Origin of the sequence: Amycolatopsis sp. NPDC021455 (genome assembly GCF_040640995.1) — a bacterium.
Lineage (GTDB): Bacteria > Actinomycetota > Actinomycetes > Mycobacteriales > Pseudonocardiaceae > Amycolatopsis.
Genome location: NZ_JBFACT010000072.1, coordinates 1 through 45,273, shown reverse-complemented (window position 1 = coordinate 45,273; position 45,273 = coordinate 1). Strand labels below are relative to the sequence as shown.

43 protein-coding genes are annotated in these 45,273 nt (G+C 71.2%); 28 read left to right on the top strand and 15 right to left on the bottom strand.

Features of this window, described 5'->3' with window-relative positions; genetic code table 11:
• Nucleotides 1-126: 126 nt before the first annotated feature.
• Entirely contained in the window at nt 127-1,548 is a 1,422-nt protein-coding gene (locus AB0G28_RS41770) for a DHA2 family efflux MFS transporter permease subunit (RefSeq protein WP_361102965.1), read from the bottom strand.
• A 103-nt stretch (nt 1,549-1,651) separates the two neighbouring features.
• Between AB0G28_RS41770 and AB0G28_RS41765 the strand changes: the two genes are divergently transcribed.
• The gene (locus AB0G28_RS41765) at nt 1,652-2,053 is read left to right on the top strand and encodes a helix-turn-helix domain-containing protein (protein ID WP_361102963.1); all 402 of its coding nucleotides are present in this window, start codon (nt 1,652-1,654) and stop codon (nt 2,051-2,053) included.
• A 97-nt stretch (nt 2,054-2,150) separates the two neighbouring features.
• Here the strand turns inward: AB0G28_RS41765 and AB0G28_RS41760 are convergent, their stop codons facing one another.
• Nucleotides 2,151-3,503, bottom strand: coding sequence for a cation:dicarboxylase symporter family transporter (locus AB0G28_RS41760; protein WP_361102961.1), 1,353 nt, complete (start codon nt 3,501-3,503; stop codon nt 2,151-2,153).
• A 155-nt stretch (nt 3,504-3,658) separates the two neighbouring features.
• Between AB0G28_RS41760 and AB0G28_RS41755 the strand changes: the two genes are divergently transcribed.
• The 4 genes from AB0G28_RS41755 to erm all read left to right on the top strand — a co-directional run bounded on the left by AB0G28_RS41755 (nt 3,659) and on the right by erm (nt 8,680).
• Nucleotides 3,659-5,233, top strand: coding sequence for a sensor histidine kinase (locus AB0G28_RS41755; protein ID WP_361102959.1), 1,575 nt, complete (start codon nt 3,659-3,661; stop codon nt 5,231-5,233).
• Nucleotides 5,230-5,898 (top strand): response regulator, encoded by a 669-nt coding sequence (locus AB0G28_RS41750; protein WP_361102957.1) that lies wholly within the window; start codon nt 5,230-5,232, stop codon nt 5,896-5,898. Before AB0G28_RS41755 ends, AB0G28_RS41750 begins: the two co-directional genes overlap by 4 nt.
• The gene (locus tag AB0G28_RS41745; protein ID WP_361102955.1) at nt 5,895-7,730 is read left to right on the top strand and encodes a M64 family metallopeptidase; all 1,836 of its coding nucleotides are present in this window, start codon (nt 5,895-5,897) and stop codon (nt 7,728-7,730) included. The genes AB0G28_RS41750 and AB0G28_RS41745 overlap by 4 nt, the downstream gene beginning before the upstream one ends.
• A 218-nt stretch (nt 7,731-7,948) precedes the next feature.
• Entirely contained in the window at nt 7,949-8,680 is a 732-nt protein-coding gene (gene erm, locus AB0G28_RS41740) for a 23S ribosomal RNA methyltransferase Erm (RefSeq protein ID WP_361102953.1), read from the top strand.
• Here erm and AB0G28_RS41735 read toward each other — a convergent pair.
• The 8 genes from AB0G28_RS41735 to AB0G28_RS41700 are packed head-to-tail and all read right to left on the bottom strand — an operon-like array spanning nt 8,677 to nt 18,581.
• The gene (locus tag AB0G28_RS41735) at nt 8,677-10,044 is read right to left on the bottom strand and encodes a beta-N-acetylhexosaminidase (RefSeq protein ID WP_361102951.1); all 1,368 of its coding nucleotides are present in this window, start codon (nt 10,042-10,044) and stop codon (nt 8,677-8,679) included. The two genes, erm and AB0G28_RS41735, sit on opposite strands and share 4 nt — an antisense overlap.
• 1 nt (nt 10,045) lies before the next feature.
• A complete protein-coding gene (locus AB0G28_RS41730; protein WP_361102949.1) occupies nt 10,046-10,894 on the bottom strand; it encodes a carbohydrate ABC transporter permease in 849 nt (282 codons plus the stop codon).
• Nucleotides 10,885-11,832 (bottom strand): sugar ABC transporter permease, encoded by a 948-nt coding sequence (locus AB0G28_RS41725; protein WP_361102947.1) that lies wholly within the window; start codon nt 11,830-11,832, stop codon nt 10,885-10,887. The genes AB0G28_RS41730 and AB0G28_RS41725 overlap by 10 nt, the downstream gene beginning before the upstream one ends.
• Nucleotides 11,832-13,115: an extracellular solute-binding protein gene (locus tag AB0G28_RS41720; RefSeq protein WP_361102945.1), complete on the bottom strand. Its 1,284-nt coding sequence runs from the start codon at nt 13,113-13,115 to the stop codon at nt 11,832-11,834. The genes AB0G28_RS41725 and AB0G28_RS41720 overlap by 1 nt, the downstream gene beginning before the upstream one ends.
• Nucleotides 13,116-13,123: 8 nt before the next feature.
• On the bottom strand, nt 13,124-14,254 hold the full coding sequence (locus tag AB0G28_RS41715; protein WP_361102943.1) for a lactonase family protein: 1,131 nt from the start codon (nt 14,252-14,254) through the stop codon (nt 13,124-13,126).
• A 48-nt stretch (nt 14,255-14,302) separates the two neighbouring features.
• Complete coding sequence (locus AB0G28_RS41710) at nt 14,303-15,691, bottom strand: gluconate:H+ symporter (protein WP_361102941.1); 1,389 nt, start codon at nt 15,689-15,691, stop codon at nt 14,303-14,305.
• Complete coding sequence (locus tag AB0G28_RS41705) at nt 15,688-17,283, bottom strand: D-aminoacylase (RefSeq protein WP_361102939.1); 1,596 nt, start codon at nt 17,281-17,283, stop codon at nt 15,688-15,690. Before AB0G28_RS41705 ends, AB0G28_RS41710 begins: the two co-directional genes overlap by 4 nt.
• Complete coding sequence (locus AB0G28_RS41700) at nt 17,283-18,581, bottom strand: amino acid deaminase (protein WP_361102937.1); 1,299 nt, start codon at nt 18,579-18,581, stop codon at nt 17,283-17,285. The genes AB0G28_RS41705 and AB0G28_RS41700 overlap by 1 nt, the downstream gene beginning before the upstream one ends.
• Before the next feature lie 113 nt (nt 18,582-18,694).
• Between AB0G28_RS41700 and AB0G28_RS41695 the strand changes: the two genes are divergently transcribed.
• The 3 genes from AB0G28_RS41695 to AB0G28_RS41685 all read left to right on the top strand — a co-directional run bounded on the left by AB0G28_RS41695 (nt 18,695) and on the right by AB0G28_RS41685 (nt 20,884).
• Nucleotides 18,695-19,669 carry a sugar kinase gene (locus AB0G28_RS41695; RefSeq protein WP_361102935.1) on the top strand — a complete coding sequence of 325 codons (975 nt, stop codon included), beginning with the start codon at nt 18,695-18,697 and terminating at the stop codon, nt 19,667-19,669.
• Between the two features lie 73 nt (nt 19,670-19,742).
• Complete coding sequence (locus tag AB0G28_RS41690; protein ID WP_361102933.1) at nt 19,743-20,501, top strand: IclR family transcriptional regulator; 759 nt, start codon at nt 19,743-19,745, stop codon at nt 20,499-20,501.
• Nucleotides 20,501-20,884 carry a RidA family protein gene (locus AB0G28_RS41685; protein ID WP_043780269.1) on the top strand — a complete coding sequence of 128 codons (384 nt, stop codon included), beginning with the start codon at nt 20,501-20,503 and terminating at the stop codon, nt 20,882-20,884. The genes AB0G28_RS41690 and AB0G28_RS41685 overlap by 1 nt, the downstream gene beginning before the upstream one ends.
• A gap of 15 nt (nt 20,885-20,899) precedes the next feature.
• Here AB0G28_RS41685 and AB0G28_RS41680 read toward each other — a convergent pair whose 3' ends face one another.
• From AB0G28_RS41680 to AB0G28_RS41670, 3 genes are all read right to left on the bottom strand, one after another.
• Nucleotides 20,900-21,895 (bottom strand): 1-aminocyclopropane-1-carboxylate deaminase, encoded by a 996-nt coding sequence (locus tag AB0G28_RS41680; RefSeq protein ID WP_361102931.1) that lies wholly within the window; start codon nt 21,893-21,895, stop codon nt 20,900-20,902.
• On the bottom strand, nt 21,892-22,536 hold the full coding sequence (locus AB0G28_RS41675) for a GntR family transcriptional regulator (protein WP_361102929.1): 645 nt from the start codon (nt 22,534-22,536) through the stop codon (nt 21,892-21,894). Before AB0G28_RS41675 ends, AB0G28_RS41680 begins: the two co-directional genes overlap by 4 nt.
• Nucleotides 22,537-23,053: 517 nt before the next feature.
• On the bottom strand, nt 23,054-23,413 hold the full coding sequence (locus AB0G28_RS41670) for a DUF1844 domain-containing protein (protein WP_361102927.1): 360 nt from the start codon (nt 23,411-23,413) through the stop codon (nt 23,054-23,056).
• 198 nt (nt 23,414-23,611) lie between these two features.
• Between AB0G28_RS41670 and infC the strand changes: the two genes are divergently transcribed.
• The 7 genes from infC (at nt 23,612) to pheT (ending at nt 30,388) form a co-directional block, all read left to right on the top strand.
• Nucleotides 23,612-24,217: a translation initiation factor IF-3 gene (infC, locus tag AB0G28_RS41665; RefSeq protein ID WP_361102925.1), complete on the top strand. Its 606-nt coding sequence runs from the start codon at nt 23,612-23,614 to the stop codon at nt 24,215-24,217.
• A 67-nt stretch (nt 24,218-24,284) separates the two neighbouring features.
• Nucleotides 24,285-24,479, top strand: coding sequence for a 50S ribosomal protein L35 (gene rpmI / locus AB0G28_RS41660; RefSeq protein ID WP_361102923.1), 195 nt, complete (start codon nt 24,285-24,287; stop codon nt 24,477-24,479).
• Between the two features lie 69 nt (nt 24,480-24,548).
• A complete protein-coding gene (gene rplT / locus AB0G28_RS41655; protein ID WP_004559056.1) occupies nt 24,549-24,926 on the top strand; it encodes a 50S ribosomal protein L20 in 378 nt (125 codons plus the stop codon).
• 23 nt (nt 24,927-24,949) lie between these two features.
• Complete coding sequence (locus tag AB0G28_RS41650) at nt 24,950-25,738, top strand: RNA methyltransferase (RefSeq protein ID WP_361102921.1); 789 nt, start codon at nt 24,950-24,952, stop codon at nt 25,736-25,738.
• A 51-nt stretch (nt 25,739-25,789) separates the two neighbouring features.
• Nucleotides 25,790-26,623 carry a DUF6159 family protein gene (locus AB0G28_RS41645; RefSeq protein ID WP_361102919.1) on the top strand — a complete coding sequence of 278 codons (834 nt, stop codon included), beginning with the start codon at nt 25,790-25,792 and terminating at the stop codon, nt 26,621-26,623.
• A 133-nt stretch (nt 26,624-26,756) separates the two neighbouring features.
• Nucleotides 26,757-27,818, top strand: a complete 1,062-nt coding sequence (pheS, locus tag AB0G28_RS41640; protein WP_361102917.1) for a phenylalanine--tRNA ligase subunit alpha — start codon at nt 26,757-26,759, stop codon at nt 27,816-27,818.
• The gene (gene pheT / locus AB0G28_RS41635; protein WP_361102915.1) at nt 27,818-30,388 is read left to right on the top strand and encodes a phenylalanine--tRNA ligase subunit beta; all 2,571 of its coding nucleotides are present in this window, start codon (nt 27,818-27,820) and stop codon (nt 30,386-30,388) included. Before pheS ends, pheT begins: the two co-directional genes overlap by 1 nt.
• Nucleotides 30,389-30,540: 152 nt before the next feature.
• Here the strand turns inward: pheT and AB0G28_RS41630 are convergent, their stop codons facing one another.
• The gene (locus AB0G28_RS41630; protein ID WP_361102913.1) at nt 30,541-31,230 is read right to left on the bottom strand and encodes a DNA alkylation repair protein; all 690 of its coding nucleotides are present in this window, start codon (nt 31,228-31,230) and stop codon (nt 30,541-30,543) included.
• Between the two features lie 193 nt (nt 31,231-31,423).
• Here AB0G28_RS41630 and AB0G28_RS41625 point away from each other — a divergent pair, with 193 nt between their 5' ends.
• From AB0G28_RS41625 to AB0G28_RS41615, 3 genes are all read left to right on the top strand, one after another.
• Nucleotides 31,424-33,007: an alpha/beta hydrolase gene (locus AB0G28_RS41625; RefSeq protein ID WP_361102967.1), complete on the top strand. Its 1,584-nt coding sequence runs from the start codon at nt 31,424-31,426 to the stop codon at nt 33,005-33,007.
• Between the two features lie 203 nt (nt 33,008-33,210).
• Entirely contained in the window at nt 33,211-33,708 is a 498-nt protein-coding gene (locus AB0G28_RS41620) for a helix-turn-helix domain containing protein (RefSeq protein ID WP_361102911.1), read from the top strand.
• A gap of 416 nt (nt 33,709-34,124) precedes the next feature.
• The gene (locus tag AB0G28_RS41615) at nt 34,125-34,412 is read left to right on the top strand and encodes a hypothetical protein (protein WP_361102909.1); all 288 of its coding nucleotides are present in this window, start codon (nt 34,125-34,127) and stop codon (nt 34,410-34,412) included.
• A gap of 50 nt (nt 34,413-34,462) precedes the next feature.
• Here the strand turns inward: AB0G28_RS41615 and AB0G28_RS41610 are convergent, their stop codons facing one another.
• Nucleotides 34,463-35,431: a YafY family protein gene (locus tag AB0G28_RS41610; RefSeq protein WP_361102907.1), complete on the bottom strand. Its 969-nt coding sequence runs from the start codon at nt 35,429-35,431 to the stop codon at nt 34,463-34,465.
• Nucleotides 35,432-35,514: 83 nt separating this feature from the next.
• Here AB0G28_RS41610 and argC point away from each other — a divergent pair, with 83 nt between their 5' ends.
• From argC to tyrS, 10 genes are read left to right on the top strand one after another with little or no spacing between them, the layout of a single operon-like run.
• Nucleotides 35,515-36,543: an N-acetyl-gamma-glutamyl-phosphate reductase gene (gene argC, locus AB0G28_RS41605; RefSeq protein WP_361102905.1), complete on the top strand. Its 1,029-nt coding sequence runs from the start codon at nt 35,515-35,517 to the stop codon at nt 36,541-36,543.
• Nucleotides 36,540-37,700: a bifunctional glutamate N-acetyltransferase/amino-acid acetyltransferase ArgJ gene (gene argJ / locus AB0G28_RS41600; RefSeq protein ID WP_361102903.1), complete on the top strand. Its 1,161-nt coding sequence runs from the start codon at nt 36,540-36,542 to the stop codon at nt 37,698-37,700. The genes argC and argJ overlap by 4 nt, the downstream gene beginning before the upstream one ends.
• The gene (argB, locus tag AB0G28_RS41595; RefSeq protein ID WP_361102901.1) at nt 37,697-38,614 is read left to right on the top strand and encodes an acetylglutamate kinase; all 918 of its coding nucleotides are present in this window, start codon (nt 37,697-37,699) and stop codon (nt 38,612-38,614) included. The genes argJ and argB overlap by 4 nt, the downstream gene beginning before the upstream one ends.
• Nucleotides 38,611-39,813, top strand: coding sequence for an acetylornithine transaminase (locus AB0G28_RS41590; protein ID WP_361102899.1), 1,203 nt, complete (start codon nt 38,611-38,613; stop codon nt 39,811-39,813). Before argB ends, AB0G28_RS41590 begins: the two co-directional genes overlap by 4 nt.
• The gene (gene argF, locus AB0G28_RS41585) at nt 39,813-40,739 is read left to right on the top strand and encodes an ornithine carbamoyltransferase (RefSeq protein WP_361102897.1); all 927 of its coding nucleotides are present in this window, start codon (nt 39,813-39,815) and stop codon (nt 40,737-40,739) included. The genes AB0G28_RS41590 and argF overlap by 1 nt, the downstream gene beginning before the upstream one ends.
• Nucleotides 40,736-41,248: an arginine repressor gene (locus AB0G28_RS41580; protein ID WP_361102895.1), complete on the top strand. Its 513-nt coding sequence runs from the start codon at nt 40,736-40,738 to the stop codon at nt 41,246-41,248. The genes argF and AB0G28_RS41580 overlap by 4 nt, the downstream gene beginning before the upstream one ends.
• Nucleotides 41,245-41,571: an argininosuccinate synthase gene (locus AB0G28_RS41575; RefSeq protein ID WP_361102893.1), complete on the top strand. Its 327-nt coding sequence runs from the start codon at nt 41,245-41,247 to the stop codon at nt 41,569-41,571. Before AB0G28_RS41580 ends, AB0G28_RS41575 begins: the two co-directional genes overlap by 4 nt.
• Nucleotides 41,568-42,983 carry an argininosuccinate lyase gene (gene argH, locus AB0G28_RS41570; RefSeq protein WP_361102891.1) on the top strand — a complete coding sequence of 472 codons (1,416 nt, stop codon included), beginning with the start codon at nt 41,568-41,570 and terminating at the stop codon, nt 42,981-42,983. The genes AB0G28_RS41575 and argH overlap by 4 nt, the downstream gene beginning before the upstream one ends.
• 45 nt (nt 42,984-43,028) lie before the next feature.
• A complete protein-coding gene (locus AB0G28_RS41565) occupies nt 43,029-43,658 on the top strand; it encodes a DNA-3-methyladenine glycosylase (RefSeq protein ID WP_361102889.1) in 630 nt (209 codons plus the stop codon).
• Nucleotides 43,659-43,690: 32 nt separating this feature from the next.
• Nucleotides 43,691-44,965 carry a tyrosine--tRNA ligase gene (gene tyrS / locus AB0G28_RS41560; RefSeq protein ID WP_361102886.1) on the top strand — a complete coding sequence of 425 codons (1,275 nt, stop codon included), beginning with the start codon at nt 43,691-43,693 and terminating at the stop codon, nt 44,963-44,965.
• The last annotated feature ends 308 nt before the right edge of the window (nt 44,966-45,273 follow it).

The following is a 45,273-nucleotide window of genomic DNA, read 5'->3' as shown; positions in this document are numbered from 1 at the left end:
AAAACCGCTCCGTTTTATTTCGCTGTCGCGCGGGCGTTGTTGGGTGCCGCCCGGCGCGGCGTCGCCGCCCCCCCACACCACCACCCCCCCCCCTCGACTCTTGGATCACGCGTGTCGACCGTTCCGTCACGCCTGGCCGGCGACGCAGACCTCCGGCTGCGGGGCCGGGGCCGTGGCAGGGCGGGGGCGGCGGGACAGGACCAGCCCGCCGAGGGTGACCGCGGCCAGCAGGAAGCCCGCGCTCACCCCGTATGCCAGCCGGAAGCCGGACGCCAGGGCCTCGCGGTGGTCCACCCCGGCGAGGCTCGCCGTGCGGGAGGCGGCCACCGCGGCCAGCACTGCCGTACCCACCGCCGCGCCGACCTGCTGGGTCGTGTTGATCAGGCCGGACGCCACGCCGGCGTCCGCGGCCGGGACGTCCGCCATCGCCAGCCCCATCAGGGCCGGGATCGCCACGCCGGCGCCGAGTCCCATCAGGAGCAGCGGCGGCAGGATGCCGGCGAAATAGGAGTCCGAGGCGCGGGTGAGCAGCAGCAGGCCCACGATCACCAGGCCCAGCCCGGCCAGCAGCACCGCCCGCGGCCCGAACCGCGCGGTGATCTTGTCCGCGAAGCCGAGCGACGCCACCGCGATCACCAGCGGCACCGGCAGGAACGCGACGCCCGTGTTCAGCGCGTCGAGGCCCAGCACCTGCTGCAGGTACAACGCCGTGACGAACTGGAAGCCGAGCATCCCGGCGACCATCAGCACCATCACCACGTTCGCGCCCGCCACCGCGCGGATCCGGAACAGCCGCAGCGGCAGCAACGGCGTCCGGGCCTTCGCCTGCCGCACCACGAACGCGGCCAGCAGGACGGCCGCGGCGGCCAGCGCACTCCACACGGCGGCGGAGATCGCGTACACCCCGAGCATCACGGCCGCGGTGACCAGCAGCGCGCCGAGGACGTCCAGGCCCGCCCGCAGGCCCGTCCCGCGGTCCGGCGAGACCACCCGGACCGCCAGCAGCAGCGCGGCCACGCCGATCGGCAGGTTGACGTAGAACGTCCAGTGCCAGCTCAGCGCCTGGGTGAGCGCACCGCCCGCGATGAGCCCGATCGACGCGCCCGCCGCCTGCGTGAAGCTGTAGACGCCGATGGCGCGAGCCCGCGCCCGCGGCTCGGGGTACATCGTGACGATCATGCCCAGCACCACCGCCGACGCGAGCGCGCCGCCGATGCCCTGGACGAACCGTGCCACGACCAGGACGCCCGCGTCGGTCGCCAGGCCGCCGGCCAGCGACGCCGCGGTGAACAGGCTCAGCCCGCCGAGGAAGACGCGCCGGCGGCCGATCAGGTCGCCGAGGCGGCCGGAGATCAGGAGCAGGCCGCCGAAGGCGACCAGGTAGGCGGTGAAGACCCAGGACAGCCCGGCGGGCGTGAACCCGAGGTCGGCCTGGATGGCGGGCAGCGCCACCGCGACGATGCTGCTGTCCAGCACGACCATCAGCGAGGCGGCGCACAGCACCGCCAGCGCGAGGCCGCGGGAGCGGGTGGGGTGGTTCTCGGCCATGTCAGGCCCCTCCAGTCGAGATTCCCCTGGTCGTCGCCAGGGCACTTCTTGTAACGGTGCCCATCATGTGTGACCATGGCTGCGCCGGGAAGGAGGCACTTTCATGTCCCAGGGGAACATCGGTGTACCTGTCCAGGTCACCGAGATCGACCCGGAGAAACTCGACGTCTGCACTGTGCTGGAGGTCATCAACCGGATCAGCGGCAAGTGGGCGATCGGCATCCTCCTGGAGGCCATCCGGGGCCCGGTGCGCTTCACCGAGCTGGAGCGCTCGGTCGAGGGGATCAGCCGCCGGATGCTGACGCTGACCCTGCGCAACCTGGAGCGTGACGGCCTGCTCGTCCGCACGATCTACCCGACCGTCCCGCCGCGCGTGGAGTACGAGGCCACGGCGATGGCGAAGGAGCTGTACCAGTCGCTGAACGGCCTGCTCGGCTGGGCGGAGCAGCACCGCGACGACATCGCGACCGCACGCGCCGTCTACGACGCCCAGGCGGCCGGATAAAAACGTGGAACGGGCCGCGGTGCGAGGTCGGGGAGACTCGCACCGCGGCCCGCGGTGGCTCGTGCTCAGCGGGGGCGTGAGCACGAACGTCAGGGGGTCAGGCGGGGACCTTTTCGCCTTCCGGCTCGGTTTTCACCGGCTCGTGCTCGTCGAGCATGGTGGCTTCGTCGAACGGTTCCTCGCCGGCGAAGACCCGTTGCGCCTGCTCGCGGTCGAACTCCTTCGTCCAGTTTCCGATCAGGACGGTCGCGACGGCGTTGCCGGCGAAGTTCGTCAGCGCGCGGGCCTCCGACATGAACCGGTCGATGCCGAGGATGAAGCCGACGCCGTTGACGAGCTCGGGCCGGTGCGACTGCAGGCCGCTGGCGAGCACCGCGATGCCGGAGCCGCTGACACCCGCCGCGCCCTTCGAAGCGAGGATCATGAACAGCAGCAGGCCGATCTGCGAGCCGATCGACAGCGGCTCGTCCTGCGCGGAGGCGATGAACAGCGTCGCCATCGTCAGGTAGATCGCGGTGCCGTCGAGGTTGAACGAGTACCCGGTCGGCACGGTGATGCCGACGACCGACTTGCCGACCCCGAGGTGCTCCATCTTCGCGATCAGCCGCGGCAGCGCCGACTCCGACGACGACGTCGACAGGATCAGCAGGAACTCGCGGCGCAGGTAGTTGAGCAGCTTCAGGATGCTCACCCGCGCGCCGGCCCACAGCACGATGCCGAGGATGCCGAAGACGAACACCAGGCAGGTCAGGTAGAAGCCGATCATGATCACCGCGAGGCTCTTCAACGCGTTGACCCCGGTCGCGCCGACCACCGCGGCGATGGCGCCGAACGCGCCGATCGGGGCGGCCCACATGATCATCGCCAGAATCCGGAACACCAGCCGCTGGATGTGCTCGATGCCGCGCAGGATCGGCGCGCCCTTCGGGCCGAGCTTCTGCAGCGCGAACCCGACGAGCAGGGCGACCAGCAGCGTCTGCAGCACCTGGCCTTCGGTGAACGCCGAGACGAGCGTCTTCGGGATGATGCCGAGCACGAACTCCACCGGGCCGGCCGAGCCGGTCGCCGAGTCGTGCGCCTTCTTCACGTCGCCCGCGTTCAGGTGCAGCCCGGTGCCCGGGTGCAGCAGGTTGCCCACGATCAGGCCGATCGCCAGCGCGAACGTCGACATCGCGATGAAGTAGACGAGCGCCATCAGGCCGATCTTGCCGACCTTCGCCGCCTTCGCGACCGACCCGACGCCGATCACGATGGTGCAGAAGATGATCGGCGAGATCATCATCTTGATCAGGTTGACGAAGCCGTCGCCCAGCGGCTTGAGGCCCTTGGCGAAGCCGGGGAAGAGAAAGCCGACCGCGATCCCCAGCAGGACCGCGACGATCACGGCCAGGTAGAGGTAGCGGGTCTTGTCGCGGCGTTGCGGCGCCGCGTCGGGGGTCGGTGTAGGCACCGTTGCCTCCAGCTCGGGGGTGTTCAGGTTGCGGCACACTGTAGGCGCAGTTCGGTGATCCGGCTCACTTGTGTTCATTGAGTTCGTGTGATGATCGACCGTCCCGTTCGGACACCGGCGGGCGCGTGTGCTGGTATGAGGAGGTGCCCCCGACGTTGCGGTCCCACTGGAGCCTGGCGCGCCAGCTGCTCGTGCTGCAGCTCGCCGTGCTCTGCGTGCTGGCCGGTGCCGGGATCACGTTCGCCTGGATCGACGCGGGGCGCGCGGTCGAGCAGAACGCCGAGAACCAGGTGCGCGCGATCGCCCTCACGGTCGCCGACGCGCCCAGCGTCGTGGCGGCGGTGGGGACGCCGGACCCGACCGCGACGCTGCAGCCGCTGGCGCTGCGCGTGCAGTTCGACACCCAGGTCGACTTCGTCACGATCATGAGCCCGGCCGGGATCCGCTACACGCACCCGATCCCGGCGCTGATCGGGCAGCACTACATCGGCACCATCGACCAGGCACAGCGGGGTCAGGTCCACACCGAGACCTACACCGGCTCGCTCGGCCCGTCGGTGCGCACGATCGTGCCGGTGTTCGACGCCGGACACCGGGTGGTCGCACTCGTCGCGGTCGGGATCAAGGTCGACGCGATCTCGGCCGAGCTGCGCGAACGGCTGTGGCCGCTGTTCGGCGTCGCGGGCGCCGTCCTGCTGGTCGGCGCGCTCGGCGGCTGGCTGATCAGCGCCCGGCTCCGGCGCCAGACTCGCGGCGTCGCGCCGGACGAGCTGAGCAACCTGTTCGAGTACCACGAGGCCGTGCTGCACTCGGTCCGCGAGGGCGTGCTGCTCGTCGACCGGGACGGGCGGATCGGGCTCTGCAACGACGGCGCGCGGACGCTCCTCGGCCTCGACGCGGATCCCGTCGGGCGCGAGCTGGCTTCGCTGGGCCTGCCGGACGGGCTGGCCGAGGCGTTCACCTCCGCCGAGAACCGGGCCGAGGAACTGCACCTGACGGACTCGCGCGTGCTGCTGGTCAGCACGACCGCGGTCCGCTCGGGCGGCCGCGCGCAGGGCACGGTCGTCGTCCTGCGCGACCACACCGAGCTGCAGACGCTGACCGGGGAGCTGACCACCGCCCGCGGCCTCGCCGAGGCGCTGCGGTCGCAGGCGCACGAGGCGGCGAACCGGCTGCACACAGTCGTTTCCCTGGTCGAGATCGGCAAGCCCGAGCAGGCCGTCGAGTTCGCGACGGCCGAGCTCGCGCTGGCCCAGGAGCTGACCGACCGGGTCGTCGGCGCGGTCGCCGAGCCGGTGCTCGCCGCGCTGCTGCTGGGCAAGGCCGCCGAGGCGAGCGAACGCGGGGTCGAGCTGACGGTCACCCCGGACACGGTGATCGACGACGTCTCCCTGGGCATCCAGGCCCGCGACCTGGTGACCATCCTGGGCAACCTGATCGACAACGGCCTCGACGCGGCCGTGCGCGGCACCGGCCACCCCAAGGTCGTCGTCACCGCCCGCTCCGACGAGGGCGGGCTGCTGCTGCGCGTCGCCGACAACGGGCCCGGCGTCCCCGAGGACGCCGACGTCTTCCGCCGCGGCTGGTCGACGAAGGCGGGCGACGGACACGGCCTCGGGCTCGCGCTCGTCGGCCAGGCGGTGCGCCGCTACGGCGGTACGGTCGAGGTCGGACGGGACGGCGGCGCGGTGTTCACCGTCCGGCTGCCGCGGCAGGAGGCGGACCGGTGATCCGGGTGCTGGTGGTGGAGGACGAGCCGGTGGCCGCCGAGGCGCACCGCGTGTACGTCGAACGGCTCCCGGGCTTCTCGGTGGCGGGCGTCGTGCACTCGGGCGGCGAGGCCCTGCGGTTCTGCGAACGCGAGCCGGTCGACCTGGTCCTGCTGGACTTCTACCTGCCCGACACGCACGGGCTGGCGGTGTGCCGGTCGCTGCGCGCGGCCGGGCTGCCGATCGACGTCATCGCGGTGACGTCGGCGCGCGACCTCGGCCTGGTCAAGGCCGCGGTGTCGGTCGGCGTGGTGCAGTACCTCCTCAAGCCGTTCACGTTCGCGACGCTGCGGGAGAAACTGGAGCGCTACGCCGAGTTCCGCGACGCGTCCGGCGAGGTCACCGGCCAGGCGGAGATCGACCGCGCCCTCGGCGCCCTGCGCACGACCGAGCAGCCGCCACTGCCGAAGGGCATGAGCGTCCAGACGCTGGAGGCGATCACGGACGCGCTGTCCGGCGCGGCGGAGGGCCTTTCGGCGGGCGCGGCGGCGAGCGCGATCGGCGCGTCCCGCGTGACGGCCCGGCGGTACCTGGAGTACTTGGCGGACAACGGCATGGCCCACCGCGAGCCCCACTACGGCCAGGTCGGCCGGCCCGAGGTCTGGTACCGGCTGACTCGCGCGTGACGACCCGCGGACCCGACTTCCGGCGGGTTCCGGCGGCACACCCGGTGCGGTACACCGGGAAGATCGCCGACCAGGGGAGTGCCGCCATGCGGAAATGGGCCGGAGTCGTCGCTTTGCTGTTGTCGCTCGGGGCCGTCGCACCGGCGCACGCGGCGGAGCCCGCGGCCACCGTCACCGAAGTCCAGGTCACCGGGCCGGTCGCGCAGCGGTTCAACCTCGTCGTCCTCGGGGACGGGTACACCGCCGCCGAACAGCCGAAGTTCTTCGCCGACGTCCAGCGGCACGTCAACACCCTGTGGTCGCTCGAGCCGTTCAAGTCCTACCGCAGCTACTTCAACGTCTACGCCGTTTCCATCGCCTCGCCGGAGTCCGGTGTGGACTGTGATCCCGGGCTGGACGCACCGAAGCGGAACACCCCGCTGGACATGGGTTTCTGGGGCGGCTGCAACGCGCAGAGCGTGCAACGGCTGCTGACCGTCGACGACGCGGCCGCCCAGCGGTACGCCGACCTCGTGCCCGGCACGACCCCGGCGAACCGGCAGATCCTGGCGCTGGGCAACAGCTCCACCTACGGCGGCGCGGGCGGCGCCTACGCGACGGCGTCCGGCGGGAACGCCCTGTCCGCGCTGATCTCGCCGCACGAACTGGGCCACTCGCTCGGCGGCCTCGACGACGAGTACGACTACTACGCCCGCAATGTCCCGGGCGGCGCCTATGAGGGCGGCGAGCCGGACTCGATCCACCACACCCTGCTGACCGAGCCGCAGATGCGCGCTCAGCACGCGAAGTGGTGGCGCTGGCTCGGCGAGCCCAGCGAGGCCGGCGGCACGATCGGCCGCTTCGAAGGTGGGCTCTACACCCAGACCGGCGTCTGGCGGCCGAGCAGGCACTCGATGATGAAGACGCTCGGCTACCCGTTCGACCAGGTCGGCCGCGAACGGATGACGCAGCGGATCGCGGCGAAGGTCCCGCTGATCAGCGGCGGCACCCCGGCCGGGACGATCGGCGCCGACCGCGTGGTGTGGGTCCGCCCGATGCACCCGGTGGACCACCGCCTGGGCATCATGTGGACGCTGGACGGCAAGAGGCTGCCCGGCCGCGACGCGGTCGACCTGCGCACCGCGCACGTGAAGCCCGGCCGCCACACCCTGACGGCGACGGTGACCGACCCGACGCCGTTCGTCCGCGACCCGGCGGTCCGGCCGGCGGCGACCCGCACCTGGACGGTCGACACGGCGGTGGTCACGCCGCCCGCGGGCGGACCGGCGGTGGTGGCGTCGACGCCGACCTCGCAGCCCGTCGGCGGCCACGACGTGGTCTACGTCGAAACGGGCGAGCCGACCGGCTCGATCCCCGAGGTCCTGTGGATGCTCGACGGGCGGTTCGCCGGAACCGGCTCCGACTTCGCCCTGGACGCGTCCCGCGGCACGCACACGCTCACCGCGACGACCGGCGGCACGACCTTGACGTGGACGGTGGACGCGACAGGCCCGACGACCACCGCGGAGCTGCCCCCGGGCAACGTCTACCACGGTTCGTTCACCATGCGCCTGAAGTCTTCGGACGGAATGCCGGAGTTCCGCGTGGACGGCGACGGCTGGCACAAGTACTACGGCTGGCCGACGGACCCGAACGCACCGTACCTGTTCACCTCGCGCGGCACGGAGATCGACGGGCTGGCGTACGGCAACCTCGGCGACGGCGGCCTGACGGTGTCCCCGTTCTCGGAACGGAAGCCGGGCTACGGCGAGCACCGGATCGAGTACCGGTCCATCGACGCGGCGGGCAACGTGGGCCCGACGCGATCGGTCACGGTGACGCTGCTCCCGTAAATCGGTCGCCTGACGCGGCCGCGGACTTGTAGGGTCCGCGGCCATGGGAAGTTTGTGGATGTGCGCCTACGGGCGTAAGGCTCAGCGTCTCCGCCGCGCCTGACGGCGCGCCTCGCTGAAGATCCGATCGCGCCGTACTTCCGGATGCCCCGCACCCGGAGGCGGTCGAACGACGACTATCCCCGGGTGCTCCATTCCGCAAGTCTGGAGTGCCTCCCTTGTCCCGCTCAATCCATGGCGGCCGCCACGAACTCGGCCAGAACTTCCTGTACCACCCCCCGACGATCGACCGGATCGTCCGGCTCGTGCGCGAGACGGACGGCCCGATCCTCGAGATCGGCGCCGGCGACGGGGCGATCACCCGGCGGCTCGCGACGCTCGGGCGTGACGTCCGGGCCGTCGACCTCGACGAACACCGCGTGCGCCGGCTCGGCCGCCGCCTTCCGTCGGTGTCCGTGGTCCACGGCGACGCCCTCCGGATCCCGCTGGACCGGCCGGTCGTCGTCGGCAACCTGCCGTTCCACCTCACCACGCCGCTCCTGCGGCGGCTCCTCGCCGCCGGCGGCTGGGCCGAGGCCGTCCTCCTCACGCAGTGGGAGGTGGCGCGCAAACGCGCCGGCGTCGGCGGGCGGACCATGCTGACCGCCCAGACCGCGCCCTGGTTCGACTTCACCCTGCACGGGCGCGTCCCGGCCGAGGCGTTCCGGCCGAAACCGGGCGTCGACGGCGGGCTGCTCACGATCTCCCGGAGGCGTTCGCCGCTCGTCGACCCGGCCGAGCGAGCCGGTTACGAGCAGTTCGTGCGCACGGTGTTCACCGGCCGCGGCCGGGGGATCGAGCAGATCCTCCCGAAACCGTGGCGTCCGGCGCTGAAGACCGCCGGGATCCCGCCGTCGGCCTTGCCGCGGGACCTCACCCCGCGGCAGTGGGCAGCGCTGTGGAACGGCTAGCGCGGCCGGCCGGGCACCCCGGGCCGCGTCTGCCACGGACGCGGCCCGTCCAACGGCCGGTACTCCACGCCCAGCGCGTCCAGCCGCGGCAGGTGGTGGTCCCGCAGGCGCGGCAGGAACTCCGCGTAGTCCCGCGGCCCGGAACTCCAAGCCACCTCGGCGAACGCCGAGAGCCGCGGGAAGGCCATGTAGTCGACCCGCCGGACGTCGTCCATGTGCTCGGTCCAGACCTGCGCCTGCACGCCCCGCAGCCGCGCGCCGGTCAGCGCCGGCTCGTACGCGTAGACGTCCTCCAGTGTGTGCACCATGCCGACCGGGATCGGTTCGCCGGGATCCGCGGACTGCCGGTGGTCCAGGTATACGTGCTGCTCCGGGCACATCACCACGTCGTGTCCCGCGGACGCCGCCCGGAGGCCCGCATCTTCGTCGCGCCAGGCGCCGATCACCATCGGCGGCAGCCCGTCGATGTCGAGGACCTCGTCCCAGCCCATCGGCGTCCGGCCGCGCGCCACCAGGTGCCCGGCCAGCCGGCGGACGAACGCGCGGTGCTCGTCGGTCGCGCCCGGTGTCTCGTCGCCGCCCAGAGCGATCACCGGGGACGGGAAGATGTCGAGCAGGTGGTCGAACACCTGCCGGAAGAAGTCCAGTGTGGACTCGGTCGGGGAAAGCAGCGAAGTGCTGATACCCCAGGAAGTCCACACTTCGTAGGACGACGAAGTCCCCAGGGCGGGGTAAGCCGCCAGCGCGGCCCGCGCGTGGCCGGGGACGTCGATCTCCGGCACCACCGTGATCGCCCGCGAAGCCGCGTAGGCGACGATCTCCCGCAGGTCGTCGCCCGTGTAGAACCCGCCGTGCGGACGACCGTCCTGTTCGCCTCCGCTGCCCGCCATCGACGACGGCCGCCAGCCGCCCACCGACGTCAGCCGCGGGAACGCCGGGACCTCGAACCGCCAGCCCTGGTCGTCGGTGAGGTGCAGGTTGAGCACGTTCAGCTTGTGCGCCGCGAGCAGGTCGACGAACCGGAGCACCTCGGCCTTCGTCCGGAAGTGCCGGGCGACGTCCAGCAGGCACCCGCGCCACCCGAACCGCGGGTGGTCCTCGACGACCCCGCACGGCAGCGGCTCCGGCGCGAATCCGGCGATCCGGAACGCGGACGGCCCGGCCAGCTGCCGCAACGTCTCGCGGCCGTGGTGCTCCCCGGCAGGATCGGCCGCCTCCAAAACCACTCCTGACGGCGAGATCGAGAGCCGATAGCCCTCCGGCGGCAGGTCGGCGGATCGGACGTCCACAGTGGACGGCCAGGGGCACGAACCCTCGGCGGGCGTCACCGAAACCGGGCGGGGGAGCAGCGTGTCGAAACCCATGTCAGCCCTTCACGGCGCCGGCCGTGCCCGACACCAGCCGTCGTTGGACCAGGACGAAGAACACCAGCACCGGGATCGTCATGAGCGTCGAAGCGGCCATCACCGCACCCCAGTCGGTGTCCTCCGGTTTGAAGAACACCAGGATCGCCTGCGGCAGCGTCTGGTTCTCGGTCTTGGAGATGATGAACGTCTTGGCGAAGAGGAAGTCGTTCCAGGCGTGGATGAACGCGAGCACGCTCACCGCGACCAGCCCGGGCGCGACCAGCGGAAACAGGATCTGCCAGGTGAACCGCATCCGGGACGCGCCGTCGAGCGTCGCCGCCTCTTCCAGTTCCACCGGCACCGCGGCGACGAACCCGCGCAGCATCCAGATCGCGAACGGCAGGCTGAACGCCAGGTGCACCAGCACCAGCGAGCCCAGCTCGTTGAGGCCCAGCGCCGGCACCGCGCCGCCGAGGGACCGCATCAGGAAGAACAGCGGGATGGTCAGCGCCTCCACCGGCACCATCTGGGCGACGAGCGTCATCACCAGCAGCACGGTCCGGCCCTTGAAGGAAAACCGCGTCAGGGCCACCGCCGAGAGGAACGACAGCAGCAGCGACAACACGACGACGACCAGCGCCACGACCAGGCTGTTGACGAAGAACCGCCCGAAGCCCGAGACCGTGAGGACACGCGAGAAGCTGTCGAACGACGGGTGGAACGTCCACGGCTTCGGGTCCGCCGACTGGATCTCGCCCGCCGGCTTCACCGCCGACAGCAGCATCCAATAGAGCGGGAAGGCGACGATCCCGGCGATCACGACCGTGACGACCTCGGCGACCAGCCGGCCGGGACGGTTCACAGCCATGCCGCGCTCCGGCGCTGCGTCCGGACGTACAGCCCGGTGACCGAAAGCAGCAACAGCGTCATGACGACTCCGATCGCCGAGCCCAGGCCGTACTCCTGCCCGGCGAAGGCCTGTTGGTAGGCGTAGACGTTGAGCACGAGGTTGCGCCCGGCGACGCCCCCGCCGTTGGTCATCACGTAGATCTGCGTGAAGACCTTGAAGTCCCAGATGATCGACTGCACGGTCGCGATCATGAGCAGCGGCCGCACCATCGGCAGCACGATGGTCCACGTCGTGCGCCACGTCGAAGCGCCGTCGAGCGACGCCGCTTCGAGCACCTCGTCCGGGATGCCCTTGATCCCGGCGTACATCGTGACCAGCACGAACGGGAACGAGCACCAGATCACCTCGGCCGCGACCAGCCCGAACGCGCCGAGCGTGCCGAAGGTCCACGAGTGGTGCTCGAAGGGCAGCCCGACGCCCGACAGCACCTCGTTGACCAGGCCGAAGTCGGTGTCGAAGAGGAACAGCCAGACGTAGGAGCCCGCGATCGCCGGCGTCGACCAGGCGCCCAGAGCGGCCAGGAACAGCAGCATCCGGGGGAGCGAGCGCACCCGGCTCGCCAGGACGGCCAGCCCGGTGCCGACGACGAGCGACCCGAGGACGCAGGCCGCGGCGAACCCGATCGTTTTGCCGAGCACCGTCCAGAACTGCGCCTGGGACAGCAGGTCGGTGTAGTTCGCGAAGCCGAGGAACACCAGCGGGGCGTTGCCCGCGGCCTGCGGCTGGCCGTAGTCGTAGAACGAGATCAGGACCAGCTGGTAGATCGGGTAGGCCAGCAGCGCGGCGAGCAGGACGCCCGCCGGGGCGAGGTAGAGCGCGGCGGCCCGGCCGTCCCGCCGCCGCTTCTTCCGTGTTCTCGGTGGCACGACGACGGGACGGACCTGCTGGGCCACCACTAGCCGAAGGCCTTGTCCATCGCGGCGGCCGCGTCGGCCAGGGCCGCCGCCGGGTCCTTCCCGCCGGTCGCGATCTGCTGGACGGCCGTCGGCAGCACGTTCTGGCTGTCGATCTTCGACCACCCCGGGGTCGCCGGGACGAACTTCGTGCCCGCCTTGAGCGTCTCGACGAACGGCTTGAGGAACGGATCGTTCGCCGCGAGCTTCTGCTGCACGCTGCTCAACGTCGGCAGGTTGCCCATCGCGGTGTACATCTTCTCCTGGTACTTGGCGCCGCCGAGCAGTTCGGCGAACTCCAGCGCCAGGCTGCGGTGCTTGCTCGCCTTGAACACGCCGAGCAGGTTGCCGCCCGCGAACGCCGGGGCGATACTGCCCGCCGTGGTGCCGGGCAGCGGCACGACGGCGTACTTGCCCTTCACCGCGCCCTGTTCGACGGCTTTGCGGTTGAAGTCGCCGCCGATCGTCATCCCGGCCTTGCCGCCCGCGAACGCCGTGACGCTCTGCGTGCCGGTCAGGTTCGCGCACTGCGCGGGCGGGCAGATGTCGTCCTTGAGCAGGCTCGCGTACTGCGTCACGCCGGCCTTGGCCTGGTCACCGGTGACCGTCGACTTCCACTTGTCCCCGTTCTGCTGCGCCAGCTCACCGCCGTTGGCCCAGAGGAAGGGCAGCATCGCGTAGGTGTACTTGCCGCCGACGGCGACGCCGTAGAGGTCCGGCTTGGCGGCGCGGATCCGGCGGGCGGTGTCGGTCAGCTCGGCAAGCGTCGCGGGCGGCTTGAGGCCCAGTTCGGTGAAGACGTCGGTGCGGTAGTACAGCGCGCGGACGCCGGTGTACCAGGGCAGGCCGTAGGTCTTGCCGCCGGACTTGGCCGTCTCCAGCACGGTGGGGATGAGGTCCTTGCCCTCGCTCCACGACGCGAGGTCGCCGGTCAGGTCGGCGAGCGCGCCGGTGGCGGCGTAGTTCGAGACGTCGGTGTTGCCGAACTCGGCGACGTCCGGTGCGTTGGCCGGGTCGTTGAAGGCGCCGGAGAACTTGTCGGCGCGGCCTTCGACGGGCACCCACTGGACGTCGACCTCGACGCCCTGGTGCGCCGCCTTGAACTCGGCGATCGCGTCCTTGACCGCCGCCTCCTTCGGCGCGCGGTTGGCCTCGTCGAACAGCCAGACGCGGACGGTGCCGGTCTTCTCGTCCCCGCCGGCGCCCGCGGGCGCGGACTGGGTGGGGGCGCAGCCGGCGAGCAGGGCCAGCCCGGCGACGACGGGCAGGATGCGGCGCAGTCTCATGGTGAACCTCACGAGGCGAAGTAGACGGAGTTGACACTGCCGACGGCGAGCTGGCCCGCGACGGCGCCGGGCAGGCCGGTGGCCGGGTCGCGCGGCAGCCAGGTGACGGTGCCGGAGCGCTGGTTCGAGACGTAGAACCAGCTTTCGGACGGGTCGAGGGCCACGTGCCGAGGCCAGTTCCCGCCGGTGGGCACAGTGGACACGAGCTTGACCGTGCCGCCGTCGGGCGACACCGAGAACGACGCGATCGTGTTCGGCCCGCGCACCGTGGCGTGGAGCAGTTTCGCGTCGCGGGCCACGAGGATCTCGCCCGGGAACCGGTCGCCCGTGGTGCCGGGCGGCACCGCCGGCACCACCGAGAGCGCTTTCAGCTTGCCGGCGGCGGCGTCCCAGCTCGCCACGGTGATCTCCGCGCGCAGCTCCTGCAGGATGTAGGCGAACCGCCCGTTCGGGTGGAACGCGAGGTGCCGCGGCCCGGCCCCGGACGGCAGCTTCAGCTGCTGGTGCAGCGAAAGCTTCCCGGCGGTGAATCCGTAGACGTACACCGAGTCAGCGCCCAGGTCTACCGCCAGCACCCAACGGCCGGTCGGGTCGTTGACGACCTGGTGGGCGTGAGCCTGCCCGGAGTCGGCGTGGTGGGTCACCAGGTCGGTGGCCGCGCCGAGCTTCCCGCCGCCGAGGATCGGCAGCACGACGACGCTGCCCGAACTGTAGTTCGCGGCCAGCACGTACTTCCCGCTCGAATGCACCGAAAGGTGCGTCGGCGCGCCGCCCTTCGACGAAACCTTGTTGATCAGCTTCGGTTTCGCGGGGTCGGCGATGTTCAGCGCCGAGACGTACCCGTCCGGGTCGCCTTCGTTGGTGACGTACAGCGTCCTGCCGTCGGCGCTGCGGTCGAACCACGACGTGTCGGTGATGCCCGGCACCGTGCGGACGGGGTTCAGCGCGGCGCCGGACCGGGTCGTGACGTCGAGCCCGTGCCCGGTCGCCCCGCTGGTGTAACTGCCGATGTACACGGTTCCTCCGGCGAAGCAGCCTTTCGGCGTGGTGGCGGCCGACGCGAGCCGGCTGCCGAGCACGGTGGCAGCGCCGGCGCCGGCCGCGGCGCCGAGGAACGTGCGGCGGGAAAGTCCGGTCATCGTCTTTGTCTCCCAACGGGTTTCGGCGGTGACGGGCTCCAGTATGGTCTAGACCACGGCCATGAGCAATGCCGAAACCCCGAATCCCGAAAGGGAAAGCACGGTTTCCAGCGCGGTCCAGGACTTGATCGTCTGCGGAACCGTGAGGTTGAAGTACCGCGAAACGATCCAGAACCCGCCGTCGTTGACGTGCGAGGCGATGATCGACCCGGCCGAGATCGCCATCACCAGCAGGGCCAGCTGGATCTGCGAATACCCGAGCTGGGCCACGGTCGGCGCGATGATCCCGCTCGTGGTCACGATGGCGACGGTGGCCGAGCCCTGCGCGATCCGCATGCCGCAGCTGATGACGTACGCCGCGAGCAGCACCGGCAGCCCGGCGTCGTGCAGCGAGTCGGCCACCGCCTTGCCGATCCCGGTCGCCGAAAGCACCGCGCCGAAGAACGCGCCCGCGCCGACGACCAGCAGGATCATCGCCACCGGCCGCAGCGACTTCGCGGCCAGCTCGTTGAGGTCCTTGCCGGTGAACCCGCGCCGCAGCCCCAGCAGCCAGGACGCGAGCAGCACGGCGACGGTCAGCGCGACCGCCGGAGTCCCGATGAACGCGGCGACACCGGCGAGCGCGGACCCCTTCGGCAGCCAGATGCTGCCGAACGTGCCGGCCAGGATCAGCACCAGCGGCACCGCGATGATCGCGGCGACCAGCCCCAGCGACGGCGGGTTTTCCTCCTTTTCGCCCTCTTCCTCGGCGAAGACCATGTCTTCGGGCACGGCGACGTCGATGCGCTTGCCGATCCACGTCGAGTAGAGCACGCCGCCGACGAGGAACGCGGGGATGCCGCAGGCCAGGCCCATCAGGATGATCCAGCCGAGCTCGACGTGCAGCAGCCCGGCGGCGGCCACCGGCCCCGGGTGCGGCGGCAGGAAGGCGTGCGTGATCGACAGGCCGGCCAGCAGTGGCATCGCGTACAGCACGAGCGAGCGGCCGCCCTGCTTCGCGGCGACGTAGACCAGCGGCGCGAGCACGAAGATGCCGATGTCGAAGAACACCGGGATGCCGAAAACGAACCCGGCGACACCCATGGCGAGGGGCGCCCGCTTCTCGCCGAACGACCGCAGCAGCGCGCCGGTGAGCACCTTCGCGCCGCCCGAGCGTTCCAGGATCGACCCGAGGATCGTGCCGAGGCCGATGATCGCCGTGATGTGCCCGAGGATGCTGCCGAACCCCTTTTCCAGCAGGGAGTCCGACGCCTTCTGCGCCGACCCGACGATGGTGCCGACCGGCAGGCCCGCGGCCAGTGCGGTGAGCAGGCCGACGACGATCAGCGCGATGAAGGGTTCCAGCTTGAGCTTGATGATCAGCACGAGCAGGACGGCGATCGAGACGGCGGCGAGCGTCAGCAGCCCGCCCGTGGTGTGTTGCAGCCAGTGGATCATCGGGCTCTCCCGGGGTTGCGCAGGGAACGGCCGGCGAGGGCGCCGGTGGGACGGCCGTCGTCGAGGGCGGCGACGCCGTTGACGAAGACGTGGGTGAGGCCCGTGGCGGGTTGCCGCGGGTCCTCGAAGGTGGCGGTGTCGGTGATCGTTTCGGGGTCGAACAGCACCAGGTCGGCGGCGTACCCGGCGCGGACGAGCCCGCGGTCGGTCAGCCGCAGCCGCCGTGCGGCCCGCCCGGTCAGGTGGGCGACGCATTCGGCGAGGTCCAGCACGCCCAGTTCGCGGACGTACCGGGCGAGGTAGCGGGGGAACGTGCCCCAGGCGCGCGGGTGCGGCCGGGCGCCGACGAGGAGGCCGTCGCTGCCGCCGGTGTGCGTCCGGTGCCGCATGATGGCCTGGACGTTTTCCTCGTGCCCGACGTGCATCAGGCACGACGTCCCGAGCCGCTCGTCGAGCAGGGTGTCGAAGTACAGCCTGGCCGGTTCGGTGCCTCGGGTGTGCGCCGAAGCGGCGACGCTGTGCCCGACGAGGTGGGCGTTGCGCTCGTTGCGGACGCCGTTGATTTCGATGGCGTCCCAGTCGATCGGGACGCCGTGGGCACCGTCCGAACCGGACTCCTCGATCGCCGCGCGGATCCGCTCGCGTTCGTCCACATCGGACAAGCGGGCCAGCGTGGCGTCGAGGCCGCCTTCGGTGGCCCAGCTCGGCAGCAGCGCCGAAAGGTAGGTCGCGCCCGGCAGGTACGGGTAGGTGTCCAGGGAGATGTCGCAGCCGTCGTCGAGCGCGTCGTCGAGGAGCTTCAGCAGGTCGGGGGCCTTGCCCTTGTTGACCGAGAAGTTCATCGTCGCGTGGGCCAGGTGCAGCGGGCAGCCGGACTGCCTGCTCACCTCGATCATCTCGGCGAACGCTTCCAGCGCGCCCTTGCCGTAGCTGCGGTGGTGCGGGCTGTAGAACCCGCCCAGCTCGCCGACGACCCGGCACAGCTCGACCAGCTCGCTCGTCTCCGCGTACATCCCGGGCGTGTAGGTGAGGCCGGACGACATCCCCATCGCCCCTTCGGCCAGCCCGGTGGCGACGAGTTCCTTCATCCGGTCCAGCTCGGCGTCCGTGGCCGGGCGGTCGTCCCAGCCGACGGCGAGCATCCGGACCGTGCCCTGCGGCACCAGATAGGCGGCGTTGACGGCGATGCCCCGGTCGAGGCGGTCGAGGTACTCGCCGACCGAGCGCCAGTTCCAGTCGAACCCCGCCGGGTCGTCGTTCCAGCCCGCGAGCTGTTGCCGTAGCGCCTCCAGCACGACGTCGTCGACGGGCGCGTACGACAGCCCGTCCTGGCCGAGGACCTCGGTCGTCACGCCCTGGGTGATCTTGGCCGGGTGCTCCGGGTTGGCCAGCAGCTGCAGGTCGGAGTGCGAATGCATGTCGATGAACCCGGGCGCGAGCACCAGTCCGTCGGCGTCGATGCTCCGGCGCCCGGACAGCGAGCCAGGCTCGGCGATTTCGGCGATCTTCTCGCCGGTGACGCCGACGTCGTGCCGGGCGAGCGCGCCGCCGGTGCCGTCGGCGACCAGCGCGTTCCGGATGACGACGTCCATCAGAACCACGTCCGGACGTAGTCGACGACGGTTTCGCCGTCGGCCGCGGTCACCGGCAGCAGGGGCCACTTGTCGAACACCGTGCACGGGTGGGAGAGGCCGAGCCCGACCCAGTCGCCGACCTCGACCGGAGAACCCGGGGGCAGGGTGAGGAACGCGTGCTGGTCGTTCATCTTCGCGACGATGTGCCCTTCGAGCGGCTCGGCGGGCCCGCGCGGGGTCCGGCGCAGTTGCGGCTCGGGCATGCCCTCGTCGAAGGACGCGTCGCGCTTGCCGATGGTCAGCAGCGCGAGGGTGTCCGACGGCTTCGACGTCACCTGCGCCCAGGCCCGCAGCGCCGGCCGGAACGAGTCGACGCCCTCGATGCGCGGGTGGTCGCCGAGCGGGGAGATCTCGCGGTAGAAGCCGTCGTCGTGGGTGAGGTAGGCGCCGCTGCGCAGCACGGGCAGCACGTCGAGGCCGTCCGGCCACGGTTTCGTGAGCTCGTTCGCGACCTGGTCGAAGTACGCGCTGCCGCCGGCGGTGACGATGATCTGTCCCTCGAGGAGTCCCTTGCCGGCAAGGGAGATGGCGAGGTCGCGCAGACCGTCCACATAGGAGCTGATCTTGGTGAGCGCGGCTTCGTCGGTGTCGTGCGACAACGCACCCTCGTAGCCACCGGTGCCCCGCAGGCGCAGCACCGGGCTCGCGTGCACCGCTTCGGCGATCGCCAGCGCGGTCGCGGTGTCGCGGACGCCGGTGCGGCCCCCGTCGGCGCCCAGCTCGACCAGGACGTCGACCGGGCGTTCGGCACCTTCGAGGGCTTCGGTCATCAGCTCCACGCCGCGGACCGAGTCGACCCAGCAGACGAACTCGAACGCCGGATCCGCCGCCAGCTCGCCGGCCAGCCAGCGCAGGCCCGACGGGTCGAGGAGCTGGTTGGCCAGCAGGATCCGGGACACGCCGAAGGCGCGGTAGATCCGGAGGTGGCCGGCGTTCGCGCAGGTCACGCCCCACGCGCCGTGCTCGATCTGGCGGGCGAACAGCTGGGGTGCCATGGTCGTCTTGCCGTGCGGGGCGAGGACCACGCCGCGGGCGAGGCACCACGCGGCCATCGTCCGCAGGTTGTGCTCGAGGGCTTCGTCGTCGAGGACGACGAAGGGGCCGAAGAACCCGTCGGTGAACAGGTTGAGCCGGCGGTCCGCGGCTTCGTCCAGGGTGAGCCCGGCCAGCGCGGGCGCGGCGGAGCGGAAACGCCAGTCGATCCGCTCCCGGCGGAGCGCGTCGAGCGCGGCTGGGTCCATCAGGCAAGGCTTCATCGGCGGCGACCTCTGTTGCGTATGTTGCAACGACTGTTGCGCATTTTGAGTGCCATAGGTGTAGCATCCGGGTCGCCACAGGTCAACGGGGTGACGGACAGGGGAGACGGAAAGTGACGAGCGGGCCCGAGGTGCTGTGTATCGGCGAGTCGATGGCGCTGTTCGTGCCCGCCGAACCCGGCCCGCCGGACGAGGTGAAGCACTGGACGCGCACGATCGGCGGCGCCGAGTCGAACGTGGCCTGCAACCTGCCGACGCTGGGGGTCCGCAGCGGCTGGGTGAGCGCGGTCGGGGACGACCCGTTCGGCCGCGCGATGCTGCGCGAGGTCGCTTCGCACGGCGTCGACGTCAGCGCGTGTTCGGTCGACCCGCTGCGCCCGACCGGGCTCTACGTCAAGGAGAGCGGCGCGGGCGGCAGTCCGGTGCGCTACTACCGGACCGGCTCGGCGGCGTCCGGGATGGGGCCGTCGCTGCTCGAGCGGCTCGACCTCGGCGGCGTCCGCGTGCTGCACCTGTCGGGGATCACGCCCGCGCTGTCGGACAGCTGCCTCGCGCTGGTGCGCGCGCTCTTGGCCATGCCCCGCGGCGACCGGCTGATCTCGTTCGACGTCAACCTGCGGCCCGCGCTCTGGCTGGGCCGGGATCCCGGCCTGCTCGCCGAACTGGCGGGTCAGGCGGACATCGTCCTGACCGGCGACGACGAGGCTCAGCACGTCTGGGGGACCGGCGACCCGGCGAAGCTGCGGGCCCTGCTGCCGGGGCCGCGCACGCTCGTCGTCAAGCACGGCGAGCGCGGCGCGACGCTGGTCGAGGGTGAGCCGTTGTTCGCGCCCGCGCTGAAGGTCGACGTCGTCGAGCCGGTCGGGGCGGGCGACGCGTTCGCCGCCGGATTCCTGGCCGCGACGCTGCGTGGCGCCACACCGCTGGAACGGCTGCGGCAGGGACACCTGCAGGCCGCCGTCACCCTGCTCACGCACGACGACGTCGGGGTGCCGCTGCCGCGCGAGGTCGTGGATACCCTGCTGCACGCGGACCCGGACGAGTGGCGTTCGGCGCGGCTGACCGGAGAGGGCGTGGTGTGGAAGTGAGGGAGCTTGCGACCGAACCATTCAACACTGCGTCTTCGGCGAATGGCGCACCGAGCGTCAGCGAGGTGGGCGCATGAGTCAGAGCTTGGACCGCGCGCTGACGTTGCTGACCTCGATCGCGCAGGACGCGCGGACCCTCGACGACCTCGCCGACGAGATCGGCGTGCACAAGTCGACGGTGCTGCGGCTGCTGCGCACCCTCGAACAGCACCACTTCGTCCGGCGCGAAGGCGCCCGGTACTACCGGCTGGGCAGCGCCATGTTCGACCTCGCCAACCAGGCCTTGGACTCCTTCGACGTCCGGCGCAGCGCCCATCCCGCGTTGGCGGCGCTCAACGCGCGCACCGGGCACACCGTGCACCTGGCCAGCTACGAGGACGGCGAAGTCGTCTACATCGACAAGTTCGAAGGCCGGCACTCGGTGCGGATGTACTCGCGCATCGGCAAGCGCGCGCCGCTGCACTGCACCGCGGTGGGGAAGGTGCTGGTCGCGGCGATGCCTGTGGCCCGCCGCGAGGAGATCGCGCGGTCGATCGAGTACCCGGTGCGGACGCCGAACACAATCACCACGCCCGAGGCCTACCTGGCGGAGCTGGAGCGCGTCGCCGAGCGTGGGTACGCCGTCGACAACGCCGAGCACGAAGACTTCATCCACTGCATCGCGGCGCCGGTGCGGGGGACCGGCGGCGAAGTCCTCGCCGCCGCGTCGATGTCGGTGCCGAAGGTGCTGCTCGACTACGACGGCCTGCTGGCGCTGGTGCCCGAGCTGCGGGCCGCCACGAAGGAAGCTTCCGTCCACAGTGGATGGACGGAGAACGGAAAGGGGCACTGATGAGCAAGACGGCAGTTTCCACCGAGAACGCGCCGAAGCCGCCGGCGAAGTTCTCGCAGGCCGTCCGCAAGGGGAACCTGCTGCAGGTCGCCGGCCAGGTCGCCTTCGACCCGGCGACCGGCGCGATCGTCGGCGACGACGTCGCGGGCCAGACCCGGCAGACGTTCAAGAACATCGAGGCCGTGCTGGCCGAAGCGGGCTCGAGCCTCGCCGACGCGATCATGGTCCGCGTGTACCTGACCGACACGGCCCACTTCGCGCCGTTCAACGAGGTCTACGACGAGCTGATCGGCGACGCGCCGCAGCCCGCCCGCACGACCGTGTACGTCGGCCTGCCGGGCGAGCTGCTCGTCGAGATCGACGTGCTCTGCGTGCTGGACTGACCCCGTGCCGGGCGGTCAGCCCAGGACGCTCGTGTAGCCGTTCAGGGCTGGCTGCCCGCCGAGGTGGGCGTAGAGGACGTTCGAGTCGCGGGCGATCTCGCCGCGGCCGACGAGGTCCATCAGCCCGGCCATCGACTTGCCCTCGTACACCGGGTCGGTGATCATCCCTTCCAGCCGGGCGCAGGTCTCGATGGCGTCCACAGTGGACTCATCCGGGATGCCGTAGATCCCGGCGTGGTAGCGGTCGTCGAGTTCGACGTCGGGGATCTCGCCGGCGCCGATCAGCTCGGCGGTGTTGCGGGCGATGCGCGTGACCTGCTCGAGGGTCTCGGCCGGCTTGGCGGAGGCGTCGATCCCGAGGATCCGGCGCTGCTTGCCGAGCGCGGTCCCGGCGACCATCCCGGCCTGCGTGCTGCCGGTGACCGAGCAGACGATCACGGTGTCGAAGAAGACGCCGAGCTCTTCCTCCTGTTTCTCCAGTTCGACGATCCAGTTCGCGAAGCCGAGTCCGCCGAGCCGGTGGTCGGAGGCGCCGGCGGGGATGGCGTACGGCTTCCCGCCCTGCTCTTCGATCTCGGCGACCGCGTTCTCCCACGTCTCCTTGAAGCCGATGCCGAAGCCGGCTTCGACGAGCCGGACGTCGGCGCCGAGGATCCGCGAGAGCTGGATGTTGCCGACCTTGTCGTAGAGCGGGTCGTGCCAGTCGACCCAGCTTTCCTGCACGAGCACGGCCTTCAGCCCGGCGCGCGCCGCGGCGGCCGCGACCTGCCGGGTGTGGTTGGACTGGACGCCGCCGATGGAGACGAGCGTGTCGGCGCCCTGGGCGAGCGCGTCGGCGACGAGGTACTCCAGCTTGCGGGTCTTGTTCCCGCCGTAGGCGAGGCCCGAGTTCACGTCCTCGCGCTTGGCCCAGATCTTCGCGCCGCCGAGGTGCTCGGTGAGCCGGTCGAGCGGGTGCACCGGCGACGGCCCGAACAGCAGCGGGAAGCGCGGGAAGTCGGCGAGGGTCATCGGTCCTCCAGGAGGTCGGTCCAGATGGTGGAAATCACTTCGACGGCGGTTTCGGCGTCGTTTTTCTCGAGGGCGTCGATGAGCCGCGTGTGGCGCTCGACGGAGTTCCAGGCGAGCGCGGAGCTGAACCGGGCGTGCTCCAGCCGGCGCAGCAGGGGCGTGTAGCGGTCGAGGGTCGCGGCGACGGCGGCGTTCCCGGCGAGGCGCACGGGGATGTCGTGCAGTTCGTCGTCCGCTTTCACGGCGGCGGCGACATCACCGGCTTCGATGGCTTCGGCGAACCGGTCGTTGGCGCCCCGCATGGCGGTGACGTCAGCCGGGCGGCACCGCGGCGCGGCCTGCCGGACGGCGAAGTCGTGCAGCACCCGGACGATCTCCCGGGCGTCGAGGACATCGCGCGACATCACGTCGGAGACGCGGGTGTAGCTCTGCGGTTTGGAGTCGACCAGCCCTTCTTCGGCCAGGCGGCGCAGAGCTTCGCGGACGGGGGCTTTCGAGAGACCGAGCTGGTCGGCGAGATCGCCGTCGCGCAGCGAAGCGCCGGGCGGCAGTGTCCCGTCGACGATGGCCTGGCGGATGCGGTCATACGCCTCGTCCCGCAGGAGTGGGCGAGTGACCTTGGAGAGACTCACATCTAACATGTTAGATGTCGGTGGCTGGCTTGGCCAGCCGGTTCCGTCACAGGTGGTTGCTCGGTCGCTTGCGGTTGTCCACAGGCTGCTCGTGATGTGGACAAGTCCCCTGGTGGTCCCCGTCTTCTCCGGCTTTTCGTCCGGCGCTCCCGATACGCTGGACCCGGGGGGCGCCCCCGCGGGCCCGGGTTCGGCAAAGTCGATCGCTCCTGCTGTATTCCGTAGTGGAAGCGGGTTGCGCCGGGGATGTGAGCCTTGGCCAATGAACAGCTCGGAAATCCACCACCCCGAAGCCCGATTGTGACTACTGCCGGCAGTACCGCGTCAAGGCGGGAAAGCGTGCCTTGACCCGGCACTGCCGGCCGTGTTCTGGCTTCGTATCGGGGTTGCGGGGAGGCCTGGGTGATCCAGGGCAAGTCATGCCTCAGCGTGCGGTTCGCGCCGGTTCGGCATCTTGCGATGGGGGGCGCTGCGCCTTTGCCGGAACCTGGCCCGCGGGGATGTTGTGGGCGGGTCGGAGCCGCGGTCAGTAGACCGGGCCGGTGTACTTCTCGCCGGGGCCCTGGCCGGGCTCGTCCGGCACGGCCGAAGCCTCGCGGAATGCCTTCTGCAGCGACTGCAGACCGTCGCGCAACGGCCCCGCGTGCAGGCCCAGGTACTCCGCCGAGGCCGTCACCAGCCCGGCCAGCGCCGTGATCAGGCGGCGCGCTTCGTCGAGGTCGCGGTGCGGGGAGGTGGCCGGGTCGGCGTCGGCGAGGCCGAGTCGTTCGGCGCCCGCCGACAGCAGCATGACCGCGGCGCGGCTGATCACCTCCACGCTGGGGATGTCCTCCAGGTGGCGGGCTTCGGGGGAATACGGGGGCTGTTGCGAAGGTTGTTCCGACACGTCTGGTACCCTTCCACGAGCGACCAGCCCCCGAGCGATCGGGGGCGGCAAGTGGAGCCCCGCTCCCACCCGCGTCACCGTACAGGTGGCCGGGTCCGGTCTCGCCCGGACGTGCAGTCAGGGTGAAGAAGTGCCCTTCGGGGCACGATCGGAACAGAGTGGGCCCCGCGCACCGAACGGTGTCGGGGCCTTCGCTATGTGGGCACCAGGTCGAACGAGAACAGGAAACATTCCTCGGACCAAGGAGGCCCCATCAGCTCCGAGACACGCATCAACGACCGAATCCGGGTGCCGGAGGTCCGACTCGTCGGTCCCGCCGGCGAACAGGTCGGCATCGTCCGGATCGAGGATGCGCTGCGCCTGGCGCAGGAGAACGATCTCGACCTCGTCGAGGTCGCGCCGCAGGCCCGCCCGCCGGTCTGCAAGCTCATGGACTTCGGCAAGTACAAGTACGAGAGCGCGCAGAAGGCCCGTGAGTCGCGGCGCAACCAGCAGCTGACCGTCATCAAGGAACAGAAGCTGCGCCCCAAGATCGACCAGCACGACTACGAGACCAAGAAGGGTCACGTGTCGCGGTTCCTGGCGGCGGGCAACAAGGTCAAGGTCACGATCATGTTCCGTGGTCGCGAGCAGTCCCGGCCGGAGCTCGGCTTCCGGCTGCTGCAGAAGCTCGCCGACGACGTGACCGAGCTGGGCTTCGTCGAGTCGTCGCCCAAGCAGGACGGTCGGAACATGATCATGGTGCTGGCCCCGCACAAGAACGTGAAGCCGAAGGCGAAGGCCGAGCAGGCCCCCGAGGCGTAAGCGCCGACCAGCACGAGTCAGCGGCTCACCGGAATTCCGGTGAGCCGCCGCACGAAAGAGGACTGAAATGCCGAAGATGAAGACCCACAGCGGGACGTCCAAGCGCATCCGCAAGACGGGTTCGGGCAAGCTGCGCCGCCAGATGACCGGCCGGCGCCACCGCATGGAGAAGAAGTCCAGCCGCGTGACCCGCCGTCTCGAGGGCACCACCGAGGTGTCGAAGACCGAGGTCGGCCGCGTCAAGCGCCTGCTCGGCATCTGATCCCGCAGAACTTGCTGTAACCACCCGGGGCGTTCCCCCTTCGCCCCCTGAGATCGACAGGATGGACCCGTGGCACGCGTCAAGCGGGCGGTCAACGCCCAGAAGAAGCGTCGCGCAACTCTCGAACTGGCCAGCGGCTACCGCGGCCAGCGTTCGCGGCTGTACCGCAAGGCCAAGGAGCAGACGCTTCACTCGCTCAACTACGCCTACCGGGACCGCCGTGCCCGCAAGGGTGACTTCCGCCAGCTGTGGATCACCCGCATCAACGCGGCCGCCCGCGCCAACGGCGTGACCTACAACCGGTTCATCCAGGGCATCAAGGCCGCGGGTGTCGAGGTCGACCGCAAGATCCTCGCGGACCTGGCCGTCAACGACGCCGCCGCCTTCACCGCGCTGGCCGAGCTCGCCAAGGCCAACGTCAACACCGGCGAAGCGAAGTCGGCCTGACCGGCAGCTTTCCCCGACCCGGGGTGGAGCCGTTCACCGAACGGACCCCCCGGGTCGTTGCTGCGCGCAAGCTGACGCGGCGCGCGGAACGCGACAAGACCGGCCGGTTCCTGGCCGAGGGCGCCAACGCCGTCGAGGCCGCATTGGCCGACGGTGAGGTGCACGAACTGTTCGTCACCGCGCGCGCGTCCGCGCAGCACGCGGACCTGGTGGACGCGGCCCGCGCGGCCGGCGTCGGAGTCTCGCCGATCACCGACCGCGCCGCGGACGGGCTGAGCGAAACCGTGACGCCCCAGGGCATCGTGGCCGTCTGCGCGCTGCTGGACCGCCCCCTCGAAGAAGCCGTGACCCCGGCCGCCAAGCTCGTGGTGGTGCTGGTGGACGTCGCCGACCCCGGCAACGCGGGCACGGTGATCCGCGTCGCCGACGCGGCGGGCGCCGACGCGGTGGTCCTCGCGGGCGACACGGTCGACCCCCACAACGGCAAGTGCGTCCGCGCGGCCGCCGGCAGCCTGTTCCACCTGCCGATCGCGCGCGTCCGCGACGTCCCCGCGGCCCTGGCGGCCTGCTCGGCCGCCGGTTTGCGGACGTTCGCCGCCCACGGCTACGCCGACGCCGAACTCGATCGGGTGGATCTCGCCGCGCCGACGGCGTGGGTGTTCGGCAACGAAGCCCACGGCCTGCCGCCCGACGTCCTCGAGCGGACCGATCTCGCCGTCCGGATTCCCCTGTACGGCCGGGCCGAGAGCCTGAACCTCGCCACCGCGGCGGCCGTCTGCGTCTACACGAGCGCGATGGCGGCGCGGCGCTGACCAGCGAGTAGGCTGCCGCGATATCCTTGGTGGCCGAAATTGGGGGGTTTCATGGGCAGGCTTGCTCGTGCCTGTGCGTTGTTCGTCGCTTCGTTCCGGGTGCTTCGCGCCCACAAGGGCCTGGCGTGGTTCCCGGTGCTCGCCGGGATCGCCGGGCTGCTGGTCGCCGCGGCGTTCCTCACCCCGGCGTTCTTCACGGCCCACGTGCAGACCGGCGGCGTCCGGCCCAGCGTCGGCACGTACGTGCTGCTCGGGGCGTTCTACCTCGTTTCGGCGTTCGTCACGATCTTCTTCAACGCCGCCCTGATCTCCCAGGCGGACGTCGCGCTGCGCGGCGACGGCGGCGTGCCGGGCGTCGGCGCGGGGCTGGCCGCGGCGAGCCGTCGCTGGCCGGCGCTGCTCGGCTGGGCCGGGCTCAGCGCGACCGTCAGCCTGGTCATGCGGACCCTGGAGGAGCGGCTCGGCTTCCTCGGCAGCATCGTCAGCGGCCTGATCGGCCTGGCCTGGCGGCTCACCACGTTCCTCGTGCTGCCGGTCGTCATGCTCGAAGGCACCGGAGTCCGCGACAGCGTCAAGCGCTCGGTCGAGCTGTTCCGCCGCGCCTGGGGCGAGAACGTCGCCGGCACCGCGGGCCTGGGCCTGATCGGGTTCCTGCTCACCCTGACCGGGTACGTCGTGTTCCTCGGGGCGGGCTTCCTGCTCGGCGGCACGGCCACCGTGTTCGTCGCGGTCGGGCTGGCGATCGTCTGGACCCTGCTGGTGGCGGTCTTCACCACGACTTTGTCCGGCATCTACCAGACCGCGCTGTACCGCTACGCGGCCGACGGCGTCGTGCCCGGCGAGTTCGCGTCGATCGACTTCTCGGAGGCGTTCCGCACGCGCTGACCGGGCGTCCGCGCGCCCCCGGGGCGACCGGGGGCGCGCGGAGCCGATCCCATAGACTTTTCCCGCCTTTGACCTCTCGCGTGCCGTGTGCGGCGGTGCGTGAACGACCAGTCCCAGCGGACGCCGAGGAGTTATGTCCGGAGCCACGGAGAAGGAAGCCCAGAGCGCGGTGCTCGCCCCCGAGACGCTGCAGGAGGCGGTCAAGGCCGCCGAAGCGGCGTTCGCCGCCGCGACCGGGCTCGAAGCGCTGGCCGAGGTCAAGCCGGCTCACCTCGGCGACCACGCGCCGCTGCTGCTGGCCCGCCGCGAGATCGGCGCCCTGCCCAAGCAGGAGAAGGCCGAGGCGGGCAAGCGCGTCAACGAGGCCCGGCAGGCCGTCCAGTCGGCCTTCGACAAGCGCCGCGCCGAGCTCCAGGTGGAGCGCGACGAGCGCGTGCTGCGCGAAGAGGCCGTCGACGTCACCCTGCCGTGGGACCGCGTCCCGCGGGGCGCCCGGCACCCGATCAGCACCGTCTCCGAACGCGTCGCGGACGCCTTCGTCGCGATGGGCTACGAGGTCGCCGAGGGCCCCGAGCTCGAAGCCGAGTGGTTCAACTTCGACGCGCTGAACTTCGGCAAGGACCACCCGGCCCGCCAGCTGCAGGACACCTTCTACGTCGGCGAAGAGGACTCCGGCCTGGTGCTGCGCACGCACACCTCGCCGGTGCAGGCCCGCACGCTGCTGCACCGCGACCTGCCGGTGTACGTCGTCTGCCCGGGCCGGACGTACCGCACCGACGAGCTGGACTCGACGCACACGCCGGTGTTCACCCAGGTCGAGGGCCTGGCGGTGGACAAGGGCATCACCATGGCGCACCTCAAGGGCACGCTCGACGCCTTCGCCCGCGCGATGTTCGGCGAGAACTCGAAGACGCGGCTGCGCCCGCACTTCTTCCCCTTCACCGAGCCGTCCGCCGAGGTGGACGTCTGGTTCGAGGAGAAGAAGGGCGGCCCCGGCTGGGTCGAGTGGGGCGGCTGCGGCATGGTCAACCCGAACGTGCTGCGCGCCTGCGGCGTCGACCCCGACGTGTACTCGGGCTTCGCCTTCGGCATGGGCATCGAGCGCACCCTGCAGTTCCGCAACGGGATCCCGGACATGCGCGACATGGTGGAGGGCGACGTCCGCTTCACCCTTCCCTTCGGAACGGAGGCGTAGTGCGAGTCCCAGTCAGCTGGCTGACCGAACACCTCGAGCTCGCTGAGGAGGTCACGCCGCAGGACCTGGCCGACGCGTTCGTCCGGATCGGCATCGAGGTCGACGACCTGAGCGAACTCGGGCCCGTGACCGGGCCCCTGGTCGTCGGCCGGGTGGCCGAGATCGAAGAGCTCACCGAGTTCAAGAAGCCGGTCCGGTTCTGCCGCGTCGACGTCGGCGAGCCCACCGACGAATCCGACCTCGACGAGCTGGACGACGACGAGGAAGAAGACGAGGACGACGACGCCGGCGAGCTCGACGAGGGCCCGCACGGCATCAAGACCCGCGGCATCATCTGCGGTGCGCGCAACTTCGCCGAGGGCGACCTGGTCGTCGTCGCGCTGCCCGGCGCCGTCCTGCCCGGCGACTTCGCCATCGCCTCCCGCAAGACCTACGGCCGGATCAGCGACGGCATGATCTGCTCGGCGCGCGAGCTCGGCCTCGGCGACGACCACACCGGGATCCTCGTGCTGCCGCCGGGCACCGCGAGCCCGGGTGACGACGCGAGCGAGCTGCTCGGCCTCGGCGACACGGTGATCGAGCTCGCCCCGACCCCGGACCGCGGCTACGCGCTGTCGATCCGCGGCCTGGCGCGCGAGCTGTCGAACGCGCTGGACGTGCCCTTCGGCGACCCGGCCCTGCTGGAGGTCCCGGCGGCCGAAGGCGACGCCTGGCCGGTCCGCGTCGAGGACCCGGAAGGCTGCCCGCGGTTCGTGCTGCGCCGGGTCACCGGCCTGGACGCGACGGCGCCGACCCCGTGGTGGATGCGGCGGCGGCTGATGCTGGCCGGCATCCGGTCCATCTCCCTGGCCGTGGACGTCACGAACTACGTGATGCTCGAGCTCGGGCACCCCCTGCACGCGTTCGCCACCAAGGCCATCCAGGGCGACCTGGTGGTGCGCCGGGCGGCGCCGGGCGAGAAACTGACCACTTTGGACGATGTCGAGCGCGCGCTCGACCCGGACGACATCGTGATCGCCGACGACAGCGGGGTCATCTCGCTGGCGGGCACGATGGGTGGCGCGAGCACCGAGATCACGACGGAGAGCACCGACGTCCTGCTCGAGGCGGCGCACTGGAACCCGGCCGCGATCAGCCGCACGGCACGCCGGCACAAGCTGTTCTCCGAGGCCGCCAAGCGGTTCGAGCGGTTCACCGACCCGCAGCTGTGCGCGGCCGCCGTCGAGCTGGCCGCTCGCCTGCTGCGCCAGTACGGCGACGCCGCCATCCAGCCCGGCCGCACCGACGAGGGCGTGGTCGAGCCGAACCCGGCGGTCGTGATGCCGATCAACCTGCCCGACAAGGTCGCGGGCGTGAACTACCAGCGCGGGGTGACCGTCCGCCGGCTCACCCAGATCGGCTGCAAGGTCTCGGTCGGCACGGGCGACGACGGCACCGGCCTGGTCACCGCCGTCCCGCCGAGCTGGCGCGGCGACCTGCGCCAGCCGGCCGACCTCGTCGAAGAGGTGCTGCGGTTGGAGGGCTACGACAGCATCCCGTCGACGCTGCCCGCCGCCCCGGCGGGCCGCGGCCTGACCGACGCCCAGCGGCGCAGTCGCAACGTCGCCCGCGCGCTGGCCGAAGCGGGGTACGTCGAGGTGCGGCCGTTCCCGTTCGTCGGCGACGCGGTGTGGGACGCCTTCGGCCTGCCCGCCGACGACGTCCGCCGCAACACCGTCGTGGTGCGCAACCCGCTGGAGGCCGACCGCAACCGGATGGCCACCACGCTGCTGCCCGGCCTGCTCGACACGCTGCAGCGCAACGTCTCGCGCGGGATGAAGGACGTCTCGCTGTTCCACATCGGCCAGGTGGTGCTGCCCGCGCCGAACCCGCTGAAGGTGCCGGACCTCGGCGTCGACCGGCGGCCGACGGACGAGGAGCTGGCCCTGCTGGAAGCGGCCGTGCCGCAGCAGCCGCTGCACGTCGCCGTGGTGCTCGCCGGTCACCGGCGCCGCCCCGGCTGGTGGGGCGAAGGCGAGCCGGCGAGCTGGGCCGACGCGGTGCAGGCCGCCCGGACGGTCGCCGAGGCCGCCGGGGTCGAGCTGACCGTGCAGGCCACCGACCTGCCGCCGTGGCACCCGGGCCGCTGCGCCCAGCTGCGGGTGGGCGACTGGCCGGTCGGCCACGCCGGCGAGCTGCACCCGAAGGTGGTGGAGGCCCTCGGCCTGCCGCCGCGGACGGTCGCCATGGAGCTGGACCTGGAGGCGATCCCGCTGCCGGATTCGCGTCCGGCGCCCAGTGTGTCCGGCTACCCGCCGGTGCTGCTCGACGTCGCCCTGGTGGCGGCGGCGGACGTCCCGTCGGCGGACCTCGCCGCGGTGCTGCGCGCCGGGGCGGGCGAGCTGCTGGAGGACATCACGCTGTTCGACGTCTACGCGGGCGAGCAGGTCGGCGAGGGCAAGCGGTCGCTGGCCTACAAGCTGCGGTTCCGCGCGGCGGACCGCACCCTGACGGTGGACGAGGCGACAAAGGCCCGCGACGCGGCGATCGCGGCGGCGGGCGAGCGGTACAACGCAACTCTCCGCGCCTGACCGGTCCCCGGTCCCTCCGGCCCAACGCCGGCGGGACCGGGGACCAGGTACGTGTGTCGACCTTCCCATCACGGGAGTCGACTCTTCAATCACGCGAGTCGACCTTCTGATCACGGGAGCCGACTCGTCAGTCACCTCTCGGAAGCCGCACTTCAGCCAAGGTGCTTGAGCGCCTCCCGTCGGGACAACCCGGACAGGCCCGGGTGCTCGTCCACGAACGACCGCACCCAGTCCGGCGCTGTCTTCGCGTACTCCCGCAGGGCCCAGCCGATTCCCTTGCGCAGGAAGAACTCCGGCTCGGCGATCGCGGGCTCGATCGCCCGGGTGAGCAGGTCGATGTCGGTCTCCTCCTTCGCTCCGACCTGGCAGATGATCGCCGTGCGCCGCCGCCAGAGGTCCCGGCCGGCCGCCCAGCTCAGCATGACCGGAGTGACCCGAGCACGGGCGGAGCGCAGGATCGGCCCGATCCGGCGGATGGCCAGCTCGTCCACGTAGTCCCACCACGCCCCGCTGACGATCATTTCCTCGTACATCGGGATCAATCCGGCGTCCTGCCACTTCCGGTATGCGCGATATCCGGAAAGATCGATGGCCGCGTACCGCTCTTCGCGGAATTCGGCGGTCCGCCACAACTGCAGGACGGTCGCCGAATACGTCACTCGATCGGGCAGTATGTGGTCGGCCAGCACCCGCTTGAGGAGCGCGCTGCGCTGGGGTTTCGCCACGCCGCGGAAGGGCATGGCCGACTTCATGTAGGCCCGCATCGCCGGTGCCTTCCCCGGGTCGGCCGCCTCGGCCAACCCGGCGCGAACCGCCTTGACCAGCTCTTCGTCCACGCTCACCCGTCCTCCCCGCCCGCTCCTGAGGGCCGCAGCGTACTGCCGGCCACCGACAGTTCCGCTGCGCGACGGACGGCGCAGGTACCGACGAAAGGCGGATGGCGGAAGCCGCGTCGGTCAGCGAGATTGTCCAGGGTTGCCGGTAGTTTCGTCGGAATCCGGCGAACTCTGTCGAACGCGGACGAAAAGGATGACTGTGAAAAGAATCGTTTCCGCCGTCGCCGCCGCGGGGCTCGCGGCCGGGCTGATGGCCGCCGCGCCCGCCGCCTCGGCGGATCCCGGGGCGCAGTTCACCCCCGCGCCGATCGCCTGGGGTCCCTGCACGTCGGCGAGCCTGAAGGCCAACGGAGCCGAGTGCGGTTTCCTCGAAGTGCCGATGGACTACGCGCACCCCGGCGGGGCGAAGGTCTCCGTCGCGGTCTCGCGGATCAAGCACAAGACGCCACAGTCCCAGGGGATCATGCTGGTCAACCCGGGCGGCCCGGGCGGTTCGGGCCTCGGCCTTTCGGTGCTCGGCAAGTACGTGCCCAACCACGCCGGGGACAACTACGACTGGATCGGCTTCGACCCGCGGGGCGTGGGGTCCAGCAAGCCCGCGATCAGCTGCGACGGGAACTACTTCAGCTACAACCGGCCCGCGTACGTGCCGACCACGCCGCAGCTGGAGAAGACGTGGCTCGCCCGCTCGAAGGGGTACGCCGACGCGTGCCGCAAGAACGGCGCGATCCTCGACCACCTCAAGACGACCGACGTCGCCCAGGACATGGACAGCCTGCGCAAGGCGCTGGGCGAGAAGCAGATCAACTACTACGGCTTCTCCTACGGCACCTACCTCGGCCAGGTGTACAGCACGCTGTACCCGAAGAACGTCCGCCGGATGGTGCTCGACGGCAACGTCGACCCGCGGAAGGTCTGGTACCAGGCCAACCTCGACCAGGACGTCGCGTTCGACAAGAACATCAAGATCTACTTCGACTGGCTGGCCAGGTACGACGACGTCTACCACCTGGGCAAGACCGGCAACGCTGTCGAGAAGCTCTGGTACGACACCCAGCGCAAGCTCACCAGGAACCCGGCGGGCGGGGTCATCGGCGGTGACGAGTGGACCGACATCTTCCTGCAGGCCGGCTACTACGTCTTCGGCTGGGTCGACATGGCCAAGGCCTTCGACGGCTACGTGCACAAGGGTGACTGGCAGACGCTGAAGGCGCTCTACGACGACTCGAACCCGCCCGGCAACGACAACGGGTTCGCCGTCTACCTCGGTGTGCAGTGCACCGACGTGCAGTGGCCGACCAGCTGGAACAAGTGGCGGGCCGACAACTGGCTGACCTACTTCAAGGCCCCGTTCGAGACCTGGGGCAACGCCTGGTTCAACGCGCCTTGCGTGTACTGGCCGGCGAAGGCGGGCAAGCCGGTGAACATCGACGGCGGCAAGGTGGCCGGTGCGCTGCTGATCAGCGAGGAACTCGACGCCGCCACGCCGTACACCGGCAGCATCGAGGTCCGGAAGCGGTTCCCGAACTCGAGCCTGATCAGCGCGCCGGGCGGCACGACCCACGCGGGTTCGCTGTCCGGGGTGTCCTGTGTGGACGACAAGATCGCCGACTACCTGGCCACCGGCACCCTGCCGAAGCGTCAGCCCGGCAACCACTCGGACGTCCAGTGCAGCCCGGTGCCGCCGCCGGTGCCCGACGGCGCCACCGCGCAGAAGTCGGACAGCTCCGCGAAGGCCGCCCAGGAGAAGCAGAGCATGCTGGCGCAGCTGCTGCACTTCTGAGCGGAAGAAGCTCCACCCGGTGCCCCGGTCCGGTTCGCCCGGACCGGGGCACCGTCTTGTCCGCCGGTCTCTCATCGTCGCCTCCTCGTGACGGCTCGTGGTCATCCGGGACGTTAGGGGAGGGGTCCGACAGTTTCGGAGCGAAGTCGCCCGTGAGCAGGGCGTGGCCGGAAATTGTCGGGGGTGCGCGCTAGCTTCACGGCATGTCGATCATCGAAGAGCGCCGGACCGAGATCCGGGCACACGGAATCACCTACAACCTCGTGGTCGCGACCAGGACGGACGTCGACCGCGCCGAACCCACCCCCAGGGTGATGATCACCCTGGAAGCCGGCGGACCCACCGGCGAACCGGTCGCCGAGGGCAGCCTCGACCTGGACGCCGAACTGGCGGACACGGTGGCCGACCTGGTGACGGACGGGCTGCTGTCCACGACCGGTGCGGGCCGGGCGCCGCGGCGAAGATCCGCGGGGCGGCCCGCCCAGCAGGGCCGCCCGTGGAGCGAGGAGATGGACGCGGAGCTGGAGAGCCGGTGGATCGCGGGGGAGAGCGTCGCGGAGATCGCGGCGCACTTCGAGCGCACCCCCGGCGGCATCCGCGCCCGGCTTCCCCGCGTGGGCTGCGATCCGGAGAACCCGGGCTGCTACCTCCCCGTCCCGCCGAGCAGGCGCACGGACCTGGACGAGGGCGAGCCGGGCTGAGCAGGCGGTGGGCCGGTCCACAGTGGACCGGCCCACCGCCTGCCGTCATCCCTTTCCGCCCTTCCTGAACGGAGTTGTTCCGATGAGTTTCGATCTCCTCGTGTGGCATGCGTCCGCGGTCGTGACCGCGGAGGAAGCCGACCGCAAGTACGAGCAGGCGATGGACGCCGATCCCGATACGGTCCCGTCGGACCCGCGGGCCGTCGCGTTCCACCGCGAACTGACCGCGCGTTATCCGGGCCTGACTTCCCTTCCCCCGGAAGAGTGGGAAAACAGTCCGTGGTCGGGCAACCCGGCCGTCTGCGGCGACGCGGTGATCATGACGATGGGCCGGCCCGCCGCCGACACGGTCTTCCGGTTCGCCGAGCCTGCGTGCCGGCTCGACGTCCGTGCTGTCGGCCTGCGACGGATCGCGGGTGGAGAACCCGGACGCGGCGCAGATCGAGGCGGTATTGGGGCGGCTGTCGCCGAAGAACTGGTTCGTCGTCCTCGAGCGGGGAGACCACTATGTCCAAGTCGGTCTCGGTGAGCGCGCGGCGACCCGTTCGCCTTGGCTCGCACTGGAACACCGCTCGGGCGGACCCGACCGGCACTTCCGCGTCGAGGTCGCGGACCGCGCCCGGATCGTCCAGGCCTTCATCGGCTTCGCCGACGGCGACGACAGCTGGCAGCAAGGGTTCGATTGGCGGCGAGTGGAGTACTGACAAGTCCGGCACCGCAACGCACCCGAGGGGGAGCAATGCCACACCACCGGTCAATCCCGCGCGCCGGAACCCGCAGCCGCGGCGGCGCGGGCCGCGAGCACCTTGAGGTGTTCGACCAGTTCCCGCGGTTCCTCGACCGTGAACGCACAGCCGAGCCCCAGCAGCCGGAACGCCAGCCAGTCCAGGGTGTCCGCGTGACTGTGCCACCGGCAGCGGCCGTCGTCCAGGTCGGTCAGCTCGCCGGTGGCCACGCCGAGGCGCGGCGCGATCCGCGCCGCCGGTTCCGCCAGCACGGCCACCGCCCGGAACGTCGGCAGGAGGTCGTAGAACCGGTCGAGAACGTAGGCCGCCAGATCGGCGGCGGGCGGCTGCCGTGGGGTGACGCGGCCGCCGGTCGCCTCGGCGTCGCGGACCCGGTCGACCCGGAAGATCCGCCAGTCCGCCCGGTCGAGGTCGTAGGCGACCAGGTACCAGCGGCGGCCGGCGGCCACCAGCCGGAGCGGCTCGGCCCGGCGCCGGGTCTCGGTCCCGTCGTTCGCGCGGTAGCGGAACCGGACCGTCTCGTGGTTGGTGATCGCGCCGGCGAACACCGTCAGCTGCGCCGGGTCGACGACGGGCCCGGCGGCCGGCACGGCGACGGTCGCCGTGCCGATCGTGCCCACCCGGCGGCGCAGCCGGGCGGGCAGCACCTGCTCGAGCTTCGCCAGCGCCCGCACGGACGCCTCCTCGATGCCGTCGACGGTCTGTCCCGCCGCGGTCCGCAGGCCCACCGCGATCGCGACGGCTTCTTCGTCGTCGAGCACCAGCGGTGGCATCGCGGTGCCGGCGACCAGCCGGTATCCGCCCGCGACGCCGCGGCTGGCTTCGACCGGGTAGCCCAGCTCGCGCAGCCGCTCGACGTCGCGGCGGATCGTGCGCGGGCTGACCCCGAGCCGATCCGCCAGCTCGCTGCCCGGCCACTCCCGGGGCGTCTGGAGCAGCGAAAGCAGGCCGAGCAGCCGGGCCGGGGTGTCCGTCATGCGCCCAGCATCCCAAGGTGGCCGGGGCCACTTCCCGGCAATCTCGTTTGTTTAGCCTTGCAAGGGCGTGCATAATCATGCGTATGACGGTGAACATCGCGGTGGCCGGAGCCAGCGGGTACGCGGGTGGTGAGCTGCTGCGCCTGCTCCTGACCCATCCCGAGGTCGAGATCGGTGCGCTCACGGCCGCCAGCAGCGCGGGCACGAAGCTGGGCGTCCACCAACCCCACCTGGTCCCGCTCGCCGACCGCGTCCTCGCCGAAACGACCCCGGAGACCCTGGCCGGCCACGACGTCGTGTTCCTGGCACTGCCCCACGGGCACTCCGCCGGGATCGCGGCCCAGCTCGGCCCGGACGTCCTGGTCGTCGACCTCGGCGCCGACCACCGCCTGGCCGACGCGGCCGACTGGCAGCGCTGGTACGGCGGTGACCACGCCGGCCAGTGGCCGTACGGCCTCCCGGAACTGCCCGGCGCCCGCGAGAAGCTCGCCGGCACCAAGCGCGTCGCCGTGCCCGGCTGCTTCCCGACCGGCGGCTCGCTGGCCCTGGCACCCGCGCTCGCGGCCGGGCTGATCGAGCCGGACGTCACGGTCGTCGCGGTCACCGGCACCTCCGGCGCCGGCAAGAGCCTCAAGCCGAACCTGCTCGGCTCCGAGGTGATGGGCTCGGCCAGCGCGTACGGCGTCGGCGGCGCGCACCGCCACACCCCGGAGTTCGCCCAGAACCTCTCGGCCGTCGCGGGCGAGAGGGTCACCGTGTCCTTCACCCCGGTGCTCGCGCCGATGCCCCGCGGCATCCTCACCACGGCCAGTGCCCCGCTCAAGGCCGGGGCCGACGAGGCTGCCGCCCGCGCGGCCTACGAAAAGGCCTACGACGCCGAACCGTTCGTCCAGCTGCTGCCCGCGGGCGCCTGGCCGGCCACCGCGTCGACGCTCGGCTCGAACAACGTCCAGCTGCAGGTCGCGGTCGACACCGACGCGCGGCGCCTGGTCGTCGTCGCCGCGATCGACAACCTCACCAAGGGCACCGCCGGCGGTGCCGTCCAGTCGATGAACCTGGCCCTCGGCTTCCCCGAGGCCACCGGCCTTTCCACCGTAGGAGTCGCACCGTGACCGTCACCGGCCCCCAGGGCTTCCGCGCCGCCGGCGTCGCCGCCGGGATCAAGGCCTCCGGCGCGCTCGACCTGACCCTGGTCGTCAACGACGGCCCCCTCGACGTCGCGGCGGGCGTCTTCACCCGCAACGTGATCAAGGCCGCGCCGGTGCTGTGGTCGCAGGAGGTGCTCAAGCAGCAGCGGCTGAAGGCCGTCGTCCTCAACTCGGGCGGCGCCAACGCGGCCACCGGCCCCGGCGGCTTCCAGGACACCCACGCCACGGCCGAGAAGGTCGCCGAAGTCCTGGACGCGGGGGCGATCGAGGTCGCCGTCTGCTCCACCGGCCTGATCGGCGAGCGGCTGCCGATGGAAGCCGTGCTGGCGGGCGTGGACACCGCGGTCAAGGCCCTCGACAGCAGTGCCGAGGCGAGCTTGAACGCCGCCAAGGGCGTGATGACCACCGACACCAAGCCCAAGCAGGCCTTCGCGAAGCACGAGAGCGGCTGGAGCGTCGGCGGTTTCGCCAAGGGCGCCGGCATGCTCGCGCCGAACCTCGCCACCATGCTGTCGGTGCTGACCACCGACGCCGTGGTGGACAAGGAGACCCTGGACCGCGCCCTTCGCGCGGCGACGCACGTCACCTTCGACCGGCTCGACGTCGACGGCGGGACGTCCACCAACGACACCGTCCTGGTCCTGGCGTCCGGCGCGAGCGGCGTCGAGCCCACCGAGGCGGAGCTCACCGAGCTGCTCACCGCGGTCAGCCACGACCTGGTGCTCCAGCTGCGCGCCGACTCCGAGGGCGCCACCAAGGACGTCGACGTCACGGTCCAGGGGGCGGAATCCGAAGCCGACGCGATCGCCGTGGCCCGCACGATCGCCGAGGACAACCTGGTCAAGACGGCGCTGTTCGGCTCCGACCCGAACTGGGGCCGGATCGCCATGGCGCTGGGCCGGGTCCCGGCGCGCATCGACCCGGAAACCGTGTCGATCGCGATCAACGGCGTCACCCTGTTCGCGCAGGGAATGCCCGCGGCCGACCGGTCCGAGGCCGACCTCACCGGCCGGGCCATCGAGATCGTCGTCGACCTCGGCGTCGGCGCGAGCGCGGCGACCATCTACACCACCGACCTTTCGCACGGTTACGTCGAAGAGAACAGCGCGTACTCCTCATGAACCAGGAGGCTCTGATTTCCGCGGACGAACGACTCGCGACGGCGGCCGAGAAGGCCGGGGTGCTCATCGAGGCGCTGCCCTGGCTGCAGCGGTTCCACGGGGCCACCGTGGTGGTGAAGTACGGCGGCAATGCGATGATCGACGACCAGCTGAAGGCGGCCTTCGCCGAGGACATGGTGTTCCTGCGGCTGGCCGGCCTGCGGCCGGTGGTCGTGCACGGCGGCGGCCCGCAGATCACCGCGATGCTCAAGCGGCTCGGCGTCGAAGGCGAGTTCAAGGGCGGCCTGCGGGTCACCACCCCGGAGACGATGGACATCGTCCGGATGGTGCTCACCGGCCAGGTCAGCCGCGAGCTGGTGGGGCTGATCAACGCCCACGGGCCGTACGCGGTCGGCATCTCCGGCGAGGACGCCCGGCTGTTCACCGCCGAACGCAAACAGGCCACTGTGGACGGTGAACAGGTCGACATCGGCCTCGTCGGCGAGGTCGCCGAGGTCAACCCGGACGCGGTGCTGGACATCGTCAACGCCGGGCGCATCCCGGTGGTCTCCACGGTCGCCCCGGACGTCGACGGCGTCGTGCACAACGTCAACGCCGACACGGCCGCGGGTGCGCTGGCGGCCGCGCTCGGCGCCGAAAAGCTCGTCGTGTTGACCGACGTCGAGGGCCTGTACGCGAACTGGCCTGACCGGTCGTCGCTGATCGACCGCATCCGCGTCGACCGCCTGGAGACCATGCTGCCGGACCTGGCCAGCGGCATGATCCCGAAGATGGAGGCGTGCGTGCGCGCCATCCGCGGCGGCGTGCGCCGGGCGCACGTGATCGACGGCCGCCTCGCCCATTCGGTGCTCCTGGAAGTCTTCACCTCGAGGGGCATCGGCACCATGGTCTTCCCCGAAACGGAGCTCCCGTGACCGACCTCAAGTCCAATGTGGACGGCCAGTCGCACTGGCAGTCCGCCCTGATGGACAACTACGGCACGCCCCAGCTGACGCTGGTGCGCGGCGAAGGCGCGAAGGTGTGGGACGCCGACGGCCGCGAGTACGTCGACCTGGTCGGCGGCATCGCCGTCAACGCGCTCGGCCACGCCCACCCGGCGGTCGTCGAGGCCGTCACCACGCAGATCAAGCAGCTCGGCCACACCTCGAACCTCTATGTCAACCCGGTGGCCGTCGAGCTCGCCGAAGCGCTGCTCGACGTCGCCGGTCTCACCGGCCACGGCAAGGTGCTGTTCGTCAACTCCGGCGCCGAGGCCAACGAAGCCGCGCTGAAGATCAGCCGCCTGACCGGGCGTACCAAGGTGGTCGCCGCCGAAGGCGCGTTCCACGGCCGGACGATGGGCGCGCTGACGCTCACCGGGCAGCCCGGCAAGCGCGACCCCTTCAAGCCGCTGGTGCCCGGGGTGGAGCACGTACCGTTCGGGGACGTCGCCGCGCTCAAGGCCGCCGTCGACACCGAAACCGCGGCCCTCTTCCTCGAGCCGGTGCTCGGGGAGGCCGGCGTCATCCCGGCGCCGGACGGTTACCTGCAGGCCGCCCGCGAAATCACCAAGGCCACCGGCACGCTGCTGGTGCTCGACGAGGTGCAGACCGGCCTCGGCCGGCTCGGCACCTGGTTCGGCTACCAGCAGGCCGGCATCGTGCCCGACGTGATCACCCTGGCCAAGGGCCTCGGCGGCGGGCTGCCGCTGGGCGCGGTGATCGGTGTCGGCGCGGCGGGCGACCTGCTCAAGCCGGGCCAGCACGGCACCACCTTCGGCGGCAACCCGGTGTGCTGCGCGGCCGGGCTGGCCGTGCTGAAGACCATCGCCGCGGACAATCTCCTGGACCACGTCTCCGCACTGGGCAAGGACATCGCGGCCGGGGTCGAGGCGCTGGACCACCCGCTCGTCGCCGGGGTGCGCGGCGCCGGCCTGCTGCTCGGCATCGCCCTCAAGCAGCCCGTCTCGGCCGCGGTCGCCAAGGCCGTCCAGGAGGCCGGCTACCTCGTCAACCCGGTCGCCCCGGACGCCATCCGGCTCGCGCCGCCGCTCGTGCTCGACGGCGAGCAGGCCGGAGGCTTCCTCGCCGCACTCCCGAACGCGCTCGACTCCACCACGAAGGACTCCGACTGATGCTCCGCCACTTCCTCCGCGACGACGACGTCAGTCCGGCCGAACAGAAGGCCATCCTCGACATCGCCGACGCGCTCAAGGCCGACCCGCTGGGCACCAAGACCCTGGCCGGCAAGTCGATCACGGCGATCTTCGAAAAGAACTCGACCCGCACCCGGTTCTCGTTCGAGGTCGGCATCAGCCAGCTCGGCGGGCACCCGGTGATCGTCGACGGCCGGTCCATGCAGCTCGGCCGCGAAGAAACCATCGAAGACACTTCGCGGGTCCTGTCGCGCTACGTCGACGGGATCGTGTGGCGCACCTTCGCGCAGAAGCGCATCGAGGCGATGGCCTCGGCCGCGTCGATCCCGGTAGTCAACGCGCTCACCGACGAGTTTCACCCGTGCCAGGTGCTCACCGACCTGATGACGATCCGGGAGCGCAAGGGCAAGCTCGCCGGGCTCACCCTCGTCTACCTCGGTGACGGCGCCAACAACATGGCGCACTCGCTGCTGCTCGGCGGGGTCACCGCCGGCATGCACGTCCGCGTAGTCTCACCGGTCGGCTTCCAGCCGGACCAGGGCGTGATGCTCGACGCGAAGAAGCGGGCGACCGAGACCGGCGGCACGGCGACCGTGTTCACCGACCCGTACGCGGCCGTCGACGGCGCCGACGTGCTCGTCACCGACACGTGGACGTCGATGGGGCAGGAGAACGACGGCCTCGACCGGGTGGGCCCGTTCCGCAGCCTCCAGATCAACGCGGAGCTGCTGAAGAAGGCCGCGGATGACGCGATCGTGCTGCACTGCCTGCCCGCGCACCGCGGCTGGGAGATCACCGACGAGGTGATCAACGGGCCGGCCAGCGCGGTGTGGGACGAGGCCGAGAACCGCCTGCACGCCCAGAAGGCGTTGCTGGTCTGGCTGTTCGAAGAGAGCCGACGATGACCGGCAGCCGGGTGGGACGGCAGGCGCGGATCACCGAGCTGGTGTCCACCATGACGATCCGCAGCCAGACCGAGCTGGCCAAGCTGCTGGCCGCCGAGGGCATCGAGGTCACGCAGGCGACGTTGTCGCGCGACCTCGACGAGCTGGGTGCGGTCAAGCTGCGCGGGCCGGACTCGGGCGCGCCGGTCTACGTCATCCCCGAGGACGGCAGCCCAGTCCGCGGGGTGCAGGGTGGCACGTCACGGCTCTCGCGGCTGCTGGCGGAGCTGATGGTCTCGGCGGACTCGTCGGGCAACCTGATGGTCCTGCGGACGCCGCCCGGCGCCGCGCAGTTCCTCGCCAGCGCGATCGACCGGGCCGCCCTCGAAGAGGTCGTCGGCTCGATCGCGGGCGACGACACCGTCGCCGTGATCGCCCGGGAACCCCTCCCGGGCAAGGAGCTGGCGGAGCGCTTCGCGGCCCTCGCGCAGCGCTCGGCGCACGAAGCAGGAGACGAAGGACCACCATGACCGCGCTCGCCGACATCTTCCCGGCCGAGGGCGAGTTCCTCGCGCCGGACGAGGTCGTCGTCACCTTCGACCGCGGGGTGCCGGTGGCGATCGACGGCGAGACCGTCTCCGTCGCCGAAGCGCGCCGGATGCTGAGCGCGCGCGGCGAGGCGCAGAGAATCGGCCGCCGCGAAGCGTGCGCCGCGCTCGAACGGCGCGCCGGCCGAGGATGCGCCAGTCTGACCGGCACCGTGTCGGGCGAAGTCCGCCTGGTCCTGTACGACGGCCGGGTGACCGCCCGGGACCTGAATCCGACGAACACCGAGGAGAAGCGAGAACAGTGAGCGGGAACGAGCAGCCGGTGCAGCTGTGGGGCGGCCGGTTCGCCAGCGGTCCGGCGGAGGCCATGGCCGCGCTGAGCGCGTCCACGCACTTCGACTGGCGCCTGGCGCCCTACGACATCGCCGGGTCCCGCGCGCACGCGCGCGTGCTGCGCAAGGCAGGCCTGCTCACCGAAGACGAGCTGGCCGGCATGCTGGCCGCGCTGGACACCCTCGCCCAGGACGTCGCTTCGGGGCAGTTCACCCCCACGATCGCCGACGAGGACGTGCACACCGCCCTCGAACGCGGCCTGCTCGAACGGGCCGGCGTCGAGCTCGGCGGCAAGCTGCGGGCCGGCCGGTCCCGCAACGACCAGGTGGCCACGCTGTTCCGGATGTGGCTGCGGGACGCGGCCCGCCGCGTCGTCGCCGGCACCCTGGAGGTCGTCGACGCGCTGGTGTCGCAGGCGAAGCGGCACCCGGACGCGATCCTGCCCGGCCGGACGCACCTGCAGCACGCCCAGCCGGTGCTGCTCGCGCACCACCTGATGGCGCACGGCCAGGCCCTGCTGCGCGACGTTTCGCGGCTGCAGGACTGGGACGCCCGCACGGCGGAGTCGCCGTACGGCTCCGGCGCCCTCGCCGGCTCGTCGCTGGGACTCGACCCCGAGGCCGTCGCGGAGGAGCTGGGCTTCGCGTCCAGCGTCGAGAACTCGATCGACGGGACCGCTTCGCGGGACTTCGTCGCCGAGTTCGCGTTCGCCGTCGCGATGCTCGCGGTGAACCTGTCCAGGATCGCCGAAGAGGTGATCATCTGGAACACCGCCGAGTTCGGCTACGTGACGCTGGACGACGCGTGGGCCACCGGCAGCTCGATCATGCCGCAGAAGAAGAACCCGGACGTCGCGGAGCTGACGCGCGGCAAGGCGGGCCGGCTGATCGGCAACCTCACCGGCCTGCTGGCCACCCTGAAGGCGCAGCCGCTGGCCTACAACCGCGACCTGCAGGAGGACAAGGAGCCGGTCTTCGACTCGGTCGAGCAGCTCGAGCTGCTGTTCCCGGCGATCGCGGGCATGCTCGCTACGCTGACCTTCCACACCGACCGGCTCGCCGACCTGGCCCCGGCCGGCTTCACGCTCGCCACGGACATCGCCGAGTGGCTGGTGCGCCAGGGCGTTCCGTTCCGCGTCGCGCACGAAGCCGCGGGCGAGAGCGTCCGGGTCGCCGAATCCCGCGGGGTCGGCCTGGACCAGCTGACCGACGAGGAGTTCGAGAAGATCAACCCGGCGCTCACCCCGGACGTGCGCGGCGTGCTCACCGTCGAAGGCTCGGTGAAGTCCCGCAACGCCCGGGGCGGCACGGCGCCGGAACGCGTGGCCGAGCAGCGGGCCCGGCTCGAAGAACGGGTCACCGCGGCCCGCCAGTGGCTCAACTGAGCCGCTCGTTACGCTCGGGTGGCCGACGGGACGAGGGGAGATCGTGTGAGTGACCGGCTGTTCACCCGTGAAGAGCTGGCCCTCGACCCGGTCGACCTGGCCCACCTGCTGCTCGGCTCGGTTCTGGAGGCCGACGGTCCCGACGGCACCGTCGGCGTCCGCCTGGTCGAGGTCGAGGCCTATCGCGGCGAGGACGACCCGGCGTCGCACTGCTACCGCGGCCGGACCCCGCGCAACGCCGTCATGTGGGGTCCGGCAGGGCACCTGTACGTCTACTTCGTCTACGGGATGCACTTCTGCGCGAACATCGTCGGCTCGACCGACGGCGTCGCCGGAGCGGTGCTGCTGCGGGCGGGCGAGGTCGTCACCGGCCTCGACGTCGTCCGCAAGCGCCGGCCGAACGCGCGGGGAACCGGCGAGCTCGCCAAGGGGCCGGCCATCCTCACGTCGGTGTTGCGCATCGACCGGCAGGAGAACGGCGCCGACCTGACCGACCCGGCGTCGCCGGTCCGGCTGCACGTGGGCGAGCGGGTGCCGGCCGAGCAGGTCCGCAGCGGCCCCCGCGTCGGCGTCGCGATGGCGATGGACACGCCGTGGCGGTTCTGGGTCGACGGCTCACCGGCCGTGTCCACCTACCGCCGCGGCGGGAAGCGCCGGGTCCGACCCGCCAGCTAGTCGGTTGACCTGGTGCGGGAGGATCTACAGGCGTGAGCGAACACATCCTCGACGAGCTGTCCTGGCGCGGCCTGATCGCGCAGTCCACCGACATCGACGCCCTCCGGCGCGAGCTCGACCAGGGCCCCGTGACGCTCTATTGCGGGTTCGACCCGACCGCGCCCAGCCTGCACGCCGGCAACCTGGTCCCGCTGCTCATGCTCAAGCGGTTCCAGCGGGCCGGGCACCGGCCGATCGTGCTGGCCGGCAGCGCGACCGCGATGATCGGCGACCCGCGCGACACCGGTGAGCGCTCGCTGAACAAGGCCGACGTCATCGCCGAGTGGGCGGTGCGCATCCGCGGCCAGCTCGAGAAGTTCGTCGACTTCGACGACTCGCCCACCGGGGCGGTCGTCGTGAACAACCTGGACTGGACCGGCGAGCAGAACGTGCTGGAGTTCCTGCGCGACGTCGGGAAGCACTTCTCGGTGAACGTCATGCTCAACCGGGACACGGTCCGGCGCCGGCTGGAAGGCGACGGCATGTCCTACGCCGAGTTCAGCTACCTGCTCCTGCAGTCCCAGGACTACCGGCAGCTGTACCGCGAGTACGGCTGCAAGCTGCAGGTCGGCGGGTCCGACCAGTGGGTCAACCTCGTCGGCGGGGTGGACCTGATCCGCCGCACCGAGGGCGCGAGCGTGCACGCGGTGACCGCGCCGCTGGTCACCGACTCGGAGGGGCGCAAGTTCGGCAAGTCGACGGGCGGCGGCAGCGTCTGGCTCGACCCGGAGATGACCTCGCCGTACGCCTGGTACCAGTACTTCGTCAATGTGGGTGACGCCGACGTGGTCCGCTACCTGCGGATGTTCACGTTCCTCGACCAGGAGGAGATCGCGGCGCTGGACGAGGACACCAAGGAGCGTCCCCACCTGCGCGCGGCCCAGCGCAAGCTGGCGGAGGAGTTCACCACGCTGGTGCACGGCGAGGAGCAGACCCGGCAGGTGATCGCCGCCAGCCAGGCCCTGTTCGGTCGCGGAGAGCTCCGCGACCTGGACGAACGCACCCTCGACGCGGCGATGGCCGAGGTGCCGAACGGCAAGGTCGACCCCTCGGGCGCGCCCACGATCGTCGACCTGCTGCTCGCCGGGGGACTGGTGGACAGCAAGGCCGCCGCCCGCCGCGCGGTCAAGGAGGGCGGCGCGTACGTCAACAACGTGAAGGTCGCGGACGAGGAGTGGACGCCGGCGGCGGGCGACGCCCTGCACGGCAAGTGGCTCGTGGTCCGCAAGGGCAAGCGGAACGTCGCCGGCGTCGCGCTCGGCGGCTGAGCGGCCTCCGGGCCCGAAACAGGGCCTTGACCTGCGGGAACGCGGTTAAGGGACCCCCCTGTTTCGGGCCTCCGGAGGGGGTGTAAAGTTCTCCAAGTCGCCAGGGAGACCGGGCGGCCGCCGGGACACGAACCAAGCTCTCGCGGATCGCGATTGAGTGGGTGTCTCACCAAAACTGCTAGGAATGACTCGCTTCGAGCGGGCCGCTTGATCGCGGCGGGTTCGGGGTGTGTTGCTTGAGAACTCAACAGTGTGCTAGTGAACTAAGCCAGTAGAGCTTATTTATGGTAACCCCCTCGTCGGGGTTT

Coding starts and splice junctions, on each gene's coding strand:
- pheS (WP_361102917.1), top strand. CDS start 26,757: ATGTCCGGAGCCACGGAGAAGGAAGCCCAGAGCGCGGTGCTCGCCCCC.
- AB0G28_RS41770 (WP_361102965.1), bottom strand. CDS start 1,548: ATGGCCGAGAACCACCCCACCCGCTCCCGCGGCCTCGCGCTGGCGGTG.
- AB0G28_RS41610 (WP_361102907.1), bottom strand. CDS start 35,431: ATGACGGACACCCCGGCCCGGCTGCTCGGCCTGCTTTCGCTGCTCCAG.
- AB0G28_RS41705 (WP_361102939.1), bottom strand. CDS start 17,283: ATGGACGTCGTCATCCGGAACGCGCTGGTCGCCGACGGCACCGGCGGC.
- AB0G28_RS41575 (WP_361102893.1), top strand. CDS start 41,245: ATGACCGCGCTCGCCGACATCTTCCCGGCCGAGGGCGAGTTCCTCGCG.
- AB0G28_RS41690 (WP_361102933.1), top strand. CDS start 19,743: ATGAGTCAGAGCTTGGACCGCGCGCTGACGTTGCTGACCTCGATCGCG.
- argB (WP_361102901.1), top strand. CDS start 37,697: ATGAACCAGGAGGCTCTGATTTCCGCGGACGAACGACTCGCGACGGCG.
- AB0G28_RS41680 (WP_361102931.1), bottom strand. CDS start 21,895: ATGACCCTCGCCGACTTCCCGCGCTTCCCGCTGCTGTTCGGGCCGTCG.
- AB0G28_RS41720 (WP_361102945.1), bottom strand. CDS start 13,115: ATGAGACTGCGCCGCATCCTGCCCGTCGTCGCCGGGCTGGCCCTGCTC.
- AB0G28_RS41645 (WP_361102919.1), top strand. CDS start 25,790: ATGGGCAGGCTTGCTCGTGCCTGTGCGTTGTTCGTCGCTTCGTTCCGG.
- AB0G28_RS41710 (WP_361102941.1), bottom strand. CDS start 15,691: ATGATCCACTGGCTGCAACACACCACGGGCGGGCTGCTGACGCTCGCC.
- rpmI (WP_361102923.1), top strand. CDS start 24,285: ATGCCGAAGATGAAGACCCACAGCGGGACGTCCAAGCGCATCCGCAAG.
- AB0G28_RS41675 (WP_361102929.1), bottom strand. CDS start 22,536: ATGTTAGATGTGAGTCTCTCCAAGGTCACTCGCCCACTCCTGCGGGAC.
- argC (WP_361102905.1), top strand. CDS start 35,515: ATGACGGTGAACATCGCGGTGGCCGGAGCCAGCGGGTACGCGGGTGGT.
- argF (WP_361102897.1), top strand. CDS start 39,813: ATGCTCCGCCACTTCCTCCGCGACGACGACGTCAGTCCGGCCGAACAG.
- AB0G28_RS41715 (WP_361102943.1), bottom strand. CDS start 14,254: ATGACCGGACTTTCCCGCCGCACGTTCCTCGGCGCCGCGGCCGGCGCC.
- AB0G28_RS41730 (WP_361102949.1), bottom strand. CDS start 10,894: ATGGCTGTGAACCGTCCCGGCCGGCTGGTCGCCGAGGTCGTCACGGTC.
- AB0G28_RS41580 (WP_361102895.1), top strand. CDS start 40,736: ATGACCGGCAGCCGGGTGGGACGGCAGGCGCGGATCACCGAGCTGGTG.
- AB0G28_RS41700 (WP_361102937.1), bottom strand. CDS start 18,581: ATGAAGCCTTGCCTGATGGACCCAGCCGCGCTCGACGCGCTCCGCCGG.
- AB0G28_RS41620 (WP_361102911.1), top strand. CDS start 33,211: ATGTCGATCATCGAAGAGCGCCGGACCGAGATCCGGGCACACGGAATC.
- AB0G28_RS41735 (WP_361102951.1), bottom strand. CDS start 10,044: ATGGGTTTCGACACGCTGCTCCCCCGCCCGGTTTCGGTGACGCCCGCC.
- AB0G28_RS41685 (WP_043780269.1), top strand. CDS start 20,501: ATGAGCAAGACGGCAGTTTCCACCGAGAACGCGCCGAAGCCGCCGGCG.
- AB0G28_RS41765 (WP_361102963.1), top strand. CDS start 1,652: ATGTCCCAGGGGAACATCGGTGTACCTGTCCAGGTCACCGAGATCGAC.